This window comes from Kitasatospora sp. NPDC041988, from assembly GCF_055588525.1.
Window position 1 is genome coordinate 2817 of record NZ_JBVJCO010000016.1, and the last position, 56819, is coordinate 59635.

The window sequence follows — 56819 nt, forward strand, 5'->3', positions numbered from 1 at the left end:
TCCCTCCCACCCCCCCGCCCCCCCGCACAAAAAAAAAACCTCAGCCCCCCCCCCCCCCCCCCCCCCCCCCCCCCCCCCCCCCCCCCCCCGCGCGGTTCACGCGGACACCGGCGGCCTCTAGCGACCGGCCGCGTCGAGCAGCAGTTTCGCGGCCACCGTCGCCCCGTCGGTGCGGAAGGTGCCGGCCACGGCGGTTGCCCGTGTGCGGGTCTCGGGGGCCAGGGCCGTCCTGAGCGCGGCCGACAGGGACTCGACGGTCGGGGTCGGGCCGTCGTGTGCCGCGCCGATGCCCAGGTCGGCCACCCGGCCGGCGAAGTACGGCTGGTCCGCCCCCTGGGGGACCACGACCTGGGGGACACCGGCCGAGGTGGCCGTCGTCGTGGTGCCCGCGCCGCCGTGGTGCACCACGGCGGCCACCCGGCGGAACAGGGCCTGGTGGTTGACCTCGCCGACGGCGAAGCAGTCGCCCCGGTCGTCGATCAGGTCCAGGTCGGCCCAGCCGCGGGAGACGACCGCGCGACGGCCCTGCGCGCGGATCGCCTCGATGGTCACCCGGGCGACGTCCTTCGGGTCGCGCATGGGAATGCTGCCGAAGCCCACGTACACCGGCGGGGTGCCGGCGTCCAGGAACGCCACCAGGTCGGCGGGGAGCGGGCGTTCGTCCGGCAGGACCCACGCGCCGGTCTGCACCACGTCGAGCTCCGCCGGCTGCTGCCACGGGGCCAGGGTCGGGTCCGTGGCCAGCCACGGCCGGTCGGTGAAGGCGTAGTCGCGGACGTTGTCCAACGCCGGCAGGCCGATCGAGGCCCGGTGGGTGTTGACCGCCTCGCCGAACACCGCCTGCGCGTCCCGGGCGTCCTGGTCCCACAGCACCCGGTTGTCGGTCACCTCCGCGGGGAGCGGACGGCCCGGCCGCGGCATCGGCGGGTGGTGCGGCGACGGCAGGCTGACCGGCTGGTAACTCGCGTACACGTAGCGGACGCCGAGCTTCTCGGCCGCCGACCTCACGCCCGCCACCGCCGGCACGAGGCCGGTCGCCACCAGCACGTCACACCCCTCGCCCGCCGCGGTGACGTTGTCGTGGAACGCGGCGACCAGCTCGGCCGCGCGGCGGGGCACACCTCCGGGCGACGGTGGCGTCTTCCCCGTCACCAGATCGCGCACCGACTGGCCCGTCGGCACCATCTCCACACCGACTCCGGCCAGCCGCTTCGCGAACTCCTCGTCGGGCGGCGCGCACACCCGCACCTCGGCGCCCAGCTCCTGCAGCCGCACCGCGAGCGCCACCAGTGGTTCGACGCCCCCGCGCGAGTCGTATCCGGACAACAGCACACGCATTTTCGTGACTCCCATTTCCATAGGTTCCGGCCCGGCATCGGGCATCCGGAATCGGCAGATCCACCCGGCTTCGAAGCTGCCCGTCTAGCCGGCCGGCTTGGTGTACGTGAGGACGAGGTTCCCACCGTCGAACACGTGGCTGGCGGTGAGGGTGAGGACGCGGTGGTCGAATTCGGCGCCGAACATCGGGATGCCGGAGCCGGCGACGATCGGGTACTGCTTGACGATCAGCTCGTCGATCTCCGGGAGGACCTGGCCGGCGAGGTCGGCGCCGCCGCAGAGCCAGATCCCCAGGCCGTCCTCCTGCTTGAGCTTGCGGACCAGGGCGAGCGGGTCCTCGGCGGTGACCTCCACGGCCGGGTCGGGGCTTTCGGTGAGCGAGCGCGAGACGACGATCTGCCGCAGGTGCGCGTAGGGGCTGCTCAGGCCGGCCTCCAGGCCCGGGGCGTAGGTCCCGCGGCCCATCAGAACGGTGTCGAAGCGGGAGTTGGGGACGTCGTCGATGCCGAAGGCCTGACGGCTCGGGGTGTTGAGGGTGTCGGCGTACTCGGAGACGAGGTGCGGCAGGAAGCCGTCGCTGACGTGCTGGAAGAAGAAGTCGAAACCGCCGTCGGGAGCGGCGATGAACCCGTCGATGGTGGTGGCGACGAAGTAGGTGAGCTTGCGCAAGGTGATCTGTTTCCGCTTCGACGGGCCCACCGCGACGGCGGGCCGGTTGACGTGGTGCTCCGGCACAGCGGCGCGTCCGAGGACATTCGGAAACCCGGCCGGTCACCGGAGAAGATCACTCGGGAGCAACGGCAGGCAGCGGTCCGCGCCGCGCCCGCCGGGAGATCGGGCCGGCCGACCGGCCGCCCCGCGTGTCATCCCTCCGGCAGGAGCAAGCCTCCCGCGAGGTCCGGCAGTGGATCAAGGCAAAGTCCGTGATCCAGCCGATAACCCGGGGGTTATCGATCAGGGGTGGCCGTGGAACCGAGAGACATCGAGATCTTCCTGGCGGACGCCTTCCAGCCCTTCTTCACTCCGGCCGGCCGCGCCGTCCCGCGCCGGGAGATGGTGGAGCCCCGGCCGGTACCGGCCGGGGCTCCGGCATGGGGCCGAAACGTTTCGGTGGAACGTTTCGTCAGCAGCCGTTGAGGATCGAGGTCAGCGTGCTCTTCTCGGCGCTGTCGATGCTCAGGCCGTAGTAGTACTTCACCTGGACCCAGGCGCGGGCGTAGGTGCAGCGGTAGGAGGTCTGCGGCAGCCAGTGGGCCGGGTCCTGGTCGCCCTTGGTGCGGTTGGAACTGGCGGAGACGGCGATCAGCTGCGGGCGGGTCAGGTCGTTGGCGAAGGCCTTGCGCTGGTCGGTGGTCCAGGCCCAGGCGCCGGAGCGCCAGGCCTCGGCGAGCGGCACCAGGTGGTCGATGTCGAAGGTGGAGGCGCTGGTGGTGGTGACGTTGTCGTACACCGACGTCCAGCTGCCGCTGACGGAGGCACAGGCGGAGTCGGTCACCACGCCGCTGCCGTCGCGCTTGAGGACCGTCTCGCGGGTGTTGCAGGTGCCGGCGATGGTGATCCAGTGCGGGAACAGCGTCCGGTCGTAGGTGTCGTCGTGGGACTCCGCGGTCGCCGCGATCGAGGCCAGGTACGAGCGGGCGGTGGCGGCCGAGACCGGGGTGGGCAGGGCGGCCTGGGCGCTGCCGGCGCCGGCCAGCAGGGTGGTGAGGGCGAGCAGCAGGGCGCCGAAGGCGGCCGCCAGGGCGCGGTGGGGCGTGCGTATCGCGGACATGCAGGGACTCCTGGGTCGGTGTGAGGGCAGGCCGAAGCCCCCGGGCGGGGCAGCCCGGGCCGGCAACCAGCATGGCGTGCAAGGGGTTTACGCGGGTAGACCCTGGAGGTTAACTTTTGAGCCTCAGTCAGCTCCCAGTCGTGGGCGGGCATCGGCCGGGCCGGTTGTCGGTACCGCGTGCGACGATGTCCCGACCTGGAGCGACGGGGAGGGCGGCATGGAAACGAGCAGGATCACGGGCGACGGCCCGGACGGGCACGAGCACACGGTGCGGATCATCACCCGCGGCCCGGACAACACCCGGTACGTGGTCTGCGAGGGCTGCGGCTATCGCAAGCGGGCCGACATGTTCGCGCGGGCCAAGGCGGAGCGGCACCTCTCCGAGTCGCACGACGCGGACGGCTTCCGGCAGCAGATAAGCCCCTGGCCGATCGTCCTCGGGGTGATCGGAGTCGTCATCCTGCTGGTCTTCGCGGCGAGTGTGCGCGGCGGCCGCTGACGCCGCCCCTCGACTGGCGCCCTCGGCGCGGCCGCCGGCGCCCTCGACGCGGACCGCCCCGCCCGGCGGGTGCCGGACGGGGCGGTGAGGTACTGCGGGGAGCCTGGCGCGGTCAGGCGGCCGACTTGGCGGAGCCCTGCTTCGGGGCGACCGGCTTGACCGGCCTGCCGCCGAAGACCCCGAAGAAGAAGGCCAGCGTCGGGATCAGGTAGGCCGCCCAGACGGCCAGCTGGAGGACGGTCGGGTCCGGCTGGAAGTTGAGGACGCCCTTGAGCAGGGTGCCGTACCAACTGTCCTTCGGGATGGTGCTGCTGATGTCGAAGGCCAGGTCGTGCAGGCCGCCGAGCCAGCCGGCCTCCTGCAGGTCGTGCACGCCGTACGCCAGCACGCCGGCGGCGACGACGACCAGCATGGCCCCGGTCCAGGTGAAGAACTTGGCCAGGTTGATCTTCAGCGCGCCCCGGTAGAAGAGCCAGCCGAGCACCACCGAGGTGGCCAGGCCGAGCGCCGCACCGATGATCGGGTTGTAGCCGTCGTTGGTGGCCTGCACCGCCGACCAGATGAACAGCGCCGTCTCCAGGCCCTCGCGGCCGACGGCCAGGAAGGAGGTGACCACCAGCGCGACCGTGCCCATGGCGAGCGCCGCGTCCAGCTTGCCGTGCAGCTCGGCCTTCAGGTGCCGGGCGGTACGGCGCATCCAGAACACCATCCAGGTGACCAGGCCGACCGAGAGGACCGACAGCGTGCCGCCGAGCGCCTCCTGTGCCTCGAAGGTCAGCTGGGAGGAGCCGAACTGGAGGATGGCACCGAAGGCCATGCTCAGCACGACGGCCGCCGCGATGCCGCCCCAGACCGGCGGCAGCTTGTCCTTGCGGTCGGTCTTGACCAGATAGGCGATCAGGATGCAGACGACCAGGCTGGCTTCGAGGCCCTCGCGAAGGCCGATCAGGTAGTTGCCGAACACGGCACTCTCCTCGGGGTTGAACGGGGCAGGGGATCAGCCGAAGAGGGCCTGGCCCCACCACTCGCCGGGCTTGCGGACGCCCGCCGGGCAGGCGAAGTGGGCGGAGCCGACGTGCTGGATGTACTCGTTGAGCGCGTCACTGCCGGCGAGGCGCTGCTGGAGCGGGACGAACGCCTTGCGGCTGTCGCGCTGGTAGGCGAGGAAGAAGAGGCCGGCGTCCAGGCGGCCGAGGCCGTCGGTGCCGTCGGTGAAGGAGAAGCCCCGGCGCAGGATCATCAGGCCGTTGTTGGTGTCCGGGTGGGCGAGGCGCACATGCGAGTCCTCGGGCATCGCCTTGAGGTCGGGCGCGTCGTGCTCCTTGGGCTTGCCGTACGGGGCGCCCTCGCCCTTGGTGCGGCCGAAGATGTCCTCCTGCTCCTTGAGCGGAGTACGGTCCCAGGTCTCGATGTGCATCCGGATCCGCCGGGCGACCAGGTAGGAGCCGCCGGTCATCCAGTCCGCGCCCTCGCCGGGGGCGACCCAGACGTGCTCGGCGAGCTTCGCCGTGTCGGTGCCGGCGATGTTGTGGGTGCCGTCCTTGAAACCCATCATGTTGCGCGGGGTCTGCGCGTCCGGGGTGGTGGAGGAGGTCTTGCCGAAGCCCAGCTGCGACCAGCGGATGTTGACGGTGCCCATGCCGATCCGGGCCAGGTTGCGGATCGCGTGCACGGCGACCTGCGGGTCGTCGGCGCAGGCCTGGATGCAGAGGTCGCCGCCGCTGCGCGCCGGGTCGAGGTTGTCGCCCTTGAACTTCGGCAGGTCGATCAGGGCCTCGGGGCGCTTGGCCTTGAGGCCGAAGCGGTCCACGCCCTCCTTCTCGAACAGGGTCGGGCCGAAGCCGATGGTGAGGGTGAGCCGGGAGGCGGGCAGGCCCAGGGCCTCGCCGGTGTCGTCCGGCGGCGCCTCGGGCAGGCCGCTGGCGGCGCCGCTGCCGATCTCGCGGCCGCCGGTCATCGCGGCGGCGGCCTTGGTCCACTCCTTCAGCATCTTGACCAGCGACTCGCGGGTCGCCGTGGCCGAGACGTCGAAGGCCGCGAAGTGCAGGCGGTCCTGGACGGGGGTGGCGATGCCGGACTGGTGGTCGCCGTAGAAGGGGATGTCCCCGCCGACGGCGGCGGCGGGCGCCGGGGCCGGGTCGTCCTGCCGGGTGGCGGCGGCGACCGAGCCGACGCCGGCCGCACCGAGGGCGACGCCGGCGCCGGCCCAGCCGATCACGGCGCGGCGGCTGACCGGGCCGCGGGCGGCACCGTCCCGCTCGGCGGCGGTGGCGGTGGCAGTGGCGCCGGCGGAGGCAGCTGCGGTCTCGGAGGCAGCGGGGGTGGCGGTGGCGTCGGTACCGGCCGGAGTCCCGGCCTGCTGCTCGTTCTCGGCGTCCATCTGCGGGCGGGCCCTTCTCTGTACTGAACTCACGGATGCCGTGGCGGCCGCTCGGGCCGCCACGGCGGTGTGGTGGAGGTGGTGCTCTGCCTGGCCGCCCCGGGCGGGAACGGCCGGGCAGGTGCTACTTGACGACGACCGCGGCACCCAGCTTCGACAGCGGCTCGCCCAGCGAGTTCACCGCGTCGGAGAAGGTCTTGCGCTCGGCCTCGGTCACCTTGTCGTACGAGGTGTAGGTGCCGTCGGCCTGCTTGTACTTGGCGAGCAGCGCCTGGATCGCGGCGAACTCCGAGTCCAGGGTCTTGGCCAGCTCGGCGTCCTTCTGCGAGGCGACCGGCTTCAGCAGCTCGTAGGCCTTCTGCGCGCCCTCGACGTTGGCGGCGAAGTCGGCGAGGTCGGTGTGGCTGTAGCGGTCCTCCTCGCCGGTGATCTTGCCGGTGGCGACCTCGTCCAGCAGCTCCTTGGCGCCGTTGGCCATGCTGGTCGCGGTGATCTCCGCCTCGGGGATCTTCTTCTGCCAGTCCTTCAGGTCGGCCACCAGCTGGTCGGCGAGCTTCTTCTCGTCGTCGCCGATCTTGGCCTCGGCGAAGAGCGACTTCTCCAGCTTGTGCCAGCCGGTCCACTCCTGGCCGGCTTCGAGGCCGTCCTCGCGGGTGTCGGTCTTCGGGTCGACGTCACCGAAGCTCTCGGCGACCGGCTCGGTGCGCTCCCAGCCGGTGCGCGACGGCGCGTACAGCGACTTGGCCTTCTCGAGGTCGCCGGCCTTGATCGCGCCGGCAAAGGCCTCGACGGCCGGGATGGTGGCGTCGGCCTGCTCCTGCGCGTACGTGCGGTAGGCGTCGACGGCGGCGGTCAGGCGCGGGTCGGCCGGGGCGGCCGCGGCGGAGGCGTCACCGGTGACGGTGATCTTCTGGCGGATGCCGTCGCCGACCATGCCGGGCTTGCAGGCGATCTCGTACGAGCCGGCCTTGATCTCGGCGTTGATCGAGGCCTTGGTGCCGGGGCCGATGTTCTCGCGCTCGGTGATGATCTTGTCGCCGTCGCCGTAGACGTAGACCTCGGTGGTCTTCGAGCCCTTGTTGGTGATGTCGATCACGACGTGGCCGGCCGGGAAGCTGGTCTTGGAGACCTCGCAGGCGGTGTCGGTGGCGTTCACCTTCACCGCGCCGGCGGACGCCTTGTCGTCCTTCTTCTGCGAGCAGCCGGCCAGCGCGGCAGTCGCCACAGCGAGGGTGAGCAGCGTGGCTGCGGTGGAACGACGGGCGGACATGAAGGCTCCAGCGGGAAGGCAGGGCGAACCAGGGCAGGGCTGAGTGTGGGTACGGGAACCGGAGCCACCCGGTGCCCCCACCCACTTAGCTAAGGCATACCTTAGGGAAATCTGATTTCGCCGTCTACACCGCCCCCCGTTTGCGATCCGCGCAGGTGAGGACGGCCTTGGCGGCAGCGTTTCGTCAGCCCACCGACGAATTCCGGCCACAGCCCGCCGAACGGCGGGGTTGACCTCGGCAGCCTCCTGCGTCACCGCTCCCCACGGGTCACCCGTCCGGCCGCGCCCCGCCGCGCGCCGTCCCGATCCGTCCCCTCCCGCCGCGTCCGGCCACGGCCCGCCCCCTCCCGCCGCGTCAGCGCTCCGGCGTACGGCGGGCGGCCGCGCGGGCGGTCCAGCGGCCCTCGTGCCGGCTGATCCGGATCGGATGGCCGAAGCAGGCGCTGATCAGCTCGGTCGTCATCACCTCGGCCACCGGCCCGGCCGCGACGCACTCGCCCTCGCGCAGCAGCAGCGCATGGGTGGTGCTCTCCGGCAACTCCTCCAGGTGGTGCGTCACCAGCACGCTGGCCAGCTCCGGGTGCTGGTGGCGCAGCAGGTCCAGGCTGTCCAGCAGCAGCTCGCGGGCGGTGAGGTCGAGCCCGGTGGCGGGCTCGTCGAGCAGCAGCAGGCGGGGGCTGGGCATCAGCGCGCGGGCGATCAGGGCGCGGCCACGCTCGCCCTGGGAGAGCGTCGTCCAGGGGGCTTCGGCCATGGCGGCCATGCCGAGGGTCTCGATCAGCTGCTCGGCCCGCTCCAGCTCCTCGGGGGCGGGCTTGCGGTTGAGGTCCGGTTCGATGGTGTTGCGGGTGCCGGTGAGCACCACCTCGCGCACGGTCAGCGGCGAGCGCAGCGGGTGGCGCGGGTTGACGTGGCCGAGGTGGGCGCGCAGCTCGCGGATGTCGACCCGGCCGAGCCGGCGGCCGAGCACGTCCACCTCGCCGCGGGTGGGGTGGGAGACCGCCCCGAGCAGCCCGAGCAGGGTGGACTTGCCCGCGCCGTTGGCGCCGAGCAGCGCCCAGTGCTGGCCCGGGTCGATGGCCAGGGTGATCCCGCGCAGCAGGTAGCGGCCGTCGCGGACGACATCGACGTCGCGGGTGCGCAGCAGCGGCCCGGTGGGCAGCGGGTCGGCGGGCAGCGGGTCGGGCGTGCTCATGGCGGGCGGTCCTCCGGGGGTTGGCGCCGGACAGGGGTGCGGGGGCGGCGCCGCTCCGGGCGGGCAGGCGCCGACCGTACGCGTGCAGAGTACAACCGTCGGCGCGGCGGCGGCCGGGCCCGTCCGAGGGGTGGACGGACGAGGTGAGGGGGCGCACGCGACGCGGTCTGCCGCACGCCCCTGTCGCCGGGCGGCAGTTGGCGGGAGGATCGGTGGGAGGCACGGTGTGAAGGGGGCTGGACGGATGGGGTGGGACGCGGAGCCGGCGGGGCGGGACGCGAAGCCGGGAGCACGGGAAACGGGGCCGGGGACACGGGACACGGAGCCGGCGGGGCGGGCGGGGACGCTGCACGGGCGGTTCGAGGAGCAGGCGCGGCGGTCGCCGGACGCGGTCGCCGTCCGGTGCGGCGCCCGGGAGCTGACGTACGGTGAGCTGGACGCGCGGGCGGACCGGCTGGCCCGTCACCTGGCGGCGCAGGGCCTGGCGCCGGGCGGCCGGGCGGCGGTGGCACTGGGCCGGGGCACCGAGGTGTTCGTCGCGCTGCTCGCGGTGCTGAAGGCGGGCGGCGCGTACGTACCGCTGGAGCCGGGCGCGCCCGATCCGCTGCTGCGCCATGTGCTGGCGGACGCCGATCCGGCACTGGTGGTGACCGAGGAGGCCCACCGGGTGCGGCTGACGGACGCCAGCGGGCGGGCGGTGGTGTGCCTGGACTCGGCGGCGGAGGCGACAGCCGCCCTGCCCGTCGGCCCGCCGGAGGTGTCCACCGGACCGGAGGACCTCGCCTGTGTCTTCTTCACCTCCGGCTCGACCGGCCCGCCCCGGGGCGCGCTGATCGAGCACCGCAACCTGCTGGCCGCCTACCGGGGCTGGCGCGAGGTGTACGGGCTCTCCCCCGCCGACCGGATCCTGCAGACGGCGAGCCTGGAGTTCGACGTCTTCACCGCCGACTGGGTGCGCGCGCTGTGCACCGGCGCCACCCTGGTGGTCGCCCCGCGCAACCTCACCCTGGACCGCACCGCCGACATCGGCGACCTCCCGGCGCTGGTCGCCGCCGAGCGGATCACCGTACTGGAGCTGAACGTCCGCACGGCGCGCCGGCTGCGCGACCACCTGGCGGCGACCGGCGGGTCGCTACCGGGCGTGCGGCTGCTGACCGTGGGCGCCGAGAAGTGGTACCTGGACGAGCAGTTGGGCCTCCAACGGCTGCTCGGCCGCGGCGGGGGCACCGGTGGCGCCGGCGTGCGGGTGCTGAACGTGTACGGCCTCGCCGAGGCGTCCGTGGACAGCAGCTACTTCGACGCCGCCGGCTCGGCCGGCGGCGAGCTCAGCGAACGGGTCTCGCTGGTCGGCACCCCCTTCCCCGGCACCCGCGTCCACGTGGTCGGCCCGGACGGCGCCCCGCTGCCTCGCGGGGAGGTCGGCGAGATCGCGGTGGCCGGCCCGGGCCTGGGCCGGGGCTATCTGAACCGCCCGGAGGAGACGGCGCGGCGATTCGTCCGGGCGGTCTTCGACCCCGACGGGCGGGTGCTGCTGACCGGTGACCTCGGCCGGGTCCGCGAGGACGGCGTACTGGAGTTCACCGCCCGGGCCGAGGGCGTGGTCGGTCCCGCCGACTCCGCGCGGGCCGCCGACGTGGTCGAGCGGGTCACCCGCGCCGCCCGCGCCGAGGGCGTGCTGCGCGCGCACCCGGCGGTGCGGGAGGCCGCCGTCGCCGAGGTGGAGCCGGAGCCGGGGCGGCGCGTCCTGGTCGGGTACGCGGTGGCCGCGCCGGAGGCCGACGAGGTGGACGCCTGGTCGCTCTCCGCCTACCTGGCCGAGCAGTTGCCGGCCGGGGCGGCGCCCGCCGCCGTGGTGCCGCTGCCCGCGCTCCCCCGCACCCGGGCCGGCAAGCCGGACCGCTCCGCCCTGCCGCTGCCGGCCCCGCGCCACTACTTCTCGTTCAGCGCGTCACGGGGTTCCAAGGGCGGCAAGGGCGGCGGCAAGGCGGGCGCCGGCCGGGCGGGCGCGTCCGGTGAGGGGGGCGGAACGGGCTGCGCCTGGGTCTTCCTCTCGCTGTTCTTCGCGGGCCTGGCCTGGCTGGTGACCGACGGGTTCTGGCCGGGCTCCACCGATGTCTCCGCGGTCCCGGCCCCCTACGCCTTCTACTTCCGGATCCTCTACCTGTTCGAGCGGCTGTCGTTCGGCGTGGGCATGGCCTTCCTGTTCCTCGGGGCGTCGGTCATCGCCCGGTACGGACGGCCGACGATGCTCTCCATCGCCGCCCACCTGTCGCTGTTCTGGCTGCTGGCCTCCTGGTGGCCGCAGGACAACCTGTACCGGACCAGCTCGCCGACCGACTGGCCGCAGCAGTCGGTGCTGGTCTACGTGTTCAACATCGCGCTGATGGTCGCGGCCGCGATCGTGGTGCGCTTCCTCGCCTGGCGGCCGCGGTCCGAACGGGGCTGAGGCTCCCTCGGCGACGGGGGCCTCCCAGGCGTGGGCCCCACCGTGGTGACGCTCCGCCGGCGGTGCGGCTCCGCCACTGGTGGGGGCCCGCTCAGCGCAGCGCTTCGAACATCCGGCCCAGGGCCTGGTTGGCCGCCCCGACCAGCGCCTGGGCCGCGTCCAGGGCCTCGACCGCACCCGGTGCCCCGGTGGCGCGCGCGGCGAGCGCCACCCCGACGGCCGGCTCCGGCTCGTAGCCCGCCGTCACGACCAGCGGCAGCAGGGTGACGCCGAGCGCGGCACAGCGCGGGCGCAGCCGGTCCAGGTGGTCGTGGAGGGCCTCCTGGGAGAGCCGGGCACCGAGCGGCATCCCGTCCACGGTGCGGACCACGTGGCCGGGGCCGCGGACCTGGTCGAGCCGGGCCCGCAGCACGAAGGCGATCGCGGGCCCGGTGAGCCGCAGGTTGGTCTCGGTGGGGGCGAGCCGGCGCTCCCGGTCGGTGACGAAGTCGACGTCGTACCAGCCGCGGTGGCCCTCGGCGGCGAGGCGCTCGCCCACCGCGAGCCCGAACCGCCCGGCGATCGCCGCCGCACCGGGCGGCACCACGCCCGGGCCGACCGTCACGCCCTGGTACCGGGTGCCGTCCACCTCCATCGCGCCGACGCCGACCGGGTGGACCGTCCCGTCCTCGCCGATCACCGCGTCGAAGGTGAGGTCGCGCAGGTGATCCGCCCGGCCGCCGTCGATGTACTCCTCCAGCAGCAGCGCGCCGCCGGACGGCAGCACCTCCTCCCGGGCCAGCCGGCGCAGCAGGGCCCGCGAGCCGCCGGCCGCGAACAGCTGCTGCGGGGTCACCACGACGGTGCCGTAGCCGCCGACGCCGTGCGGGCTCTTGACCACCGTGGTCAGGCCGCGGCCGGCCCGGGCGGTGAGCCGGCGGGCGGTGCGGCGCGGCGAGTCCGGCTGTTCCTGGCGCGGCACGACGATCCCCGGGTGGTCCGGGGCCAGTTCGGCGAAGAGCCCGTGCGCGGCCGCCTTGGACTCGTAGCGCCGTACCGCGGCCAGCCCGGGCCCCTCCCCCTGTGCCGCCGTCCGCCCCCAGGGCACCACCGCTTCGGGGCCGTCCGCGATCCGCGCCGCCAGCGCCGGCCGGGCGGCCAGCGCCCGGGCGAGGGTCTCCCCGGGCGCGACCCCGCTGTACAGCTCGACCGGCCCCCACGCCAACTCCCGTGCCAGCCAGTCGATCCAGGACGCCTCGACCTCCGCCGGCAGGACGATCAGCGCCGGCTCCGGGGTGTAGCAGGTGGCCATGCCCGCGTAGTGGTGCGCCTGCCGAAGCCGCCGCGCCCGCTGCGCCTCGTCCATGCCCGGCGCGAAGAACTGCTCGTTGAAGTCGGCCACGTTGCCCAGGTGCACGGCCCGCCTGCCGCCCGTCCAGGCCCCCACCCATCCGTCCATCCGGCGAGCCTACGGTCTGCCGGGCGCGGGCGGGGTGGCAATGCGCAGGGCGTCGACCTCGTCGTCGGTGAGGGCGTCGCGCCAGGTGTAGCGGGTCGTCATGGGGTGCACCTCAAAAAGGTGTTCGCAGTCGATCAAATTCGATCAGGACAGGACACAACTTGGTCAAGATCTGACGTGATGTCTAGCCGGGGTTGGCTGCCCACCGTCAATCTCGGTCCCAGCTCTTTCCCTGCAGCTACCCCGACTGGAGTCAGAGTGAGCCCCACCTCCTCTCACCGCCGCCACCTCGCGGCCGGAGCCATAGCGGCCACCGCCGCTCTCGTCGCCGCCACCTTCCAGGCCGGCACGGCGTCCGCCGCCCCCACCGGCCGTGACGCGGCGATCGCCCAGGCCAGGGCCAACGTCGCCCACAACGCCGGAGTCTTCGGCTTCGGCGACGACCAGGACCTTCAGGTCAAGGACGTCATCATCGACGCCGACGGCACCCAGCACGTCCGCTTCGACCGCACCTACCGCGGACTGCCCGTCGTCGGCGGCGACCTGGTGGTCCACCAGGACGCGCGCGGCCGGCTCAAGGACTCCACCCGCGCGGCGGCCCACGACGCCTCGGTGAAGTCCACCGTCCCGAAGGTCCCGGCGCAGGCGAGCGCCGGCCAGGCACTCCAGGCCGCGCCGGCCATCGGCGCCGCCACCAGCTCGCCCGAGCTGGTCGTCTGGGCCGCCGACGGCACGCCCCGGCTCGCCTGGAAGACCACCGTCACCGGCGTCGGCGAGCACGGCCAGCCGGCCGGCAAGGTCGTCGTCACCGACGCCACCACCGGCGAGCAGATCGAGTCCTACGACTCCGAGCACCAGGCCGCCGGCACCGGCCACTCCGAGTACACCGGTGACGTCACCATCGACACCACGGCGCAGAACGGCGGTTACGCGCTCATCGACCCGGTGCGCGGGACGATCACCAAGGACGCCCACAACGCCTCGTCCGGCTCGCTCAACGCGAACTCCGGGACGCTGTTCACCGACCCGGACAACGTCTGGGGCGACGGCAAGAAGTTCTCCACCGACCGCGCCACCGCCGCCGTCGACGCCCACGCCAACACCGCCTGGACGTACGACTACTACAAGAACACCTTCGGCCGCAGCGGCATCAAGAACGACGGCAAGGGCGCCACCGTCTTCGTCCACGTCGGCACCAACTGGGACAACGCCCAGTGGTCCGACTCCTGCTTCTGCATGATGACCGGCGACGGCGACGGCACCACCGACCCCGAGCAGGTCGACCTCGACACCATGGGCCACGAGATGACCCACGGCGTCACCAGCGCCACCGCCAACCTCCGTTACAGCGGCGAGTCCGGCGGTCTCAACGAGTCCACCAGCGACATCTTCGGAACGATGGTCGAGTGGTACGCCAACAACCAGGTGGACACCCCCGACTACCTGTTCAGCGACCAGTCCACCCCGCCGTGGCTGCGCCGGATGGACAAGCCCTCGTTGGACGGCCGGTCGGCCGACTGCTGGAGCCGCAAGGTCGGCCAGCTCGACGTCCACAACTCCTCGGGCGTCGGCAACCACTGGTTCTACCTGGCCAGTGAGGGCAGCGGCACCAAGACCATCAACGGCTACACCTACAACAGCCCCACCTGCAACAACTCGACGGTGACCGGCATCGGCAACCAGAAGGTCGCCAAGATCTGGTACCGCGCGCTGACCGTCTACATGACGTCCACCACGGACTACAAGGGCGCGCGCACCGCGTCCCTGAACGCCGCGAAGGACCTCTACGGCCTCAACAGCACCGAGTACAAGGCGGTCGCGGCCGCCTGGAGCGCCGTCTCGGTCGGCTGACCTCCCTCCCGGCTGTGGGCCCGTCGCCTCTGCGGCGGGTCCACAGCCGTGTCCGCGCGACGCCGGCGGGCGGCAGTCCGCGTACGTGAGTTGGACCTCGCGCCGCCCTCGACGGTCGCGATCCGGCGGTCCAGGTCCAGGCCCAGGCCCAGCAGCAGCCGCCCCCTCCGGCCGTCTCCATGGCGCCGTCCACGACCCCCTCCCCGCTCCATCTCCCCGCTGGACAACGGCACTTGCCGCGCCACCGGCCGACTCACCCGCGCTCCGGCTCACCGGAGCCCGGCGACGGGCCCGTGCCGGCCGCCCGTGAGAGGATCGCTCGGCGGCGTGCGCCGCCCCGGATCCCGAAAGGTGACCATGTACGCGATGACGCTGGGCGAGGACGGCGCGGTGCTGGGCCCGCTGGAGCCGTGGCAGGCCGAGGAGTTCCTGGCCCACGTGGACCGCGGGCGGGAGTTCATCGGGCGGTTCAACGGCCTGCCGGACGCCGTCACGGACCTGGAGTCGAGCCGGGCGCTCCTCCAGGCGTACGCGGAGAAGACCGCAGCCGACACTGGACGGCTCTTCGGGATCCGGACGGCCGAGGGCCGCCTGGTCGGCGCGGTGCTGTTCCGGCGGTTCGAGGTCGGGCAGGGCATCGCCGAGGCGGGCTGCTGGCTGGAGCCGGCGGCCGTGGGCAAGGGCCTGGTGACCAGGGCCGTGCGCGCGATCATCGACTGGGCCGTCGAGGAGCGCGGCATCCACCGCGTGGAGTGGTGGGTCTCGGCGGGGAACGAGCCCAGCATCGCCGTCGCCCGCCGGCTCGGGATGACGAAGGAGGCCGTGCTCCGGGAGAGCTACCTGTACCGGGGCGAGCGGCACGACGAGGAGATCTGGTCCGTGCTGGCCCCGGAGTGGCGGGCGGCCAAGCAGACGGCCTGAGCCCTGCCCCCGGACGGACGGCGACGCCAGAAGACAGGGACGACGACGGCGGCGGACAACGGACGCCCGCACTCCCACACGGTCGACACGAATATGCAGACCGGTCTACTGTTTCCGCATGGGAGTCAAGGGTGAGGAGACCCGCGCCCGGCTGATCGCCGGGACGCGCAGTCTGATCGAGGCACAGGGCTACTTCGGCACCGGCCTGAACCAGATCGTGGCGGAGAGCGGCGCACCGCGCGGCTCGCTCTACTTCCACTTCCCCGAGGGCAAGGACCAGTTGGTCGCCGCCGCCCTGCGCCAGGCCGGCCAGGAGATCGAGGAGCTCCTCAGGGCCCTGGCCCGCAAGGGCACGGACGCCGCCGCGATCGTCGGACAGCTCACCGAGGTCTTCACCGCCCGCCTGGAGGAGTCCGGCTACACCAAGGGCTGCCCCATCGCCACCGTCGGCCTGGAGGTGGCCGGCAGCAACGAGGCACTGCGCACCGTCTGCGCCGAGGTCTACGCGAGCTGGCAGGCCGTCCTCACCGAACGTCTGACGGCCGAGGGCTTCGACCAGGCCGAGGCGGACACCGCATCCGGCCAGGCACTCGCCCTGCTGGAGGGCGCGGTCCTGCTCGCCCGCGTCCGCCGCTCCCGCCACCCCCTGGAGGACGCCCGCCACGCCGTCCGACACCTCCTCGTCGTACGGGCCGGCCGGGCGCAGCGCTGACTCCCGTTGCCGGAGTGACCGGGCACAGTGCCGCGCTCCGCCGGCAACCGGCGGTCGAAGGGCGCGGCGGCCGGGGCCGGGGCCGCCGTCGGCGGTCGTGCGCGACGTCGAGCGTGTGCCCGGCGGGCGGCGAGTCATAGGTGTGCTCTATGGGGCCATAGGCCCGCGGCGTCTACAGCGGCGGGTGGGGAGCGGGTTTGCTTCAGACACCCGACGTCCTGCTCCCTCTCCCCTCTCCCCCCGCCGCCTGCCGCCCGCTCGCCCGCCGCCCGTCTGCCCGTCTGCCCGTCTGCCCGGAGGAACGCCCCGACATGTCCCGTCCGATCCGTATCGCGATCGTCGGAGCCGGCCCCGCCGGCATCTACGCCGCAGACGCCCTGCTGAAGTCCGACGCCGCCCGGGAGCCCGGGGTCTCGATCGACCTGTTCGAGCGGATGCCCGCCCCGTTCGGGCTGATCCGCTACGGCGTGGCGCCCGACCACCCGCGCATCAAGGGCATCGTCACCGCGCTCCACCAGGTGCTGGACAAGCCCCAGATCCGCCTCTTCGGCAACATCGACTACCCCGGCGACCTCGGCCTCGACGACCTGCACCGCTTCTACGACGCCACCGTCTTCGCCACCGGCGCGACGGCCGACCGTGCGCTCGACATACCGGGTGTCGGCCTGGACGGCTCGTACGGCGCCGCCGACTTCGTCTCCTGGTACGACGGGCACCCCGACGCCCCCCGAACTTGGCCGCTGGAGGCCGAGAAGGTCGCCGTGCTCGGCGCGGGCAACGTCGCCCTGGACGTCGCCCGGATCCTCGCCAAGACCGCCGACGAGCTGCTGCCCACCGAGATCCCCCCGAACGTCCACGCCGGGCTCCGGCGGAACAAGGCGCTGGATGTGCACGTCTTCGGCCGCCGCGGGCCGGCCCAGGCCAAGTTCAGCCCGATGGAGCTGCGCGAACTCGACCACTCGCCGAACATCGAGGTGATCGTCGCCCCCGAGGACATCGAGTACGACGACGGGTCGATCGCCGAGCGCCGGGCCGCGAAGCACGTCGACATGGTCGCGTCGACGCTCGAGAACTGGGCGATCCGCGACGTCGGCGACCGGCCCCACCGGATCTACCTGCACTTCTTCGAGTCCCCGGTCGAGGTGACCGGCGCGGACGGCCGGGTGGGCGGCCTGCGCACGGAGCGCACCGAACTCGACGGCACCGGCAACGTGCGGGGCACCGGCCGCTTCACCGACTGGGACGTGCAGGCCGTGTACCGGGCGATCGGCTACTACTCCGACGAACTGCCCAAGCTGCCCTTCGACCCCGTCTCCGGCACCGTCCCCAACGAGGCCGGCCGCGTCCTGGCCGGCGACGGCTCGCACCAGGCCGCCACGTACGTCACGGGCTGGATCAAGCGCGGCCCGGTCGGCCTGATCGGCCACACCAAGGGCGACGCCAACGAGACCGTCGGCTGCCTGCTCGCCGACCACACCGCCGGCCGGCTGCCGGGCGCCGCCGAGCCCGACCCGCAGGCCGTCGTCACCCACCTGCGCGAGCGGGGCGTCCGCTACACGACGTGGGAGGGCTGGCACCGGCTCGACGCCCACGAGCGGGCACTCGGCGAGGCGGAGGGCCGGGAGCGGGTCAAGGTCGTGGAGCGCGAGGAGATGCTCCGCAACAGCGGCGCCTGAGGGCCGTCCGGCAGGGGAAGCCTCCCAGCTGCCCCTGCCGGACACGCCGGATCAGCCGTCGGCTTGGAGGGAGTACAGGTCGGGCCGGCTGTCCTGGACCTCTGGGAAACCCCGGGACACCGGACAGGTGCGTCGCGCCCGACCCGGCCCGGGGGTCGGACACGACACGCCTGTCGACCGGTCCCGACTCAGTGCCAGGAGGTCGTCCTGGAGTTGCTGAACGGGTCCCCGTGCTTCTTGAGCCCACGGGGTGACGGTCGCGCCGGTGTGACCCCACGCCGTATCGGTACACCTGCCGCTGTCGACGCCGGGGGAGGATCCTCCGGCCGCCGCCGGCGCGAACCGTTTGCGCATCTCGTTCCTCTTTTCTTGTCGGTGCTGCTGGCTTCCAGGCTCTCCGCCCGCAGCGCCTCGAACGATTGCGAGGCTCCGAACGATGGCGAGGAGGGGGCGACTCCCGCCGAACGCGCGCCACCGCGCCCGGCGAACTCGTGCCGCGACGAGACGACCAGGCCGACCGAGACCACCCCCAAACGACCTGGGAAGCCCGCAAGTTGTCCGAAGAACCGGTGGAGACTCCAGAGTGCGACCTGTTTTGATTGTCCATCTACAAGAATCCGCCGATGCTCAGGTGAGCGACGGACAACGCAGTTTGGCCGCGGACAAGGCAGGGGGCACGGGGTGGTTGGTGCTGGACGCCCGCAGGGGCGGCTCAAGGGAGAGACCGAGCAGGCGGACGCCCTGGCCCGGTTCGTGCGGGAGGTGACCGCGGGGATCACCGTCCGCAAGCTCGCCCAGCGCTACCCGGCCGGCAGGACCAGCTGGAGCGAGTACCGCTCCGCGGAGAAGGACATCCCGTGGCACCTGCTCCAGCGGCTGATCCACGACCAGGCGGTGGACCCGCGGACCCGGGCGGTGCTGCTGGCACGCGCCGGGCACCTGCACGAACAGGCCACCCGGGCGGCCGAGGGGCTCCGTCCGCCCGCGGCGGAACGCTCGGCCGCCGAGCAGGCACTGGACCGGGCCCGGCAGGCGCAACAGCAGGCCGAGGCGGGTGTCGCGGAGTCGGAGGAACTGATCCGGGTACTCGTGGCGATCGTGGCCGAGTTGCGGAGTGAACTGGGCACCGACGCCACGGACGAGGCGAGTCCCGCAGCCCGGGCCCTGAACGACGGAGAGGCGGCGGAGCTGCGGCGGGCCCGGCTGCGGGAGGCGACGCGTTGCCTGGCCGAGGTGCGGCGGATCAGGGAGAGCGCGCGCGAGGTGCGACGGACGGCCGAACGGGAACAGGACGCCGTCGGTCTCCTGGTCGGCCGGGCGCGGACGCATGCCCTGGCGAGCGGCGAGCGGCGGGCGCCGGGGGCCCGGGCGGCGGCCGAACCGACCGGGACCGAACCTACCGGGACCGAAAGGGCCGATACCGAGTCGGCCGGGAGCAGCGGGGTGGAGGCACACCTCCCGGTGCTGCGGCGCCTGGAGACCGACCTGGTACGGGTGCGGGAGGCCCTGGCCGACCGGTGCCGGGAAGTGATCCGGATGGCCCCCGCCTGTACCGGCCCGAGGATTGTCCGCGGTGAGCTGGTCCGGGCCCCGGACAATCGCCTGACCGGTCCGTTCGTGCTCGGCCGGACGCCCATCGGCCCGCCGCGCGGCGCGGGCGCCGGCCCGCGGCGCCCCCGTACGGCCCGCGGCGGCGCGGCGATGGGTGTGGCGGGGGCGGCACTGGCCGGCGTGCTGATACTGGTCGGGGTACTGGTGGGCATCCACCTGGGCGCAACGACGCCCGCCCGCTTCGACACGACCCCCCAGGCAGCCGACGCTCGCGTGGGGCCCGCAGCCGGCGCAACGGCCGCCGGCCCCTCCCCGGCGACGGCGGACGGCAGTTCGCCGCCGGCTCCGGGCGGGGCGCCGGTCACGTCACCGACCCCTCCCCCGCCGAGCGGTACACCCCCTCGGGCCGAAGCGACTGCGACCGCACCGGCGGTCGCCGCCCCCGTGCCGCCTGCCCCGGTGGCTCCCGTACCCGGGGTCCCGACGCCCGCCGCCCCGACACCGGCAGGTACGGCGGCTCCGACCGCGGGCCCCGGCGCCCCGTCGGTACCCGCTACCTCCACAACTCCAGGCGGGAGCGACAGGCCCGTGCCGCCGCCGGAGTCCACCACCTCCGTGCCGAAACCGGGTGCGGAACCCTCCCTGCCCGGACGACTCGGCGGGACCCCGGCCGTGCCGCCGCCGGTTCCGGTGGCGATCAAGAACGGCAACAGCCTGCAGTGCATGGCCACGGCCGGCGGCACCAGGGAGGAAGGCCGGGAGGTCCAGCAGTACCCCTGCGGGGACTACCCCGACCACTTCTGGGAGGCCCAGAAGACCTACACCGACGCCGAGGGCGAGACCTACTACCGGATCGTCAGCTACAACAGCGCCCTGTGCCTCTCCGTCCGGGACTCCAGCACCGAAGCCGCCGCCCCCGTCATCCAGTCCACGTGCAGGAACAGCCCCGGGCAGTCCTGGAAGATCGAGAAGTGGCCGAACGGCCTGCGCTTCGTCAACGACAACAGCCACCAGTGCCTCGCCGTCTCCTACCGCAGCAGCGCCCCGCAGGCCCCCCTGATGCAGTACCCGTGCGGGGACTACCCGGACCACTACTGGAGCTACGGCCCACGCCGGTGACAGGGCGGCCTCCACCGAAGGCCCCACGGCTCCTGCCCCTGCCCCTGCCGCTGCGGCTGCGGCTGCGGCCCACACATCGGACCCGTGGCCCGGCCCGTCGACCTGGTGCCGGGCGCCGCCCCCGTTCGCGCCCCCGTTCGCCCCTCGTTCGCCCCCGAGCCAGGTGCCGGGTCGGGAGCGCCGCCCCGCTGGGTAGGCTGGCGGGCCCCACCCCGAGGAGATGCGCCATGCCCGCCCGCCCGAGCGTCCTGTTCGTGACCGATCTCGCCTACCAGGCCCGCGGACGGCGCTACTGCGACGAGGACATCCTCCTGACCTCCCGGTTGCGCGACGACTTCGACCTCGCCCTGTGCCACCCCCTCGATGCCGCCGCCCTGATGGACGCCTTCGACGCGGTCGTGGTCCGCAACAGCGGTCCCGTGCTGCACTACCAGAAGGAGTACGACGCCTTCCGGGACCAGGCCAGGGCCCGCGGCAACCGGGTCTACAACCCGTTGACCGGCCGCGGCGACATGGCCGGCAAGCAGTACCTGCTGGACCTCACCACCACCGGACACCCCGTCATCCCCACCGTCGACCGGCCCCAGGACCTGCACCTGCTGCCCGAAGCCGCGCAGTACGCCGTCAAGCCGAAGGCCGGCGCCGACTCCATCGGCCTGTCCTTCATGCCCCGGGACCAGCTGAGCGGCCTCGCCTACGGCCACATCCTCGTCCAGCCGCGCATCGACTTCCGCTACGAGGTGTCCTTCTACTACGTCGACGACACCTTCCAGTACGCCCTCCACGCCCCCGACCCCGAGCGGCGCTGGGTCCTCGAACCCTACGAGGCCACCGACGCCGACCTGGCCTTCGCCCGCCGCTTCATCGAGTGGAACACCCTCGACCACGGCATCCAGCGCGTGGACGCCTGCCGTACGCAGGACGGCGAACTGCTCCTGGTCGAGCTGGAGGACCTCAACCCGTACCTCTCCCTGGACCTGGTCGCCGAGCAGACCCGCGACGCCTTCGTGGCCGGACTGACCGCCTCGCTCCACCGGTTCCTGGAGGCCCCGCGCCCCGCCTGATGCGGCACGCCGGCCCGGGGCACCGTCGGCACGGGCGGGCCGGACACCTCGGCCCGCCCCCAGGTACCCCGGCGCGGCGGCGCCCGGCAGTTCTCCGGACGACCTCGCCGCCCTGCAAGATCGCCGCCCCCTCTTCCCCCGGGTTCCCCGGCGACGGTATGTTCACCTGCGTACGCCACCGCTCCCGCTGACCCATCAGGACGGGGCTCGTCGTCGCGCAAAAAATATGCAGACCGGTCTACAGAAACTGGGGGCCGGCGCGCCACAGCACTCCAGACCGGCGGGCCGGCACCCTCTCGACGTCCAAAAAATATACAGACCGGTCTACATAAGTGGACCGGTCTACAGAAAAGGAGCCCTGCCCATGAACATCACAGGCACCGCCGCCACAACCACCACCACAGCCACCTCCACAGCCACGCCCGCCCCGGCCCCCCTCCCCCCGCGCACCCTCGTCCTCGGCGCCACCGGGTTCCTCGGCCGCTGGCTCGTCCTCGAACTCCTCGGACGGGGCGAGCCGGTGGCCGCCGCCGTCCGGGGCGGGCACGGAACCGCACGCGACCAGGAGCTGCGCGGCTGGCTTCGCGAGCACGGCGCCGACGACACCGCCCTCAGCACCGTCGCCGCCGACCTCACCCGGCCCGGCCTCGGCCTGTCACCCGAGGACGACGCCCGGCTCGCGCACGTCCGCGACGTGCACAACCTCGCCGCTCTCTACCGCTTCGGCCTCTCCCGCGCCGAGGCACACGCCGCCAACGTCGACGGCGCACTGCACGCCCTGCACTGGGCCGCCGGCCGCCCCGGCCTCCGGCGGCTGGTCCACCTCTCCGGCTACCGGGTCGGCCGGGACGCCGCACCGCGCCACCCGCTGCCCGCCGCCGAGGCCGACGCGCTCTACGCAGAGCTCGGCGCGTACGAGGCGTCCAAGCAGCTGGGCGACGCCGCCGTCCGCGTCACCGCCGCCCGGCTCGGCGTACCGCTCACCACGGTGAACCCGAGCAGCGTGATCGGCCACTCGGTCACCGGCGAGGCCGGGCAGTACATCGGCCCGGCCGAACTGGTGCGCCAACTCTGGCACGGGCGGCTGCCGTTGCTGCCAGGAACGCCGCGCACGTTCCTGCCGGTGGTCGCGGTCGACCACCTGGCCCGGTTCCTCGCGGCCGTCCCCGGACACGACACCGGCCCGGCCCATGCGCACGCCGTCCTCGACCCCGCGACGCCGCCCCTGCCGGAGCTGATCGCCCTGCTGGCCGAGCACCTCGGCGTGCCGGCGCCCCGGCGGCTCGTCCCGCTCGGCCTGGTCCGCCGGCTGCCCCGCGCGCTGACCGGCGCCGACCCCGAGACGCTCACCTTCCTCTCCGAGGACACCTACGACACCACCTCCGCCGACCGTCTCGCCCGCGCGGCCGGTCTCCAACACCCGCCGGTGGCAGAGCTGTTGCGCCGCTGGGCCACCCGGCTGGTCGCCGACGGGTTCGGCGCCTCGCCGCAGGGTGCGGCGTTCCGCGGTGGGTTCTCAGACGTCGCCGGTGCCCGCAGCTACGTCGCCGGGGACGGCGAGGCTCCGCGCTTCGTCCTGCTGCACGGGCCGGGCGAGGACGCCGACGCCTGGCGCGAGGTGGTCACCCGGCTGGGCGCGCCCGCACTGGCGGCCGACCTGCCCGGTCTCGGCCGCTCCTCCCCCGCGTCCGTCCCGGACGACCACTGGCTGGCCGAACTGCTGGCGCCCGTCCGCTCGCGCCCCGTCCTGGTCGCCCACGCGGCCTCCGCCACCACGGCGTTGCGCTACGCGGCCGCCCACCCGGACGCCGTGGCCGGGGTCGTCCTGGTCGACCCTCGCTTCCTCCGGCCGCGCACCGGCCGGCCGACCACCCCTTCGACGTCGCACCCGTCCCATCGCCCCGGCGCCGCCAAGCGCGCCGCCCGCAAGCTCCGCGAGGCCGAGCGCCCGGCCGGACGGGCCGAGGCGGCCGCCCTGATGCGGGCATGCCCGGTGCCGGTCCACGTGATCCCGGGTGTCCCGCACAGTGCCGCGTCACCCACCACAGCCTCGCCCGCCGGCTCCCTCCCCCTTCGCTACGACGCCGAGCTCGCGAACAGCATCGACACGTGCACTGCGAGCTGGTGAGGCTCGAAGGCCTTCCGGGGTGAATCCAGCCCAGATCTTGCGTGGGTATCCCCGGCTTCTGCCGGGGAGGGAAAAGCATCCGGGCCTCGCACGGTCAGAGGCTTGGCCGCTTGGCGGCTCGGAGACCGCCGGGGTCAGCGGACGGCGACCAGAATGCTGTCGTCGCCGCACTGCCAGACGGTGGTGGCACTGCTGAAACCGGCTTCGTGCAGGAGGCGGATCTGTTCGGCGGTCGTCAGATCGTGGGGCTCGGTGAAGGTGCGGTCCGCGATCGGGGAACGGGCGCGGGCCTGGGCGAGGGGGGCGAGTTCCGGGGCGGACAGCACGGTCTTCCACCAGCCCGCCCAGTCCTTGTCACCATGACGCCCGGTCCGGTGGGCACGCCGCGCACGAAGCTGGCGGGCGAGCCCCAGGAGGGCGGGGGCCGAGGTGGGAGCACGGTTGTCGGCGTCGACCAGGATTCCTCCGGGGCGCAGGCGGCCGGCCAGGGTGCGGTAGAGCGCGCCGAGTTCGTCGGGGGTCAGCCAGTGGAGGGCGGTGGAGGACACCGCCGCGTCCCAGGAGGCGGGTGGGCCGGCCTCGTCGGCCCACCCGGGCGTGGTGAGGTCACGGGCGAGGAGCCGGGCGGTCGTGCCGGTGACGGCCTCTTCGGCGAGGCCGAGGAGGAGGGGATCGGCGTCCACACCGACGACATCGGCGTGCGGGAAGGCGCGGGCGAGGCGGGCGGTGAGTGACCCCGTGCCACAGCCCAGGTCCACCAGGCGGGGCCGGGGCACCTCGGTGCGTTCGAGCAACCAGCCGACGGTGTCGACGACCACCTGGAAGCGTTCGTCGCGGTCGGGGCTGTAACGCTCCTGCTGCTGGTCCCATCGCTGCAGCCAGGTACGGGCTGTCTCACCGAGCACGGTCGCCTCTTCCGGTCGGGGGCGTCCGGTCCGGCGGCGAACTGCAGCCGGACACGGGTCTCACGGTCGCACCTTGCCTGCCGGACACCTGAATCGACCTGACTCGACCTGACTCGCCAGCGCCCGGCGAAAGACAGCGTGTCAGACCGGAGCGGTCTTGAGTAGAGCGGGTACGGCGCCCACGCCCCGGTGGACCCCACGCGAACGCGGGGGAACACCGGGGACCAGGAAGCACCCCTCGTGGCACCCGTCCGCCCGGACTACGAGGTCTGTCCGACCGCCGACTCGAAGGCGAGCACCGTCCAGTGCACGCCCGGGCGGTCGTGCAGATCGGGGCGTTCGGTGCGGAGCAGCAGGTCCAGCCCACGGGCCCGGGCGAGCGCGACCGTCTCGTCGGCCGGGACGTCGAACATCCGGCGGCCGGTCGGGACGGGGCCGTGGCGCTGCGAGAGGAGGACCCGGCCGCCGGGAGCGAGCAGCCGGGCGAGGGCGTCCATCGCCAACGGTCGTTCGTCCTCGGCCAGATGCATCCAGACGGCGCAGAGCAGGATCAGGTCGAAGCGCTCGCCCGCCGTGCCGAGCACGGCGGCGGCGGGCAGCGCGTCGTCCACCCAGCGGATGGCGCTGCCGGCATGGATGCGCTCGCCGGCCCGGCGCAGCTCCGCCGTCGGTTCGGCGGCGACGACGCGGTGGCCGCGCGCGGCCAGGGCGGCGGCGTCCCGGCCGGTGCCGGCGCCGATGTCGAGGATGTCGGACGGCCGCTCGGGGAACAGGTGCAGCACCTCGCGGTGGACCTCCTCGAACGTCACTTCCTCGTACTGCACGGCGAGTTGCTCCGCCGCCTCGCCGTAACCCGCGTTGCTCGCCAGCCGATCCACGAATCCCCCTCGCCTCTCGCGTGCGCCGCGGTCAGGCCGGATCGGCCGCCACGGTCAGGACGATCTTGCCTCGATTGCCGCGACTTTCCAACTGCCGGTGGGCGTCGGCTGCTTCCTCCAGCGGGAACACGGACTCCACCGGCACCCGGTAGGCCCCGGTGACGACGCGGGCGGCGATCTCCCGCAGGTCGGGGCGGGGGTCGTAGCCGTGGTCCAGCAGGTTGGTGATCTGGAAGCCGTGGATGGAGACGTTCTTCGGGTAGAAGTGCCGGGTGTCGATGGTGCTGGGCTCCAGCGCGACGTTGGCGAGCGCGACCACCCGTCCGGCCTGGCCGGCCTGGCGCAGGCTCTGGCCGAACACCCGCCCGCCGACGGTGTCCAGGACGACGTGGGCGCCGCGCCCGCCGGTCAGCCGGAGCACCTCGTCGACGGCGGCGTCCTCCGGGTGGGCGGAGGTGTCGACGGTCGCGTCGGCGCCGAAGCCGGCCGCCCACTCGGCCTTGGCCGCCGAACCGGCGACGGCGATGACGCGCGCGCCCGCCTCGGCGGCGATCTGCACCGCCGCGCTGCCGACCCCGCTGGCTGCCGCCTGCACGACCACCGTCTCCCCGGCGGCCACCCGGGCCAGCCGGCGCAGGCAGTACCAGGCGGTCAGCCAGGCGGAGGGCAGCGCGGCGGCTGCGAGCAGGCCGACGCCCTCGGGCAGGGGCGTGACCCGCAGGGCCGGGACGACCGCGAGCTCGGCGTAGAAGCCGGAGCCGGCGGCGGCGGCCATCGCCAGGACGGGCTGCCCGACCTCCAGGCCGCTCACGCCCTCCCCCAGGGCGGCGACGGTGCCGGCCGCCTCGGCACCGAGGATCAGCGGCGGCCTTCCGGCGCGGTGGTAGACGCCCGAACGGACCAGCGCGTCGGCCCGGTTGACGCCCGCCGCGGCGACCCGCACCAGCACCTCGCCGGGGCCGGGAACCGGGTCCGGGAGGTCCACCGGGAGCAGGACCTCGGGGCCGCCGAACTGGTCGATCCGTACTGCGCGCATGGTTGCGCACCCGCTCTCGTCGATGACACCAGATGAACAGGTGTCACCCTGCGACACCGGATGAAGTGGTGTCAAGAGGGGGCCCGGGCGTAGGCTCTCCCCCATGCCGCCCAGCACCCACGCCACCGACCCGCAGCTCGCCTTCCCGTTCCTCGGCGGACGCCCCTGCCTGAACTTCGTCGCCACCCTCGGCCGGCGCCACGCAACCCCCGTCGAGCGCCTGCCGGACCAGGACGCGCTGACCCGCTGGCTCACCGAGGCAGGACTGCGGCCCGACGGCGCGACCGCGGACGCCACGGAGGCAACGGAGGCCACGGAGCGCGATCTGGTGGACGCGCGCCGGCTGCGCGAGGCCGTGTACCGGCTGCTGCGCGCCGCGATGGCAGGCCTCCCCCCGGCTGTGGGCGACCTCGCCGAGGCCAACGCGGCCGCCGCCGCCCCCGACCTCGCCCCCCAACTCGCCTCCGCGGACGGCGGACTCCGGCTGCACTGGCACGCCGGGGCCCCGGCGGACGACGTCCGGGCCGCCCTCGCCGCGGTGGCGCGCGACGCCGTGCTGCTGGCGGGCGGCCCGCTGCTCGGCCGGGTCAAGGAGTGCGAGAGCCCGGACTGCTCACTGCTCTTCCTGGACGACTCCCAGGCCCGCCGGCGCCGCTGGTGTTCGATGGAGCGGTGCGGCAACCTCGCCAAGATCGCGGGCTACCGCGCCCGCACCCGGCCCTGAGGCTCGGCCTGCACGCTGAGCCCGCTCTGGGCCCTGAGGCTCGGCCTGCGCCCTGAGAGCGAGCCCGGACGGCGGGAAGGCCCCGACCGCCGGTCAGGCTTCGCCGGGGTGCCAGGCGGGCCACTCCCAGGGGCGGTCGGCCCAATGGACGCGGACGGGGTCGCGCGGGTCGAGATCGGGGAAGAGCTGGTGGACCCTCGGTTCGAACTCCTCCGGGGCCAGCGGCTCCCAGCCGTGGCCCTCGAAGTGGACCAGGCGGTAGCGGCTGTCGGTGCGGAACTCGGCGACCTCGACCAGGGGCTTCGACGTGTTGTTGGTTTCCATGCCCCCAGCATGTGGCGGACCCCGGACGTCCGCACCCGGGGTACGGCAGGCAGCGTACCGGCGGGGCGGACGGCCGGGAGGCGGGGCGGGAGAGAACCCTCTTCCGGGTCATGTCCCGGCGTCCGCGCGCTCGTTGAGCACGGCGAGCGGGTCGCCGGTGGTCGGCGACGGCCGTCAGGAGGACTCAGGGCATGGACGGGCAACCAGCAGGCGGGCAACGGGCAGGCGGGCAATGGCAGTGGCCGGCGCAGAGGTGGGAGCCGCCGCCGGTGCCGCCGCCACCAGCCGCTCCGGCCCCCGCTCCGAGCGCACCCACTCCGAGCACCCCCGCTCCGGCCGCTCCCGCTCCGGTGCGGAAGCCGCGCTGGGTGTGGGCGGCGACGGCGGCCGGGACCGTCGCCGCGATGGCCGCCGTCCTGGTGATGTGCGGGCCCGGGTCGGGCGACGAGACCACCGGGGTGGTGGCGTTCCCGTCGGCCGCACCCTCCCCGTCGACATCCCCGTCGACGTCCCCGTCGACATCCCCACTGACGTCCCCGCTCACGGAGGCGTCCGCCGCGCCGGCCCTGCCCCTGGAACCCTCGTTCCCCCTGTCACCCGACCTGCTGTCGGCCCCGGACGCACCGCCCAGCGGCACGCCCGCCTCCTCACCGGAGGCGGCCCCCACCCCCGCCCGGCAGACGGGCGGCGAGGACGAGCCCGCCGGGGCGGACCACACCGCCCCCGGCAGCGCCCGGCCCAGGCCGGGCCGCACACCACGCCCGGCACCATCCCGCCCGGCGGCCACCACGGCGGCGCCCGCCCCACCCGCGGCGGTACCGGCCCCCGCTCCGGGCAGGGCCCCGAGCGCGCCGGCGGCCGGCGCCCCCGGGTCCGGGTCCGGGTCCGTCTGCGACCAGGCCGAACGTTTCGGCCGCTGGCCGGCCGGCTCGGAACAGGCCAGGCTCTGCCACAGCGTCTACGGCTGAGGCCCCGGCGCCGGCCCCCGGCTCACCCCGCCCCCAGCAGCCCCCGGTCCAGCCGGGGCGCCAGCACCCGCGCCAGGGTGTCGGTGATGTGCCCGGTGTCCCGGTAGAGCACCACACCCTCCAGGACCGCCGGGCAGTCCGGGCCGGTGCCCGGGCAGAGCAGCGGGCCGAGGTCGAGGACCCGGACGCCGTAGCGGCCGGCGAGGCCGCCGTCGGTCAGCGGGTCGCGTTCGAAGGCCGACTCACGGGGGAAGAAGCAGGAGTCCGAGCGGCCGTCGGAGGCGGCCAGGCAGGTCGGTATGTCCTTGCCGGGCATCGGCGTGTCCGCGAGGTAGGCGAGCGGGGCGCCGACGGCGGAGAGCCGGTCGAGGGTGCGGGTCCAGCCCTCGGTGCGCTCCTCCTGGCCGCCGTAGCGGTTGAGGCCGGCCATCAGGATCAGGCGCGGCTTGGGGCCGGTGGCGAGGCGGGTGAGGGTGTTCTCGCGCCAGCGGTCGCACTCGTCGAAGGTGCGGCCGAGGACGTTGTTGCGCACGGTCAGGGTGGCCAGCGGGCAGCCCGGTTTGACCAGCACCTCCAGCGCCCAGTGCCGCTGCTCGGCCAGCGCCAGCGCCCCCGAGATCCACTGGCCCGCGTGGGAGTCGCCGACCAGCACGATCCGGTCGGGGCTGGATTCGGTGCCGAACAGGCAGCGCGGGCTGGCGTCGGCGCCGAGCGGGATCTCGCAGCCCCGACCGGGCGGGAAGTCCTCCCGGGCCCGGGCCAGCGAGGGCGTCAGGGTGAGAACCCGGGCGCTGGGGGCGAGCAGGGCGGGGCCGTCGACCGCGCCGGCCGGGACCACCGCGGGCAGGTCGGCGCCGCCGAGGGCCCGGACGGTGCCGCCGCCGAGGGCCAGCCCGGCGATCAGCGGGATGACGAGGGCGCTGGCGCCGACCGCGAGGCCGCGGCGGGGCGCCGGGCTGCTGCCGTACCGGAGCGGCCGCTCGACCAGCCGCAGGGTGAGCCAGGCCGGCAGGGCGGAGGCCGCGGTGAGCGCGGCCAGGGTGGTCCACGGCAGGGCGCCGTAGCGGGCCTGGGCGATGGTCAGCACCGGCCAGTGCCAGAGGTACCAGGCGTACGAGAGGCGGCCGGCGGCGCGCAGCGGGCGGGTGGCGAGCAGCCGGCCGACGTCGGCCGGGCCCAGGGCGCGGTGTGCCGGTCCGGCGAGCAGGACGGCCGCTGTGCCGAGGACGGGCAGCAGGGCGGCGCTGCCGGGGAAGGGCGTGTTGCGGTCGTAGGTGAGGACCGCGAGGGCGACGGCCGCCGCGCCGCCCCAGCCGAGCAGGCGCAGCGCCCAGCCGGCGGGCCGGGCCGCCCGGCCCGCGCGTGGCAGCCGTCCGGCCAGGGCCGTCCCGGCCAGGGCGGCGCAGGCGCCGGCGGCGAACTCCCAGAGCCGGCTCGCGGTGGAGAAGTAGCCGAGCGGTGCGGAGCCGGCCGTCCAGCGGAGGCAGAGCGCCAGCGAGACGCCGCCGATCGCGGTGGTGGCGAGTGCGATCGCGACGGTGCGGCGCCGGCCCGCGAGGTAGCGGGCGAGGCCGAGCAGCAGGATGCCCCAGAGCAGGTAGAACTGGTTCTCCACGCCCAGTGACCAGAAGTGCTGGAGCGGGCTCGGGTCGCGTTCGGCGGCGAGGTAGTCGGTCTGCCGGCCGACGAACCGCCAGTTGGCGAACTGGCCGGCGGCGGCGATCAGATCACGGGCGAGGTCGGTGCCGCGCAGCGGATCGAGCAGGGCGCCGCCGGCGAGCGCGGTGGCGACCAGGACGACGGCGGCGGCGGGCAGGATGCGGCGGGCCCGGCGGGCGGCGAAGTCCCGGAGGCCGATCGGGCGGCCCAGCAGCAGGCCGGTGATCAGGAACCCGGAGATGACGAAGAAGATGTCGACTCCGACGTAGCCGCCGGTGAAGGCGGGGACGGCGGCGTGGTAGCCGAGGACGGCGAGCACGGCGATGCCGCGCAGGCCCTCGATGTCGGGCCGGAAGGCGGCCCGCCGGCGGGGCTCCCCGGCGCTCGGCGAGTCCGGCTGCGACGCCGACTCGGCGGCCTCGGCGGGACGGTGGACGAGTCCGACCAGGGTGGCGGACGGCCCCGGTTCGGGTGCGGGATCGGTGCGGACGGCGCTCGGCGGTTCGACAGGCGGGCGTCCGGCGCTCGGTGGTACGGCCGTGGGCACGGCGGTGCTCCTTGCAGTGACTGGCAGCGGTGTTCGGGGCCGCCGGGCCGATGGGGCGGCCGGGCGGTGGGTCCGCGCCGGTGGGGCGACGCGCAAGGAATGCGGAAGAAAGCGAACTTGACGGATCGTCAGAAGACGAGCGGGTCGGCCCAGCCGGAGGCCAGCAGACCGCAGAGCAGCAGCACGGCGGTGAGGGCGACGGCCTCGGCCCGGCCGAAGCCCAGGTCGGAGGCGCTCCGGGCGGGCGGGGCGACTTCGGCGACGGCGGCACCGTTGCCGCCGCGCAGCAGGGGCCACAGGGCCCGGAGGAGCGGGATCGTGGTGTAGGCGGTGAGTCCGAGCAGCGCGGCGAGCGCCCAGTAGGGCTGCCAGCCGTGCAGGGCGACGGCTCGGGCGAGGCCGGCGACACCGGCGAGGACGACGAGGCCGAGCCAGCCGACGCCGATCCGGGCGACCGTGCGGGCCAGCGAACTTCCGCCGGAGACGGCGCCGGTGGGCACCCAGTCGGCGCTGCGGCGGCGCAGCGCGTGTGCGATGGCGACCACGTGGCAGAGCCCGCCCAGGAGTTGGACCCGGGTGACCTCGAAACGCCAGCGGGTGCGGGACATCGCGGGCAGCAGGACGAGCGCGACCCAGATCGGCGGCAGGAAGGGCAGGACCTGCCAGGGCTGGATCTCGTCGGGGCGGAAGAACAGCATGATCAGCGCGGGCAGCGGGACGGCGAAGACGTTGACCGCGCTGGTGAGGTAGCCGAGGATGCCGTTCCAGAAGCAGAGCCGGGCCGAGCGGGAGAGCGGGCCGCTGCGGAAGCCGGGGTCTCCGACCAGGGCGAGCGAGCCGAGGCACCAGCGGTACTGCTGGCTGATGAAGGCGGGCAGGCCGGTGGGCGACATGCCCTTGGCGACCAGCGCGGGCACGTACCGGGTGGTCCACCCGGCGCGGGCGAGCGAGAGGCCGGTGTAGAGGTCCTCGCTGTGGTCGATCTCGGCGAAGCCGCCGACCCGCTTCAGTGCGGCACGCCGGTAGAGCGCGTTGGTGCCGCAGCAGACGGTGCCGTCCTGGGCGTCCCGGGAGGGCTGGATCCACCGGTAGAAGATCTCCTGGGTGGCTCCGGCGGCCCGCTCCAGCCACGACATGCCGGGGTCGGTGTCGAAGCACTGCGGGCTCTGGACGATGCCGACCTCGGGGTTGTCGAGGTAGGGCACCAGGTGGTGCAGGAAGTCGGGGCGCGGGCAGAAGTCGGCGTCGAGGACGGCGACGATCTCGCCGGCGCTCTCGGCCAGGCCGTGGTTGAGGTTGCCGGCCTTCTTGAACCGGCCCCGGTCGGGCCGGGCCCGGTACTGGAAGCCGTGGGACTCGGCGAGTTCGCGCACCTCGGGGCGGGCGGCGTCGTCGAGGACGAGGACGGTCAGCTCGCCGGGCCAGCGGACGGCGGCGGTGTGCCGGTAGGCGTTGGCGAGGACGTCGAGCGGTTCGCCGGCGGTGGGCAGCAGCAGGTCGACGCCGGGGTACCAGGCCGGCCGCCAGGCCCGCAGCAGCAGGTCGTGCGAGTCGCGGGTGTAGCGGCGGGCGCGCTGGCCGTCGGCGAGGGAGAGCAGCCAGGTGGCGGCGTTGAGCAAGGTCAGGAGCAGGAACGGCCAGAGCAGTGGCCGGCTGAGCGCGAAGAGGCCGAGTGTGGCGGTGGCGCCGGCGTAGGAGAGGGTGGCGCAGAGCAGCACCCAGCGGCGCTGCGGGCCGAAGTACCAGTAGAGCTCCTCGTCGTCGGGCGGGCCGGGCAGGCGCTGCGCACCGTCGGCGGCCGGGCCGCCCGGAGTGGCGGGGCGGCGCGCAACGGCGCCGGTGGCGGGCAGAGTGACGCCGGTCGCCGGTCGGGCGGCGTCGATGGCCGCCAGAGCGGCGTCGGTCGCCGGACGGACGGCGTCGGTCGCGGGCAGAGCGGTGTCGGTTGCGGGCAGAGCGGTGTCGGTTGCGGGCATGGCGGTGCCATGGAGTGCGGGCATGCGGAAATGGCCCCCCTGGGCAGGACGGAACGTGGCCGTTCGTCCGCCAGCCTCTCACATTGGCCTAGACCAATCATGAACGAGGTGTGACATCTCCGCATTGCCGCAGGTCAGTATTGACGAATCCTCAAACCTACTGCTGGGTAGGCTTCTTCGTCAGATTCTTCACCAGTTTCTCGAACCGCAGATCGGGCCGGAGCGGGATGCCGAAACGCTCGTCGCCGTACGGGAACGGGGAGTGGATCCCGGTGCGGGAGAAGCCCCGGCGCTCGTACCAGGCGATCAGGTCGGCGCGCTGCTCGATCACCGTCATCTCCAGCTCGGCGGCGCCCCACTCCTCCCCCGCGAACCGCTCGGCCTCCGCCAGCACCGCCCGGCCGACGCCGCCACCCTGGCGGCCCGGGCGGACCGAGAACATCCCGAAGTAGGCATGCTCGCCCCGACGCTCCAGCTGGCAGCAGGCGAGCAGCTCACCGGCGTGCTCGGCGAGCAGGACCACGCCGTCGGCATGGGTGACGGCGGCGGTGACGTCCTCGACGTCGGTGCGCTGCCCGTCCAGCAGGTCCGCCTCGGTGGTCCAGCCGGCCCGGCTGGCCTCGCCGCGGTAGGCGGACTCGATCAGCTCGACCAGGGCGGGCACGTCGGCGACGGTGGCGGCACGGAAGGCGAGGCCGCCCACCTCGGCCTGGGCAGCGTCTCGGGTGGTCTCGGGCACGGGGATCCTCTTCTCTCCGGTGGGCCGGCGGGCGCCTCGGCGGCCGGTCCCTGGCATCGTGCCACAGCCGCCCACGGGCCCGGCCCGGCCGCTACGGCCCGTGACCAGCAGGCCGCGGCGACCACCCGCCGTCCGCGGACGCTCCGCGCCGGCGAACGGCTCGGCGCCGGCAGCCGAACCACGCACCCGAGCTCCCCGCCTGCCGCCCGGCGCGTCTACCGGACGGGACCAGCCGGGGCAAACCGGCCTGTGGACCGGACAGATGTGACGGTGGTTCAGGAAGTGACCCCGGATACCTGGTCATGCTGGCGAGTACATGGCTAGTCTGCTCCCGGCCGGGCCCACACCGGCCGTACCACCATCCACGGGTCACCAGCACCGGACCAGAGGAGTGTTCATGTTCAGCACTTCCCGCTCCGCCAGCCCCACCGGTACCACCGGGACGACGAAGTCCCGCAGGCTCCCCGCCCTCGCCGCGCTCGCCGCCGCGGTCGCACTCGTCACCGGCGCCGCCGCACCCGCGTACGCGGCCGAGCCCGCTCCCTCCGAGAGCGCCGAGCAGGCCGGACAGCACCTCCCGCCCATCCACCCCGACCGCGACTTCGCCGGCTCCACCGTCGCGGCCCACGAGGGCAGAGCAAGCACCGCGGGCATCTCCGCCCTCGCCGTCACCCAGACCCCCGGGCTGGACGTCGCCAGCTACCAGGGCAACGTCAACTGGTCCTCGGTGAAGGCCAACGGCGCCCGCTTCGCCTACGTCAAGGCCACCGAGGGCACCACCTACACCAACCCGTACTTCGCCCAGCAGTACAACGGCTCCTACAACGCCGGCCTGATCCGCGGGGCCTACCACTTCGCCCTCCCGGACCGCTCCTCCGGCACCGCCCAGGCCAACTGGTTCGTCGACCACGGCGGCGGCTGGTCCCGCGACGGCAAGACCCTCCCGCCCGCCCTCGACATCGAGTACAACCCCTACGGCGCCACCTGCTTCGGCCTCAGCCAGAGCGCGATGGTCAGCTGGATCCGCTCCTTCAGCAACACCGTCCACACCCGCACCGGCCGCTACCCCACCATCTACACCACCACCAACTGGTGGAGCCAGTGCACCGGCAACAACGGCGGCTTCGGCACCACCAACCCGCTCTGGATAGCCCGCTACGCCTCCACCGTCGGCACCCTCCCCAACGGCTGGGGCTACCAGACCTTCTGGCAGTACGCCGACTCCGGCACCTTCCCCGGCGACCAGAACCTCTTCAACGGCGCCTACGACCGCCTCCAGGCCCTCGCCAACGGCTGACCCGCAACCCCGAGTGGGGCCCCGCACGCGTGCGGGGGGGCACCCCCCCCCCCCCCCCCCCCCCCCCCCCCCCCCCCCCCCCCCCCCCCCCCCACTCCCCGCGGCACCCCGCCCAGCCCCCTCAGGAGGTTGTCCGCGGCGGACGACAAAAGACAAAGGCAAGGAGGTTACCCGCTCCTTGCCACTCTCAACTTATAGCGCACCGGGGGGCTTGCGGCAAGGCCCTGGTCGTCCAGCAGAATGACCGGCCTGAGCCGGATTCTGTGGAAGTTGACGGGGGTTTGTGATGATCGACGTGATCGTGGCCGGCGGTGGACCGACCGGGTTGATGCTGGCCGCCGAACTGCGGCTGGCCGGGGTGCGCACAGTCGTGCTGGAGAAGCTCGCCGAGCCGACCGGGCAGTCCCGCGCGCGCGGCCTGCACGTGCGCAGCATCGAGGTGCTGGACCAGCGCGGCATGCTCGACGGCTTCCTCGCGGCCGGCGAGCAGTTCCAGGCCGGCGGGCTCTTCGCCGCCATCGTCAAGCCCTGGCCAGACCAGGTGGACACCGCGCACCCGTACGGTCTCGCCATCCCGCAGACGGTCACCGAGCAGCTGCTCACCGAGCGTGCCGTCGAGCTCGGTGCCGAGATCCGGCGCGGCTGCGAACTGGTCGGGCTGAGCCAGGACGAGGACGGCGTGACCGTCGAACTGGTCAGTGGGGTCACCCCCGCCCTTGAGGGCGTTGCCGGCGGGGGAGGCGCCCGGCTGCGGGCCCGCTACCTGGTCGGCTGCGACGGCGGCCGCAGTGTGGTGCGCAAGCTGCTCGGCGTCGGCTTCCCCGGTGAGCCCGCCAAGGTCGAGACGCTGTTGGGTGATGTGGAGGTGACCGCGGAACCGGCGGCGATGGCCGCCGTCATGGCCGAAATCCGCAAGAACCACGTCCGGTTCGGCGCCGTTCCCATGGGGGACGGGGTGTTCCGCGTCATCGTTCCCGCCGAAGGGCCGGCCGGGGACCGGACGACCGCGCCGACCCTCGACGAGTTCAAGGAGCGGCTGCGGGCGTTCGCCGGCACCGACTTCGGCGCGCACTCGCCGCGTTGGCTGTCCCGGGTCGGCGATGCCACCCGGCAGGCCGAGCGCTACCGGGTCGGCCGGGTGCTGCTGGCCGGCGACGCGGCGCACATCCACCCGCCGACCGCCGGGCAGGGGCTCAACCTCGGCGTGCAGGACGCGTTCAACCTGGGCTGGAAGCTGGCCGCCGAGGTCAACGGCTGGGCCCCGGAGGGGTTGCTGGACAGCTACCACGCCGAGCGGCACGCGGAGGGCGCCCGCGTGTTGACCAGCACCCTCGCGCAGGGCGTGCTACTGGAGGACACCGCGGGTGCCAAGGCGTTGCGTGCGCTGTTCTCGGAGCTGCTGGACATCGAGGAGGTGAACCGGTCCGTGACCGAGATGATCACCGCGATCGGGGTCCGCTACGACTTCGGCGAGGGTCACGACCTCCTCGGCCGGCGGCTGCGGGACGTGAAGCTGAAGCAGGGTCGCCTCTACGAGCTGATGCACGGCGGCCGCGGGCTGCTGCTGGACCAGACCGGCCGGCTCTCGGTGGAGGGCTGGGCGGACCGGGTCGACCATGTCGTCGACGTCAGCGAGGAGCTGGACGTTCCCGCGGTGCTGCTGCGGCCGGACGGCCATGTGGCGTGGGTCGGTGACGATCAGCAGGATCTGCTCGGCCGGCTGCCCCAGTGGTTCGGCGCCGCCGCCGGCTGAGCGCGGTCGCGGCCCGAACGCCGTGGGAACGGTCCGGGAGGGCGCGGTGCCGGCCCGGAAGGCCGGCCCCTGCCCCAGACGACGCCGGGCCGGCTGGTGGGGGTCCGGTGAGGGAGCCTCAGCCTTCCTCCAGCACGGCCCGGATCACGTGCCGGGCGTTCCGTGCCATCGCCGGGTTGCTCCTGCGGTAGTAGGGCAGGGCGATGAGTGCCTGGGAGAGGGTCCGCCCCCGGCCGCGGGTCCAGGTGGCGTCGTCCGCGCCGAGGGCCTCGCGGAAGGTCTTCCGGGCATCGGCCGGCAGCAGGTTCCACGCCGGGAAGAGGTCGCAGGCCGGGTCGCCCACGCCGGTGCACCCGAAGTCGATCACCGCGGTCAGCCTGCCGCCGGCCACCAGCAGGTTGCCGGGCATGAGGTCGGCGTGCAGCCACACCGGCGGCCCGTCCCAGCCCGGGGCCCGCAGCGCCTCCTCCCAGGCGGCGGTCACGGCACCGCAGTCGACGCCCTCCTCCGGGATGCCGCGCAGTGCCTCGATCGCCTGCCGGGTCGCCGCGTCGAGCGAGGCGAGCGGCCCGCCGCGGTAGGCGGCCGGGGCGCCCGGCAGGGTGACGGTCCGCATCACGGCCACGAACCCGGCCAGGTCCTCGGCCAGCGGCACGGGCTCGCTCAGGGCACCTGCCTCGGGGTGCTCCCCGGCCAGCCAGCGGTACACCGACCATGGCCAGGGGTAGCCCTCGGCGGGCTCCCCGGCCCCGAGGACCTCGGGCACGGACGTGGGCAGCAGGGGTGCGAGGCGCGGGAGCCACCTCTGTTCCATCGACACGTCCTCGGCTCCGCCGCTCACCATCGGCAGCCGTACGACCATGGCGTCGCCCAGCCGGTACATGGCGTTGACCGTGCCACCGGACGGCAGCCGCTCCACCGCGAGCCCGGCCCATTGCGGGAACTGCCCGGCGACCAGCCGCCGGACGAGGCCGGCGTCGACGGGGTGCTGACCGGGGTGCATCTGCCCTGTGCTCATGGGGCGCCATCCGATCGCGAACAGCGGGAGGGGTCAACCGCTTTTCGGGCCTGTGACGCAGCCGGTCATGGCCGGCCGGCGCCCCCGGGAGGACAGGACCGCAACACCGGGACGCTCATGATGGCGGTACGCCACAAGTCCTCCCGGTACTGGGACAGTTACGCCGGAATGAAGTGTTTCCACACCGCCCCGGCAAGCCTTCCACCTGCACCTGACAACGATTCACACTGCTGTCATGCGAATTGCTCTACGCGCGTTGAAGACCCGCGCCGCCTCCGTTGTCGCCGTCGGCCTGCTCACCCTGGCCCCCACCGCGGTGTCCGCCACCGAGGCCCACGCAGCCGTCAGCGGCAGCGTCTGCCTCTCCGACCTGCCGAGCCAGGCCTGGGACACCCTGGACCTGATCGACGCCGGCGGCCCGTTCCCCTACTCGCAGGACGGTGTCGTCTTCCAGAACCGGGAGCGCGTGCTGCCCTCCAAGACCTCCGGCTACTACCACGAGTACACCGTCATCACCCCGGGCAGCCCGACCCGTGGCGCGCGACGGGTCGTCACCGGCCGCGTCTACCACGAGGACTACTACACCTCGGACCACTACGCGAGCTTCTACAAGGTCAACTGGGACTGCTGACCGCTCCCCCGCCCGCCCCTCCGACCCCGGGCGGCCGGTTGGCGGGTACGGCTGCTGCCGTCCCCGCCGACCGCCGTCCCGCGCAGGCCGAAGGCGCTCCGTCCTTCCCGGGCCTGCGTACCGCCGAAGCCCTACGCGCTGCCGAAGGCCACCAGGTGCCCGTCCCGGGTCGCCACGTAGACCCGGCCGCCGTCGGTGGCGGGGACGACGAACTTGGAGGCCGTGCCGATCGGGAACGAGCGGCGCAGGTGCATGGTGCCGTTGACGGGAACCGCGTCGTAGACGCGCAGTTCGCCGCCGACACCGCCGGCGCCGGAGCCCGACCAGACGACCCAGACCAGCGCGGACCCGTGGGCCGTCCCGTTGGAGGTGACGGCGGGCGAGCCGGAGCCGTAGCCGAAGCCCTCGTTGCTGGTGCCGACGCTGGTCAGCACCGGGGTGCCGGCCCCGTTCACCGAGAACTTGAACGCGCGCAGCGGAGACCGCCCGTTGCCGGTGTCGGTGGCCACGGTGTACACGTAGCCGCCGTCGCCGCCCCAGACGGCGGGGTGGCCCCAGACGCCCTCGAACGGTCCGGCCATGCTCACCGGGTTGTCCGTGCCGTTCGGCCCCTGGCCCATGCCGCCCAGGTTGTCCCGGTCCAGCATGAAGACCCGGCCGTCCTTGCCGACCTCGACCAGCAGGTGCGGGTGGGTGGTGGAGCCGAAGCCGTCCGGCAGGGCGACCGGGCCGCCGGAGCCGAGGTCGGTGTCGTTGGTGTCCATGGTGCGGTTGTTGGTGGGGCTGAAGAAGTCCCGGGCCGAGAGACTGCCGTCGCTGTTCACGCCGAGCCGGACCACCGACTCGCCGAGGTGGCCGGGGGGCCTGTTGCCAGGGCCCGGGCCGGGCGACGCGCCCGTTCCGGCACCGTTGCCGGTGCTGACGAAGATCCGTCCGGACCCGTCCGAGACCAGCCCGCCGCCGCTCTGCCAGATCCCGGCCTCCTGGGTACTCGACCCCGCCTCGGTGGACCACATGGTGAGCTTGCGGGTGGCGGTGTTCACGCCGACCACCTGGCCGACGTACGGGCCGGAGTCGCAGTACGACGCGAAGCCGGCGTACACCGAGCCGTTGAGCAGCAGCAGCCCGGGGCGCTGCGCGGCGGTGACCGGGTTGAAGGGCTGGCCGGGGCTGTTGGTCGGCGATCCCTGGATGGTCACCGGCCAGCCGGAGCGTTCGGCGCCCGTGGAGGCGCTCATCGCGTGGATGTACCAGTGCGGGTGCTGGACGTCCGGACCGTCGTTGGCCTTGCTGGTGAGGTACACGGTGTTGGACGACGGGTCGTACACCGGGGTGGCGGTGATCCCGGTGTACGCGGCGGGGTCGTTGCAGTGGACGGTCGAGGTGGGCCAGGCCGGGCCGAGCTGCCGGCTCCAGTTCGTCTTCCCCGTGACGGCGTCGATGCCGTAGACGTAGTTGTTCTCGGTGGCGACGACCACGTTCGCGCCGGTGACCAGGGGCTGGGCCAGCACCGAGCCGTTCACCGGGGTGGACCAGCGCCGCCCGAAGCCGGCCGCGGACACCTGGGACGGCGACAGGTTCGGCTCGTGCGAATCCCATCCGGTGCGCTTGTTGTTCACCGAGACGGTGGACTCCACGGCCTGCGCCGGCGAGGCGATCCCGAGCAGCAGAAGGCCCGCCGCCGCCACTGCGCCGGCCCTCAACCGCAGCAGCCCCGGCCCCCGTCCGCCTCCTCGCCGGTGCTTCTGCGCGGGGAAGGAAGAACGCGGTGAAGTCGGTGTGCTCGGTGAGGTCGGTGATGTCGACGTACTCGGTGAAGTCGGTCGCGCCATGGTGATCCGCCCTGGTTTCCGGTTGCGAGGACGCTGAGGTCCGGCCGAGGGCCATTGTCATGACCGGCTGTCAGGATCACGTCGCATCCGGTGGCGGCACGGCGGGGGATTCAGCCCCGGGGAGCAACCCCGTACACCGAACCGCCCCGCCGTCGTCCCACCTCAGCCCCGGGCGTCGGAGCGGCTGCGTTCCAGGGTGAAGGTGTCCACCGGAGTGAGGTCGCCGTGCGGTCCGTCGAAGGTGTAGTACGTCACCCGCATGCGGGTGCGGCCGCTGCGGCGGTCGCCGGGGTCCACGTCGAAGGCGGCGAAGCCGTGGGTGTGCTTGCGGTCCTGGACGGCGGCCCAGGGGGCGTCCTCGGTGAGCCAGATCGACTCGCGGTACGGGGCGGGCGGGCGCGGCTTGTCTTCCAGGGCGACGACGACACGGCCCTTGGGCTGCTCGAACAGGTCGTCCTGGGTGGTGGCGGCGTTGCCGCCGGCGCCGATGATCATGTGGACGGTGCCGCGGTCGGTGTCGATCAGGTCGAGACCGGTGTCGGACGGCACCGGGGTGCGGGTGTCGTTGGGGAGGGTCCCGCGGACGGGGTGGGAACGTTCGTAGTAGTGCTCGTGGCCGCTGACGACGAGGTCCACACCGTAGGCGTCGAACAGCGGGCCCCACGCCTCGCGGATGCCGAGGTCGCTGCCGCTGCCGTGCAGGGAGCTGGAGATCATCGGGTGGTGCATGCAGACGACGATCCAGTCGATCGCCCGGCTGTCCCGGGCGGCCCGCAACTCGCGCTCCAGCCAGCGTTGTTGGGCGCCACCCGAGTAGCCTCGCAGGTAGGTGTCGCCGCTGTTCTGGATCGCCACGTCGTCGTTGGCGAGGCTGATGAAGCGGACCGCGCCGACGGTGAAGGCGTACCACATCCCGCGGGTCTCCTCCTCGAGGGAGGCCGAGGAGTCGGGCAGCGTGAAGTACGTCTGGTAGCCCTCGGCGCCGATCGGGCCGTTGCCGCCCTCGTTCTCGTGGTTGCCGGCGCAGGGCATCCACGGCCGCAGCCTGGTCGAGCGGCTGTTGTTGATGAACCAGTCCGCCCAGGTCGCGACCCGGCTCTGCCCGTGGCGGCCGCTGTACGAGGCATAGCAGAGGTCCCCGTTGACGAGATTGAACAGCGGGCCGACCCGTTCGACGGCCGCCACGATGTCGGCGGACGCGGCGGTCCCGACCTGGCTGCTGGTGAACACGGGGTACCGGCCGAGCGGCGAGGGGACGCCGTCCGGGAACACGACCTGCCGTCGGAGGTTGGGGGTGGCCTGGTCGCCGAAGCTGGTGAAGGTGAAGGCGGCCCGGCCGCGCGGCGCGGTGGTGAAGGAGCCCGTCTCGGGGCTCGCCCCGTCGTGGCCTGCGGCGTACAGGTAGGTGGTCGCCGGGCGGAGTCCGGACAGCCGGGCGTGGTGGACGTACACCTCCTCCTTGGAGAGCGCGTCCCGGTAGGTCCGAGTCTCGGCGTCGGCCACCCGGCCGAGGCCGCCGTCCGGCGACCCGAGCCGGACGTGCGGGCGCCGCACCGACTGCGGGGTGATCCAGGAGACGATCATCTCGGACGAGGCGTCCGTTCCGAACTGCAGGTGCAGCCCGCTCACGCTCGGCGCCCCGAGCCGGTGCGGGGTGGACTGGAGCAGCGGGGTGGCGCCCGGCGCCGCATCCGGTGCGGGCTCCGCGGCTGCGGCGGGCGCTCCGGCCACCACCAGCGCGGCACCGGCCGCCGAGGAGCCCTTGAGGATCGACCTGCGCGCGATGTCCATGGAACTCCACTCCCCCGGTGGGCTGTTGACGTCACAGCACCCTAGCGTCATGGACATGCGGAGCTGAAGCTCTTCGACGGCCGCCGCGGCCGGGGCCCACTGGACCGGGCCCGCTATCATGCGTGGACGTTCGACCGACCGCACCCCCGGGCGCGGCGGCGAATGACAGCCGTTCAGTTCACCGGAGGGGACCGGATGTTCGACGAGAGAGCAAGCACCGAGGTCACGGATCTTCAGACCGACCGTCCGCATCCGGCCCGCATCTACGACTACTGGCTCGGCGGGAAGGACAACTTCCCGCCCGATCGGGCCGCGGCCCAGCACGCCATCGCCGCCGCCCCCGACATCCCGCAGGCGGCCCGCGAGAACCGCGCCTTCCTGCGCCGCGCCGTCCGGCTCTGCGTCGAGGCGGGCATCCGCCAGTTCATCGACATCGGCTCCGGCCTGCCCGCCCAGGGCAATGTGCACGAGGTCGCGCACGAGATCGCCCCCGACGCGCGGGTGGTCTACATCGACAACGACCCGATCGTGCTCGCCCACGGCCGGGCCCTCCTCTCGGACAACCGCTCCACCACCGTCCTGACCGGCGACCTCCGCGACCTGGACGAACTGCTGGACCGCCCCGAGCTGCGCGGGCTGATCGACCTCTCGCAGCCGGTGGCCGTCCTGCTCCTCGCCGTCCTGCACTTCGTCGACGACGACCACGCCCGCGCCGCGGTGCGGGCGATCCACAGCCGGCTCGCCCCGGGAAGCCACCTGCTCGTCTCCCACAGCACCTCCGAGGGCAACCCCCAGCGGGCCGCCGAGGTGGCGAAGACCTGGGACAACACCGCGTCGGGGATCACGGACCGGGGCCGCGCCGCGGTCGAGGGACTCTTCGAGGACTGGGAGCTGCTGGAGCCCGGCGTCGACTTCGTCCCGCTCTGGCGACCGGACGGCCCGACCACCGGCACCACCCGCTGGATGTACGCCGGCGTCGGCCGCAAGCGCTGACGCCCGGCCACGGCAAGCACGGACGCCCGGCCACCACGCGGGGCATATGCCCGATATTTACCTTGTATCCTTGGTCCTATCTCGTCCCATCCGCCTGACCGGCGTGCGAGGAGTACGGACATGGTTGAGCCGGACGGCCCCGAGAAGCGGCGGCGCCTGAGCCGCCCGCTGGTGCTCGCGGCCGCCATCGCGCTGGTGGACCAGGAGGGGCTGGCGGCACTGACCATGCGCCGCCTGGCCGCCGGCCTCGGCGTCGAGTCGATGGCGATCTACCGCTACACCCCGGGCAAGGAGGCGCTGCTCGACGGGCTGGTCGAGGCTTTCTTCGCCGAGATCAACGACCGGCTGCGCAGCTCGGCCGAGGCGGTCCCGGGCGGCAGCGCCGCCGAGCCCGCGCTCCCCGCCTGGCGCGCGGAGCTGCGGCGGATCGCCCGCGCATTCGCCTCGGTGGCCCACGCCCACCCCGCGATCCTGCCGCTGGTGGCCACCCGGCCACTCACCGTCCCGGTGGCGCGCCGCCCCGCGCCGGCGCTCCAACTCACCGAGCACATCCTCGCCGTCCTGGGCCGGGCCGGGTTCGACGACGCCACCGCGCTCACCGTCTACCGCGCCTACGTCGCCTGGAACGTCGGCTTCCTCCTGGTCGACAAGCGCCAGGTGGTCGACAACCCCGACGAGCCGGACCCGATGCTGCGCCTGGGCCTGCACCGGCTGCCCGCCACCGACTACCCCCGGCTGCGCGCGCTCGTCCCGCGGCTCGCCGACTACGACGACGAACGGGAGCTGCTGGCCGGCCTGGACTGCCTGCTGAACGGGATGCCGCAGGCTCCCCTTGACTCCTTCTACGGCGGAAGCGCACGCTGAGGATACGAGGTACGCATCGGACATACACGTACATCAGCGCCCGCGCCGTCGGAATCGCTGGTGTGAGACCCGACGGCGCCTGAAAGAGGTCGCCATGTCCACTGCCCGTTATGACATTCTCCGCGTCCGCGTCACTGCCAAGGACGCGGACACCCTGCGCGCGCTGCTCCGCGAGGTCCGCCCCGACGTCGGCGGCAGCCCCACCCGGGAGCCGGACGGCCGCTGCAGCATCGATGCCTACGTCCCCTCCGACCAGGTCGCGGCCCTCAAGCGCGAGGGCGTGAAGGTCGAGGAGGTCGAGAACGCGTCCGAAGCCGGCCGCCTCGCCCAGGCACAGGTCGGCGAGGGCGACCGGTTCGCCCCGGCCGACGCCTATCCGCACGGCCTGGCCGTCAAGGTGAGGGACTGACCCGCCATGTCGTATCTCAACATCACCGAGGTCGAGTCCGCCGTGGTCAGCCTCTCCACCACGTTCCCCTCCCTCACCGGCCTGATCGACCTGCCCGAACGCTCCGTCGAGGGCCGGACGAGCCACGCCCTGCGGATCGGCGCGGAGTCCTTGGCCCCCAAGGACTGCGTCGTCCTGACCGGAGGTCTGCACGCCCGTGAGTGGGGCAGCTGCGAGGTGCTGGTCCACCTCGCGGCGGACCTGCTGGAGGCCTACGACTCCCACACCGGTCTCGCCTACGGCGGTACCACCTTCACCGCCGACCAGGTCCAGCGCGTGCTGAACGAGCTGGACCTCGTCGTCTTCCCGCTCGTCAACCCGGACGGCCGGCGCTACAGCCAGACCGTCGAGCCGATGTGGCGAAAGAACCGCAACCCGGCCAACTCCGGGGGCCACCCGAGATGCATCGGTGTCGACATCAACCGCAACTTCGACTTCCTCTTCGACTTCGCCACCGCCTTCGCGCCGACCGCCGGCCCCCGCGTCTCGGCCGATCCGTGCGACCTCCAGGTGTACGAGGGCCCGCACGCCTTCTCCGAGCCCGAGACCCGCAACGTCCGCTGGCTCCTCGACGAGTTCCCGCGGACGCGGTGGTTCGTCGACGTGCACAGTCACGCCGAGGACATGCTCTTCGTCTGGGGCGACGACGAGAACCAGTCCATCGAACCCGACATGAACTTCCGCAACCCCTTCTTCGACGGCAAGCGCGGCGTGGCCGGCGACCTCGCCTACGCGGAGTTCATCGAGAAGAGCGACGCCGACAACGCCGCCCTGCTCGCCGAACAGTTCTGCCAGGGACTGCACGGTGTGCGCGGCCGTACCTACAAGCCGATGTCCGGGTTCCACCTGTACCCGACCAGTGGAACCAGTGACGACTACGCGTTCTCGCGCCACTTCGTCGACCCGGAGAAGGGCAAGATCCTCGCCTTCACCATCGAGTGGGGCGAGCGCTTCCAGCCGCTCTGGCCCGAGATGGAGAAGATCGTCCTCGACGTCGACGCCGGGCTCGTCCAGTTCTGCCTGGCGACGCTCTGAGCGCAATCGAACACCGCGCAACTGAACACCTATCGACCACAGTGGTCTGAACTGCGATTGAGGCGCCCGCCGATCGGCGGGCGCCTCAACAGTGCCGTGGACCAGTGCCGCGGCACACTGCCGTGGACTACGCGGCCCGGTGGAAGAAGAACGGGTCGAGCGAGGTCGGCACCCGGTGGACGCCGTCGACGTCGAACAGCTGACGGGTCACGAAGTTGGCCCTGCGCTGGTACATCACGCCGGCCGGGAAGTTGGCGTTGTCCGGCAGGTTGTCGCCCGCGAACACGCCGTAGAAGTCCCGGCCGACCGTGATCATCCGGATGTAGTCACCGAGGAACGGCTTCCCGTTCAGGCCCACCGACGGGCTCAGCGCCGCCTGGTGCAGCACCTGCCGTGCCGGCGCCGTCTGCCAGCCGTCGGCCGTCAGTTCCAGCACCGTCCGCCACTGGTCCTCGACGAACTCCTGGTAGAGCAGCCCCACCAGGCCGTCGGAGTTCACCGCCAGCGCGGGGTTGATGGCCGTGGAGAGCGTGGGGTTGACGGGCGGCGTGCGGGCGGCGGACCACGTCCGGCCCCGGTCGGCGGAGTGCTGCAGATGCAGGGTGTTGTCCACCCCCGCAGGCCCGCCGACGCGGTCACACCAGGCGATCCAGACGCTTGCCGAGTCGCGGGGGTCGACCGCGATCGTCAGGTCACCGCCGAGGCGCTGTCCGTCGATCTCGTCGTCGAACACCACGAACCGCTGGGCCGCGGCCTTCTGGCCGGCGATCCCGTTCGCGTCGGTGAGGGACCGGAACGGGTTGGGGCCGACGCCCCCGCTGTCGTCCCTGGTCACCACGACGTCGAAGGTGATGTTGAGGAAGCCGGGTCCGGTCCGGTTCTGCCAGCTCGTGAACGCCGCGTACACGGTGCCGTCGGGATGCACGGCGATCCGCACGGGCGGCCCGTCCTGGCCGGTGGTCGAGCGCCGCTCGATCGGCGTGGCCACGAAACCGGACGGCGCCGGCGCGGTCGGGGAGGCGTCCGAGGCATCCACGGAGGCCGTGCGTCCGCCGCTCAGACCGAAGTCGTTGCTGCCGACGTAGACCCGGCCACGGCCGTTGCCGTTCGCGACGGCCTCGGTGACGACCCAGGGCTGGTCCGGCCCGCCGCGGTCGACGAGGATCTGCATCGGCGTCGCCGAGAGCGCGTCCGGCGTCCGCAGGATCTGCATCCGGAGGCGGGTCGCAGTGCTCAACCGGGCATTGAGGATCCCCGCGTAGAGGGTGCCGCCCGTGGGCGTGAAGCCGACGGTGATGTCGCCCGTACCGGTGCCGGGGACACCGCCGGGGACGACGCTCCTCAGCACCCAGGTGTCGCCGCCGTCCGTCGAGACGTAGATCGGCGCGAGCGGGCCGCCCATGGGGTCGGGGGTGAAGGCGGTCGCGACGATCTCGTCGGGATTCTCGGGGTTGACCGCGAGGTTGGGCTCGCCCTTCTGGCTGATGTCACCGCTCAGCGACCTCGGCGTGATGTTGACGATCTTCAGCGTGGGCACGACGGCTCACCTCCGCTCCTGAAGCACCGCGAGCATCCGCGTCGGCTGGCAGTCGTCGGGATCGAGCAGCTGGAATCGCGCCGCGTCGCGCAGGGCGTGCCCGGTGGACTCGTCCTCGGCGACCTCCGTGGCGTGCAGGATCCACAGGCCCTGCTGTCCCGGACTCGGCTTCGGGACCCGGTACCAGTGGATGTCCCGGCTGTTGGGGTAGAGGACGGCGAGCCGTCCCGGGGAGACGTCCCCCGACTCCACGTGACTCACGTCCAGCTGGGCCCGCCACCAGTCGGGGTCGTGCTCGGAGACCGGGCGGTCCTCGTTGCCCGGCAGCTTCTCCAGGCCCACGACGGTGCCGACGACCACCGCGTCCGCCTCACCGGCGTGGGTGGTCATGTCCTCGTCCCTGATGCCGCGCAGCACGGCGGAGAAGGGCATCGCGTCGGCCGTGGTGGCCACGAGGGTCAGGTGCGGCTGGACGTCGCCGGCGGGCAGCCGCCCGACCTCGTCCACGGCGAGCCCTTCGCCGTAGACCGCGCCCTTGGTGAAGAACGCGGCCGTGTCGCCGACCGCCGGCGGGTCGAGGTCGGCGGACAGCTGGACGGTGACCTCGCTGCCGGCGAGTCTGCGGAACGCGTCGGGTGCGTGCAGTACTTCGTCGACCTGGACGACCGCGGTCCGTTCGTCGGCGGTGACGGCCGCCAGGGTCGTGCCGCCCAGCCGGGTGACCCTGCCGACGAAGCTCAGTGGGGCCTGCCGGACCAGGTCGGGGATGGACTCCGGCGTCGCGGCGGGCGTGCCATCAGGCATGGTGGTCTTCCTTCCCTGCGTCGGCCGTCACCGCGCTGCCCGGGCGGCGGCCGGATGAGTCCTGCGCCACTCGGTCCGTGCGCCGACGGCGCAGGCGACGGTGGCCGTGGCCGTGATGGCGACGATCAGCCACTCGGCCGCGCCGCTGCCGGCATCGGGGTCGAGACCGAGCAGCAGCTCGATCCAGTCCGGCCAGACCAGGGTGACCAGGAAGAGCAGCCCGGAGAGGCTCCCCAGGGCGATCTCCAGCCAGAAGCGCGGGCGGACCGGACTTTCGGGGTGGAAGGGCATCTCGGCGCCTCCCTCTCTGCCGCCCGGGCCCCGCGTGGCGCCCACGCCCGGCGTGATCGCTCACGGGCGCGACCGGCCGCACCGGCCCGGGTCGGGTGTCGGCCCCGTCGGGGCCGCCGGTCGGGGGGCAGGCCGCCCACGGGGAGGGGTTCGCTTCGGGTACGTGGTCGGGTCCCGGATCCGCGGTGCGGACGGGGGCAACGTACACCTACGGGGCACGCATACTTTGTAGACAAGTCTCCGCGCACCTCCGAGCCCGGTCAAGGGCGGACCGCCCCCTCCCGTCCGCGACACCCGACCGGCCGCCGAATCCCGTCCGCGACACCCGGGCGGGCGCATCGGGCCAGCGCGGGCGGTGGCGCGTCGGTAGCTTGGGCGGAACGGCGGCGCGGCGCAGACGGCGGCGCGCGGCAGCGGAACACCGGGCGGGTGCAGATGGCCAGCGGCGAACTCGATCTCACCGGACTGCGGCGCGTCTACGGGCGGCCGGGCAGCCGGCTCTTCTACACGGCGGTCTGCCGCAACGCCCGGCACTGGGGGTGGACCGAACCCGGCCAGTCCAAGTGGCGCTGCTGGCGGGCGCAGCGGCAGCTGGAGGGTGTCCTCGGCCGGAAGCTGGCCCTGCCCGCCGGCTCACGGGTGCTGGACGCCGGCTGCGGCGCGGGCGTGGTGGCGCGGGAGCTGGCGAAGCGGTTCGGCCTGCGAGTCACCGGCGTGGACGTGCTGGACTTCCACGTCCGGGAGGCCCGCCGGCTGAGCGTGCGGGCCGCGCTGGAGGACCGGACCACCTTCTCCTGGGGCGACTACCACGACCTGGAGTTCGCCGACGGGTCCTTCGACGGCGCGTACTCGATGGAGACCCTGGTGCACGCCTACGACCCGGCACGCGCCCTGGCCGAGTTCCACCGCGTGCTGCGGCCGGGCGGCCGGCTGGTGATCCTCGGGCCGGTCGGGGCGCCGACGGAGGAGATGAGCCCCGAGGGCCGCGCGGTGCTGGAGCCGTACCTGGACGCCATGTCCTTCCCGGGGGCGAGGCGCTACGACACCCGGAGCCTGAACGACCTGCTGACCGGGGCGGGCTTCCGGATCGAGGAGGCGCTCGACGCCACCGCCCGCTACCGCCCGACCTCGGACGCGCTCTACGCGTACTTCCGGGCGCCGTACGCGATGCTGCGGCTGTTCGGCCCGGCGGAGCGGTGGCTCGGCCTGCGGTCGATGGTGGAGATGTACCAGGTCCGGGACTACGTCTCCTGGTACGTGCACACCGCGGTCAAGCCCTGAACCGTCAGACCCTGAGCCGTCAAGCCCTGAAGCGTCAGACCCTGAGCCATCAGACCCCGGCTGTCAGACCCGCGCGCCGAGCATCCGCAGCACCAGGTCGCCGTAGCGGCGGCCGAGCTCCTCCGGTGTCTCGCTGCTGCGCCCGGTGTACCAGCGGGAGACGTCGATGCCCAGCGAGGTGACGGCGCGGGCGGCCGTCCGCACCTCGGCGACCTCGAAGGCGCCGGCCGCGGCGCCCTCCTCGATGAGGTCGCTGACCTCGCGTTCGATGTCCAGCCGCAGGGCGGCGACCACCGCGTACGCGTCCTCGGGGAGCGCGTGCAGCTCGTAGTTGACCACCCGGCCGACCGTCCGGGCCCGGGCGTGCCAGGCGGTGAACTGCTCGACCAGCCGCCGCATCCGGGCCACCGGGTCTCCCCTGCCGGCCACCGCGGCCCGGACCAGCTCCAGCGTGGCGGCGTGGCCGGCCCGGCTGATCTCGGCCAGCAGGGCGGCCTTGGAGGGGTAGTGGATGTACAGCGCGGCCGGGCTCATGCCGGCGCCGGTGGCGATGTCGCGGGTGGTGGTGGCGTGGAAGCCGCGCTCGGCGAAGGACTCGACGGCGGCCTGGAGCAGCCGGTACGCCGCCTCCGGGCGGGCGTCGGCGCCGCCGGGCAGGGTGGGCCAGAGGTCGGCGATGGGCGTGCTGGTCATGGCGCCATCCTCCCAGATCGGTCGTACGGGCATTCCGGTCGCACGGCCCGTCGTCGGTGACGGGCGGGCGCTGCGGACTGTTGACAGGGTCCCGCACCGACAGCATGCTAAGCAAGCGCTTAGTCAGAGGCGGCCCGGCCCGGACACCCGGCCGGGCGCCACCGACCGAGCAGGACCCCCCGGGCAACACCGCCCCGGCGACACCGACCGGCCGCTCCCCGGCCGGACCACGCGAAAGGACCCTCCGTGGTGCACTCCTTCAAGGGCCAGGTGGCCGTCGTCACCGGATCCAGCCGGGGCATCGGCCTCGGGATCGCGCGCGAGCTGGTCGCGCGCGGCGCCCGGGTCTGCCTGACCGCCCGCAACGCCGAGCCGCTCGCCGAGGCCGTCCGCGACCTGGGCGGCCCCGAGGTCGCCATCGGCATCGCGGGCAAGGCCGACGACCCGGTCCACCAGGACGAGGCGGTCGCCCGCACCCTGGAGGCCTTCGGACGACTGGACCACCTGGTCAACAACACCGGCATCAACCCGGTCTACGGCCCGGTACTGGACACCGACGAGGCGGCCGCCGCCAAGATCCTCGCCGTCAACGTGCTGGCCCCGCTGGCCTGGACGCGCCGTGCGCACGCCGCCTGGATGGGCGAGCACGGCGGCTCCGTGGTCAACGTGGCCTCGGTCGCGGGCATCCGCTCCTCCCTCGGGATCGGCATGTACGGCGTGTCCAAGGCCGCGCTGATCCGGCTCACCACCGAGCTGGCCGCCGAACTCGGCGGCCAGGGCATCCGGGTCAACGCCGTCGCGCCCGCCGTGGTGAAGACCAAGTTCGCCGAGGCGCTCTTCGAGGGCCGCGAGGAGCAGGTCGCCGCCGCCTACCCGCTGGGCCGGCTCGGCATGCCGGAGGACATCGCGGGCGCGGTGGCCTTCCTGCTCTCCTCCGACGCCGGCTGGATCACCGGCCAGACCCTGGTGGTCGACGGCGGCGTGACCCTGGGCGGTGGGCTGTGAGCGGAACCGGGGAGACCACGGACTTCACCGGCCAGGGCGTGGTGGTCACCGGTGCCGGCCGGGGCATCGGCGCCGCGCTGGCCCGCGCCTTCGCGGCGGCCGGCGCCCGGGTGGTGGTCAACGACCTGGACGCCGAGGCCGCCCGCGCGGTGGCCGCCGAGACCGGCGGCACCGCCGCCCCCGGGGACGCCGCCTCGGCCGAGGGCGTCGCCGCCCTGGTCGACCGGGCCCGCGACGCACTCGGCGAGATCGACATCTGGTGCGCCAACGCCGGCGTCGCCCCCGTCGGCGGGGCCGGCGCCCCGGCCGCCGCCTGGTCGAGCGCCTGGGAGGTGAACGTGCTCGCCCACGTCCGGGCGGCCGACCTGCTGCTCCCCCGGTGGCTGGAGCGCGGCACCGGCCGGTTCGTGGCCACCGTCTCGGCCGCCGGGCTGCTCACCATGCTCGGCTCGGCCCCGTACGCCGTCTCCAAGCACGGCGCGCTGGCCTTCGCCGAATGGCTCTCCGCCACCTACCGCCACCGCGGCCTGCGCGTCCACGCGCTCTGCCCGCAGGGTGTGCGCACCGACATGCTCACCTCGACCGGCGCGGTCGGCGAGGCCCTGCTGGCGCCGACCGCGCTGGACGCCGAGGACGTCGCCGAGGCGACCCTGGACGCGCTGCGCCAGGAGCGCTTCCTCGTCCTGCCGCACGCCGAGGTCGCCGAGTACTACGCCGTCCGCGCCACCGAGCCGGACCGCTGGCTGGCCGGCGTCAACCGGCTCCAGCAGGGGCTGGAGAGGAGCAAGGCGCTTTGAGGGCCTGGCAGGTCACCGAGCTGGGCGAGCCGCAGGCGGCCATGCGGCTCGTCGAGGACGTCCCCCGGCCGGCCCCCGGGCCTGGGCAGTTGCTCGTCCGGGTGCGGGCCGCGGCCGTCAACTTCCCGGACGCGCTGATGGTGCGCGGCCGGTATCAGGTGCGCCCGCCGCTGCCGTTCACCCCCGGGGTGGAGCTGTGCGGCGAGGTGGTGGCCGGGGAGCGCGCGGGCGAGCGGGTGATCGGCAACCCGGTGCTGCCCGGCGGCGCCTTCGCCGAGTACGCGCTGCTGGAGGCGGCGGCCGCGTTCCCGGCGCCCGCGGCGCTGGACGACGCCGAGGCGGCCGCGCTGCACATCGGCTACCAGACGGCGTGGTTCGCGCTGCACCGGCGGGCCGGGCTGAGGCCGGGCGAGACACTGCTGGTGCACGCGGCGGCGGGCGGGGTCGGCAGTGCGGCGGTCCAACTCGGCCGGGCGGCCGGGGCGCGGGTGATCGCCGTGGTCGGCGGGCCCGAGAAGGCCGCCGTCGCCCGGGAGTTGGGCGCCGACCTGGTCGTGGACCGGACGGCCGGGGACTTCGTCGCCGCGGTCAAGGAGGCCACCGGCGGACGCGGTGCGGACGTGGTCTTCGACCCGGTCGGCGGTGCCGCGTTCACCGGCTCCACCAAGTGCATCGCCTTCGAGGGCCGGATCGTGGTCGTCGGCTTCGCCAGCGGCGAGATCCCGGCGGCTGCGCTGGGCCACGCGCTGGTGAAGAACTACAGCCTCCTCGGCCTGCACTGGGGGCTCTACAACACCCGTGACCCGCGGGCCGTCCGGGCCGCACACGAGGAACTGACCAAGCTGGCCGAGGCCGGAGTGGTCCGCCCGCTGGTGAGCGCCCGGCTGCCGCTGACCGGGGCAGCCGAGGCCGTCCAACGGGTCGCGGACGGGCGCAGCACCGGGCGGGTGGTCGTCCTCGGCGGGTGAGACCGGCTCACGGGCGGCTCACCACGCCGCGTCCGTGCCCTCGGCGATGACGTCCAGGGCCGGGCGCGGCGTACGGCCGAGCAGGGCGGCGAGGTCGCCCGGCTTGCCCGGGCCGGCCAGGAAGCCGTGCGCGATCACCGAGTAGGTGCCGGCCACCATCGGGACCTGGAACGCTTCGGCGCCCGAGGCGGCGACCGCCGCCCGCGCCTGGGCCAGCGTGCCGGGCCGGTACTCGACGGGCTTCCCGCTCGCCCGGGTGAGGGCCGCCGCGACGTCGGCGCCGCCGACCGCCTCCTCGCCGACCAGCTCGTAGACCCGCCCGGCGTGCCCCTCCGGGGCCAGCGCCACCGTGGCCGCTACCTCGGCGAGGTCGGCGCGGGCCACCGCCGCGAGCCGGCCATCGCCGAGCGGCGCGGTGATCACACCGTCCCGGTCCGGTGTGGCGAGGAAGCCCAGCAGTTCGGCGTAGAGACCGTTGCGCAGGATCGTCCAGCGCAGCGTGGCGGACTCGCGCAGCCGGCGCTCGGTCCAGCGGTGCGCGAGCGCGTAGGCGAGGTGGTCGCCGTCGCCGGAGAGGCTGGTGTAGACGACGTGCTGGACGCCGGCCCGCTCGGCGGCCTCGATCGCGGCCCGGTGCCGGGCGGTCACCACGTCGTCCTCGCCGTAGCCGGCGGAGATCAGCAGCAGCGTCCGCACCCCGGCGAAGGCCTCGGCCAGGGTCTGCGGCCGGTCGAAGTCCACCGTCCGGACCGGGACGCCGAGCGCCGGGGCACGCTCGGGGGTGCGGGTGCCGGCCACCACGCCGTCGAGGCCGCCGGGCAGCTTCGCCAGCCGCTCCAGCACCAGCGTGCCGAGTCCGCCGTTGACGCCGGTGACGAGAAGCATGATTCCTCCAGAATCGGTCCTGGGCCTGCGGCTGAGCACCGCGCCCTGCTCTGCACTGCACTGCGCTGCCGTGCACTGCTCTGCTCTGCTCTGCTCTGCTCTGCTCTGCGACCATCCTCGGTAGCCTGGGCGTTCGACGTAAGGAGGCACTTCCGTGTCAGTAGGGCACACCGCGGTAACCACCACCCGGCCGGTGGTCTGGTGCGAGGACGGCGTGGACTGCGGGATCCGCGACCTGCTCGACCGGCTCGGCGACAAGTGGTCGGTCCTGGTCATGGTCGAACTCGCCCAGGGAATACGGCGGTTCCGCGAACTGCAGCGCGCCGTGCCGGGGATCTCGCAGCGGATGCTGACCCTCACGGTGCGCCGGCTGGAGCGGGACGGCCTGGTGTCGCGGACCGTCCACCCGACCGTCCCGCCGCAGGTGGAGTACGAGTTGACGCCGCTCGGCCACAGCCTGACCCACCTGATCCGGGCGATGGTGGACTGGTCCTACGACCACCACGACACGATCGTCGACTCCCGGCAGGCCTGGGACGCCGCCAACCCGGGCTCGGAGATCCGCTAGCGCGGCGGGGGCGTCAGCGGGGGTCAGCGGCGGGCGTCAGCGGGCGGGCGTCAGCCGGCGAACTCCATCTCGGGGAAGCGCGGCGAGGGCCCGTCCAGCAGGTGGTCGTCGTGCCCGCGCAGCCACCGGTCGAAGAACGACGCGACGTACGCCCGGGTGGCGAGCACCGCCCGGTCCGGGCGGATGTCGCCGACGTCGGCCCGCACAGCCTCCCCCGACACCGCGCCCTGGCGGGCGAGTTGGGGCAACAGCGACTGCGCGTCGGTGTACGAGCCGTGCCGGGATCCGGTCAGGGTGACGTCGGCCTTCCAGCCCCGGGTGTGCTGCCAGAAGGCGTCCCAGCCGGGCTGGTGGTGGTAGTCGCCGGAGTCCTCGCTCCCGGTCCCCATCAGCAGGAACGGGCGGTCCAGGCCGTCCTCGGCGACACTGCCCAGGTGCACGCCCGTGCCGTCCGGGCCCGGGAAGTGCAGCTGGCCGTCCATGTTGATGCCGGCCGCGATCCGGGGGTCGTCGTGCATGGTCTGGGCGGCGGTGAAGCCGCCCGCCGAGTGGCCGACCATGCCGATCCGGGTGAGGTCCAGCGAGGCGCCCAGCCGGGCGGGCAGCCGGCCGTCGGTGCGCAGCGCGGCGAGCTCGTCCAGTACGAAGCGGGTGTCGTCGACCCGGGTCTGCATCACCTTGCGCAGCAGGGCGCCGATGTCCAGGTCGGGGCCCATCAGGCCGGGGAGGACGGACTCGGCGAGGCGGCCGTCCGGGAACGCCACCTCGGAGGCGTCGTAGGGGTGGTCGACGGTGACGACGACGTAGCCGCGCGAGGCGAGGTCCTCGGCCAGGCCGGTGCCCCAGGTCCGCGGGTCGCCGAGCCCGGCCGAGTAGAGCACCACCGGGCGCGGCCCGCCGCCGGGCAGGACGGGCGCGTCCTGCCGGGCGTGGGTGCGGACACCGGACCAGTCCGTCCGGCCGGGCTCCGCCCGGTAGTTGAAGACGGAGGCGCCGTCCTTGCTCCCGAAGTGCCCGGCGGCGCGGGGCTCCATGTAGCGGGCCCGCTCGTCGCCGTACGCGGGTCGGGTGGTCGGATACCAGAAGCTGACCATCAGCTCGCGGAGCTGCCCCGGCTTCCACGGGTCCTGCCGTCCGAGGTCGGTGAGGTGCACGGCGGTGGTGCCGACGGCGTACGGCCCGGTGGGCTGCGGCAGCCCGGCCTGCGCCTGGCGTTCCGTCACGGCCGGTGCCGTCACCGCCGCTGCCGGTGCGGCCGCCACGCCCAGCAGCGCCGTCGCCGCCAGCACCGCGGCGATCCCCGTCCGCGCCGTCCGCCCCTGTCCCCGCTTCTGCATCGTCCCCCAGCTCCCCGTCATGCCCCGGCTCCCCGTCGTGATGGCCCGCCGCCCACCGGCCGGCCCGTACGCCGACAGTACGGGCCGGGGTGGTGCACGAACGTCATACTGCGGTGCCAACCCGCCGGGTGCTACCCGGGTATGACGCCGGTCAGCGGTACCGCTTGAGCTCGCGGCGGGCGAGCGAGCGCTTGTGCACCTCGTCCGGTCCGTCGGCGAGGCGCAGCGTCCGGTTGCCGGCCCAGAGCTGGGCGAGCGGGGTGTCCTGGCTGACGCCGGCCGCGCCGTGGGCCTGGACGGCCTTGTCGAGGATCCACTCGACGGTGCGCGGGGTGGCGATCTTGATGGCCTGGATCTCGGTGTGGGCACCGCGGTTGCCGACGGTGTCCATCAGCCAGGCGGTCTTGAGCACCAGCAGCCTCAACTGCTCGATCCGGACGCGGGATTCGGCGATCCAGTCCTGCACCACGCCCTGTTCGGCGAGCGGCCGGCCGAAGGCGACCCGGTCCAGCGTCCGCCGGCACATCAGCTCGACGGCGCGCTCGGCGATGCCGATGGCCCGCATGCAGTGGTGGATCCGGCCGGGCCCCAGCCGGGCCTGGGCGATGGCGAAGCCCGAACCCTCCTCGCCGATCAGATTGGCGGCGGGTACGCGGACGCCGTCGAAGTGCACCTCGGCGTGCCCTCCGTGGTCGCCGTCGTCGTAGCCGAACACCTTCATGCCGCGCCGGACGGTGACGCCGGGGGTGTCGCGCGGCACGAGGATCATGCTCTGCTGGCGGTGCGGTTCGGCGCCGGGGTCGGTCTTGCCCATCACGATGAAGATCCGGCACTGCGGGTTCATCGCCCCGGTGATGTACCACTTGCGGCCGGTGACGACGTACTCGTCGCCGTCGCGCTCGATCCGGGTGGCGATGTTGGCGGCGTCGGAGGAGGCGACGTCGGGCTCGGTCATCGCGAAGGCCGACCGGATCTCGGCGCCGAGGAGGGGCCCCAGCCACTGCTCCCGCTGCGCGGCGGAGCCGAACTGGGCGAGCAGCTCCATGTTGCCGGTGTCGGGGGCGGCGCAGTTGAGTGCGGGCGGCGCGAGCTGCGGGCTGCGGCCGGTGATCTCGGCGAGCGGCGCGTACTGGAGGTTGGTGAGGCCGGCGCCGCCCTCCCCCGGGAGGCTGTGCCGGTCCGTCAGGAAGAGGTTCCAGAGCCCCTGCTTTCGCGCCTCGGCCTGGAGCTCGGCGACGATCGGCGGGACGGCCCAGGCCTCCCGGGCCGGGTCGGCGAGCTGGGCCTCCAGCACGGGTTCGGCGGGGTACACGTGCTGGTCCATGAAGGCCAGCAGGCGCTCGCGCAGTTCGAGGGTTCGGGTGTCGTAGGCGAAGTCCATCAGCGGTCCTTGAGGGTGGTGAGGCCGTGGTCGGCGAGGACGGGCGCCATCTCGCCGGCCCGCTCGAAGCCGGCGCCGAGGGTGCGGCCCTGCTGGAAGCGGAAGTGGATGCCCTCGGCGACGACGGCGAGCTTGAAGGAGGCGAAGGCGACGTACCAGTCGAGGTCGGCGGCGTCACGGCCGGTGAGCTCGGCGTAGCGGGCGACGAGTTCGCCCGCCGGGGGGAAGCCCGGGGCGGTCGCGGCGGAGGGGATGATGCCGCCGCCGACGCCGGCCAGCTCGGTGTACATCACCAGCAGGCCGACGTCGGTGAGCGGGTCGCCGAGGGTGGACATCTCCCAGTCCAGGACGGCGGTGATGGTGTCGCGTTCGTCGATCAGGACGTTGTCCAACCGGTAGTCGCCGTGGACCAGCGCAGGCGCCGGGGAGACGGGCAGCCGGGCGGCGAGCAGGTCGTGCAGCCGGTCGACGCCGGGCAGCTCGCGGCTGCGGGAG

The 56819-nt window shown here is 73.7% G+C and carries 50 protein-coding genes (1 of these 50 only partly in view); 23 read left to right on the forward strand and 27 right to left on the reverse strand.

What is annotated here, in order from left to right; all coding sequences use genetic code 11:
* Positions 1-117: 117 nt before the first annotated feature.
* Together ACZ6NC_RS17815 and ACZ6NC_RS17820 are read right to left on the reverse strand one after the other, a co-directional pair.
* On the reverse strand, positions 118-1338 hold the full coding sequence (locus tag ACZ6NC_RS17815) for a glycosyltransferase (protein ID WP_465733720.1): 1221 nt from the start codon (positions 1336-1338) through the stop codon (positions 118-120).
* Between the two features lie 84 nt (positions 1339-1422).
* A complete protein-coding gene (locus tag ACZ6NC_RS17820) occupies positions 1423-2007 on the reverse strand; it encodes a dihydrofolate reductase family protein (RefSeq protein ID WP_465733999.1) in 585 nt (194 codons plus the stop codon).
* Positions 2008-2304: 297 nt separating this feature from the next.
* On the opposite strand from ACZ6NC_RS17820, the gene ACZ6NC_RS17825 reads away from it, so the two are divergent.
* A complete protein-coding gene (locus tag ACZ6NC_RS17825; protein WP_465733722.1) occupies positions 2305-2475 on the forward strand; it encodes a hypothetical protein in 171 nt (56 codons plus the stop codon).
* On the opposite strand, the gene ACZ6NC_RS17830 is transcribed toward ACZ6NC_RS17825, so the two are convergent.
* On the reverse strand, positions 2462-3109 hold the full coding sequence (locus tag ACZ6NC_RS17830; RefSeq protein WP_465733724.1) for a GmrSD restriction endonuclease domain-containing protein: 648 nt from the start codon (positions 3107-3109) through the stop codon (positions 2462-2464). The genes ACZ6NC_RS17825 and ACZ6NC_RS17830 overlap by 14 nt on opposite strands.
* A gap of 217 nt (positions 3110-3326) precedes the next feature.
* Between ACZ6NC_RS17830 and ACZ6NC_RS17835 the strand changes: the two genes are divergently transcribed.
* A complete protein-coding gene (locus ACZ6NC_RS17835) occupies positions 3327-3608 on the forward strand; it encodes a hypothetical protein (RefSeq protein WP_465733726.1) in 282 nt (93 codons plus the stop codon).
* Positions 3609-3720: 112 nt separating this feature from the next.
* Here ACZ6NC_RS17835 and efeU read toward each other — a convergent pair whose 3' ends face one another.
* From efeU to ACZ6NC_RS17855, 4 genes are all read right to left on the reverse strand, one after another.
* A complete protein-coding gene (efeU, locus tag ACZ6NC_RS17840) occupies positions 3721-4572 on the reverse strand; it encodes an iron uptake transporter permease EfeU (RefSeq protein WP_465733728.1) in 852 nt (283 codons plus the stop codon).
* Positions 4573-4605: 33 nt separating this feature from the next.
* On the reverse strand, positions 4606-5988 hold the full coding sequence (gene efeB, locus ACZ6NC_RS17845; RefSeq protein WP_465733730.1) for an iron uptake transporter deferrochelatase/peroxidase subunit: 1383 nt from the start codon (positions 5986-5988) through the stop codon (positions 4606-4608).
* 124 nt (positions 5989-6112) lie between these two features.
* On the reverse strand, positions 6113-7258 hold the full coding sequence (efeO, locus tag ACZ6NC_RS17850) for an iron uptake system protein EfeO (RefSeq protein ID WP_465733732.1): 1146 nt from the start codon (positions 7256-7258) through the stop codon (positions 6113-6115).
* A 355-nt stretch (positions 7259-7613) separates the two neighbouring features.
* Positions 7614-8453 (reverse strand): ABC transporter ATP-binding protein, encoded by an 840-nt coding sequence (locus ACZ6NC_RS17855; protein WP_465733734.1) that lies wholly within the window; start codon positions 8451-8453, stop codon positions 7614-7616.
* A gap of 244 nt (positions 8454-8697) precedes the next feature.
* Between ACZ6NC_RS17855 and ACZ6NC_RS17860 the strand changes: the two genes are divergently transcribed.
* Positions 8698-10899, forward strand: coding sequence for an amino acid adenylation domain-containing protein (locus ACZ6NC_RS17860; protein ID WP_465733736.1), 2202 nt, complete (start codon positions 8698-8700; stop codon positions 10897-10899).
* 91 nt (positions 10900-10990) lie between these two features.
* On the opposite strand, the gene ACZ6NC_RS17865 is transcribed toward ACZ6NC_RS17860, so the two are convergent.
* A complete protein-coding gene (locus ACZ6NC_RS17865) occupies positions 10991-12337 on the reverse strand; it encodes a hypothetical protein (protein ID WP_465733738.1) in 1347 nt (448 codons plus the stop codon).
* A 258-nt stretch (positions 12338-12595) separates the two neighbouring features.
* Between ACZ6NC_RS17865 and ACZ6NC_RS17870 the strand changes: the two genes are divergently transcribed.
* From ACZ6NC_RS17870 to ACZ6NC_RS17900, 7 genes are all read left to right on the forward strand, one after another.
* Positions 12596-14188: a M4 family metallopeptidase gene (locus ACZ6NC_RS17870; RefSeq protein WP_465733740.1), complete on the forward strand. Its 1593-nt coding sequence runs from the start codon at positions 12596-12598 to the stop codon at positions 14186-14188.
* A gap of 357 nt (positions 14189-14545) precedes the next feature.
* A complete protein-coding gene (locus ACZ6NC_RS17875; RefSeq protein ID WP_465733742.1) occupies positions 14546-15109 on the forward strand; it encodes a GNAT family N-acetyltransferase in 564 nt (187 codons plus the stop codon).
* Positions 15110-15227: 118 nt separating this feature from the next.
* Positions 15228-15821, forward strand: coding sequence for a TetR/AcrR family transcriptional regulator (locus tag ACZ6NC_RS17880; RefSeq protein ID WP_465733744.1), 594 nt, complete (start codon positions 15228-15230; stop codon positions 15819-15821).
* A gap of 311 nt (positions 15822-16132) precedes the next feature.
* Entirely contained in the window at positions 16133-17497 is a 1365-nt protein-coding gene (locus ACZ6NC_RS17885; RefSeq protein WP_465733746.1) for an FAD-dependent oxidoreductase, read from the forward strand.
* Positions 17498-18178: 681 nt separating this feature from the next.
* Positions 18179-20167 (forward strand): RICIN domain-containing protein, encoded by a 1989-nt coding sequence (locus tag ACZ6NC_RS17890; RefSeq protein ID WP_465733748.1) that lies wholly within the window; start codon positions 18179-18181, stop codon positions 20165-20167.
* 227 nt (positions 20168-20394) lie between these two features.
* Entirely contained in the window at positions 20395-21231 is an 837-nt protein-coding gene (locus tag ACZ6NC_RS17895; protein ID WP_465733750.1) for an ATP-grasp domain-containing protein, read from the forward strand.
* A gap of 364 nt (positions 21232-21595) precedes the next feature.
* Positions 21596-23359 (forward strand): alpha/beta fold hydrolase, encoded by a 1764-nt coding sequence (locus ACZ6NC_RS17900; protein WP_465733752.1) that lies wholly within the window; start codon positions 21596-21598, stop codon positions 23357-23359.
* A gap of 134 nt (positions 23360-23493) precedes the next feature.
* Here ACZ6NC_RS17900 and ACZ6NC_RS17905 read toward each other — a convergent pair whose 3' ends face one another.
* The 3 genes from ACZ6NC_RS17905 to ACZ6NC_RS17915 form a co-directional block, all read right to left on the reverse strand.
* Positions 23494-24264 carry a class I SAM-dependent methyltransferase gene (locus tag ACZ6NC_RS17905; RefSeq protein WP_465733754.1) on the reverse strand — a complete coding sequence of 257 codons (771 nt, stop codon included), beginning with the start codon at positions 24262-24264 and terminating at the stop codon, positions 23494-23496.
* Positions 24265-24524: 260 nt separating this feature from the next.
* Positions 24525-25142 (reverse strand): class I SAM-dependent methyltransferase, encoded by a 618-nt coding sequence (locus tag ACZ6NC_RS17910; protein ID WP_465733756.1) that lies wholly within the window; start codon positions 25140-25142, stop codon positions 24525-24527.
* Between the two features lie 31 nt (positions 25143-25173).
* The gene (locus tag ACZ6NC_RS17915; protein ID WP_465733758.1) at positions 25174-26178 is read right to left on the reverse strand and encodes a quinone oxidoreductase family protein; all 1005 of its coding nucleotides are present in this window, start codon (positions 26176-26178) and stop codon (positions 25174-25176) included.
* A gap of 103 nt (positions 26179-26281) precedes the next feature.
* Here ACZ6NC_RS17915 and ACZ6NC_RS17920 point away from each other — a divergent pair, with 103 nt between their 5' ends.
* A complete protein-coding gene (locus ACZ6NC_RS17920; RefSeq protein ID WP_465733760.1) occupies positions 26282-26902 on the forward strand; it encodes a CGNR zinc finger domain-containing protein in 621 nt (206 codons plus the stop codon).
* Between the two features lie 93 nt (positions 26903-26995).
* Here ACZ6NC_RS17920 and ACZ6NC_RS17925 read toward each other — a convergent pair whose 3' ends face one another.
* From ACZ6NC_RS17925 to ACZ6NC_RS17945, 5 genes are all read right to left on the reverse strand, one after another.
* Positions 26996-27226 carry a hypothetical protein gene (locus ACZ6NC_RS17925; protein WP_465733762.1) on the reverse strand — a complete coding sequence of 77 codons (231 nt, stop codon included), beginning with the start codon at positions 27224-27226 and terminating at the stop codon, positions 26996-26998.
* A gap of 184 nt (positions 27227-27410) precedes the next feature.
* Positions 27411-27770, reverse strand: coding sequence for a hypothetical protein (locus tag ACZ6NC_RS17930; RefSeq protein WP_465733764.1), 360 nt, complete (start codon positions 27768-27770; stop codon positions 27411-27413).
* Between the two features lie 446 nt (positions 27771-28216).
* Positions 28217-30400: an acyltransferase family protein gene (locus tag ACZ6NC_RS17935; RefSeq protein ID WP_465733766.1), complete on the reverse strand. Its 2184-nt coding sequence runs from the start codon at positions 30398-30400 to the stop codon at positions 28217-28219.
* Positions 30401-30528: 128 nt separating this feature from the next.
* Positions 30529-32400 (reverse strand): glycosyltransferase family 2 protein, encoded by a 1872-nt coding sequence (locus tag ACZ6NC_RS17940; RefSeq protein WP_465733768.1) that lies wholly within the window; start codon positions 32398-32400, stop codon positions 30529-30531.
* Positions 32401-32533: 133 nt separating this feature from the next.
* The gene (locus ACZ6NC_RS17945; RefSeq protein ID WP_465733770.1) at positions 32534-33115 is read right to left on the reverse strand and encodes a GNAT family N-acetyltransferase; all 582 of its coding nucleotides are present in this window, start codon (positions 33113-33115) and stop codon (positions 32534-32536) included.
* Positions 33116-33512: 397 nt separating this feature from the next.
* Between ACZ6NC_RS17945 and ACZ6NC_RS17950 the strand changes: the two genes are divergently transcribed.
* Both ACZ6NC_RS17950 and rox read left to right on the forward strand, forming a co-directional pair.
* Positions 33513-34412, forward strand: coding sequence for a lysozyme (locus ACZ6NC_RS17950; RefSeq protein WP_465733772.1), 900 nt, complete (start codon positions 33513-33515; stop codon positions 34410-34412).
* Between the two features lie 286 nt (positions 34413-34698).
* Positions 34699-36165, forward strand: a complete 1467-nt coding sequence (gene rox / locus ACZ6NC_RS17955) for a rifampin monooxygenase (protein ID WP_465733774.1) — start codon at positions 34699-34701, stop codon at positions 36163-36165.
* A 118-nt stretch (positions 36166-36283) separates the two neighbouring features.
* On the opposite strand, the gene ACZ6NC_RS17960 is transcribed toward rox, so the two are convergent.
* Positions 36284-37183 carry an aminoglycoside phosphotransferase family protein gene (locus tag ACZ6NC_RS17960; RefSeq protein WP_465733776.1) on the reverse strand — a complete coding sequence of 300 codons (900 nt, stop codon included), beginning with the start codon at positions 37181-37183 and terminating at the stop codon, positions 36284-36286.
* A gap of 235 nt (positions 37184-37418) precedes the next feature.
* On the opposite strand from ACZ6NC_RS17960, the gene ACZ6NC_RS17965 reads away from it, so the two are divergent.
* A complete protein-coding gene (locus ACZ6NC_RS17965) occupies positions 37419-37814 on the forward strand; it encodes a guanyl-specific ribonuclease (RefSeq protein ID WP_465733778.1) in 396 nt (131 codons plus the stop codon).
* A gap of 131 nt (positions 37815-37945) precedes the next feature.
* Here ACZ6NC_RS17965 and ACZ6NC_RS17970 read toward each other — a convergent pair whose 3' ends face one another.
* A complete protein-coding gene (locus ACZ6NC_RS17970; protein ID WP_465733780.1) occupies positions 37946-39517 on the reverse strand; it encodes an outer membrane protein assembly factor BamB family protein in 1572 nt (523 codons plus the stop codon).
* A 291-nt stretch (positions 39518-39808) separates the two neighbouring features.
* On the reverse strand, positions 39809-41437 hold the full coding sequence (locus ACZ6NC_RS17975) for a purple acid phosphatase family protein (protein WP_465733781.1): 1629 nt from the start codon (positions 41435-41437) through the stop codon (positions 39809-39811).
* Between the two features lie 195 nt (positions 41438-41632).
* Between ACZ6NC_RS17975 and ACZ6NC_RS17980 the strand changes: the two genes are divergently transcribed.
* The 4 genes from ACZ6NC_RS17980 to ACZ6NC_RS17995 all read left to right on the forward strand — a co-directional run bounded on the left by ACZ6NC_RS17980 (position 41633) and on the right by ACZ6NC_RS17995 (position 44777).
* Positions 41633-42430 carry an SAM-dependent methyltransferase gene (locus ACZ6NC_RS17980; protein WP_465733783.1) on the forward strand — a complete coding sequence of 266 codons (798 nt, stop codon included), beginning with the start codon at positions 41633-41635 and terminating at the stop codon, positions 42428-42430.
* Positions 42431-42550: 120 nt separating this feature from the next.
* Positions 42551-43294: a TetR/AcrR family transcriptional regulator gene (locus ACZ6NC_RS17985; protein WP_465733785.1), complete on the forward strand. Its 744-nt coding sequence runs from the start codon at positions 42551-42553 to the stop codon at positions 43292-43294.
* A gap of 94 nt (positions 43295-43388) precedes the next feature.
* Complete coding sequence (locus tag ACZ6NC_RS17990; protein ID WP_465733787.1) at positions 43389-43703, forward strand: hypothetical protein; 315 nt, start codon at positions 43389-43391, stop codon at positions 43701-43703.
* Between the two features lie 6 nt (positions 43704-43709).
* Complete coding sequence (locus ACZ6NC_RS17995; RefSeq protein WP_465733789.1) at positions 43710-44777, forward strand: M14 family metallopeptidase; 1068 nt, start codon at positions 43710-43712, stop codon at positions 44775-44777.
* Between the two features lie 127 nt (positions 44778-44904).
* Here the strand turns inward: ACZ6NC_RS17995 and ACZ6NC_RS18000 are convergent, their stop codons facing one another.
* The 3 genes from ACZ6NC_RS18000 to ACZ6NC_RS18010 are packed head-to-tail and all read right to left on the reverse strand — an operon-like array spanning position 44905 to position 47409.
* Positions 44905-46314 carry a hypothetical protein gene (locus ACZ6NC_RS18000; RefSeq protein WP_465733791.1) on the reverse strand — a complete coding sequence of 470 codons (1410 nt, stop codon included), beginning with the start codon at positions 46312-46314 and terminating at the stop codon, positions 44905-44907.
* A 6-nt stretch (positions 46315-46320) separates the two neighbouring features.
* A complete protein-coding gene (locus ACZ6NC_RS18005; protein ID WP_465733793.1) occupies positions 46321-47118 on the reverse strand; it encodes a hypothetical protein in 798 nt (265 codons plus the stop codon).
* Positions 47119-47145: 27 nt separating this feature from the next.
* Positions 47146-47409, reverse strand: coding sequence for an ABC transporter permease (locus tag ACZ6NC_RS18010; RefSeq protein WP_465733795.1), 264 nt, complete (start codon positions 47407-47409; stop codon positions 47146-47148).
* Between the two features lie 435 nt (positions 47410-47844).
* Here ACZ6NC_RS18010 and ACZ6NC_RS18015 point away from each other — a divergent pair, with 435 nt between their 5' ends.
* On the forward strand, positions 47845-48690 hold the full coding sequence (locus ACZ6NC_RS18015) for a class I SAM-dependent methyltransferase (protein ID WP_465734001.1): 846 nt from the start codon (positions 47845-47847) through the stop codon (positions 48688-48690).
* 63 nt (positions 48691-48753) lie between these two features.
* Here ACZ6NC_RS18015 and ACZ6NC_RS18020 read toward each other — a convergent pair whose 3' ends face one another.
* Complete coding sequence (locus ACZ6NC_RS18020) at positions 48754-49383, reverse strand: TetR/AcrR family transcriptional regulator (protein WP_465733797.1); 630 nt, start codon at positions 49381-49383, stop codon at positions 48754-48756.
* 246 nt (positions 49384-49629) lie between these two features.
* Here ACZ6NC_RS18020 and ACZ6NC_RS18025 point away from each other — a divergent pair, with 246 nt between their 5' ends.
* From ACZ6NC_RS18025 to ACZ6NC_RS18035, 3 genes are read left to right on the forward strand one after another with little or no spacing between them, the layout of a single operon-like run.
* On the forward strand, positions 49630-50388 hold the full coding sequence (locus ACZ6NC_RS18025) for an SDR family oxidoreductase (protein WP_465733799.1): 759 nt from the start codon (positions 49630-49632) through the stop codon (positions 50386-50388).
* Positions 50385-51185: an SDR family NAD(P)-dependent oxidoreductase gene (locus tag ACZ6NC_RS18030; RefSeq protein WP_465733801.1), complete on the forward strand. Its 801-nt coding sequence runs from the start codon at positions 50385-50387 to the stop codon at positions 51183-51185. The genes ACZ6NC_RS18025 and ACZ6NC_RS18030 overlap by 4 nt, the downstream gene beginning before the upstream one ends.
* A complete protein-coding gene (locus ACZ6NC_RS18035) occupies positions 51182-52153 on the forward strand; it encodes an NADPH:quinone oxidoreductase family protein (RefSeq protein WP_465733803.1) in 972 nt (323 codons plus the stop codon). The genes ACZ6NC_RS18030 and ACZ6NC_RS18035 overlap by 4 nt, the downstream gene beginning before the upstream one ends.
* Before the next feature lie 18 nt (positions 52154-52171).
* Here the strand turns inward: ACZ6NC_RS18035 and ACZ6NC_RS18040 are convergent, their stop codons facing one another.
* Positions 52172-53038, reverse strand: a complete 867-nt coding sequence (locus ACZ6NC_RS18040; protein ID WP_465733805.1) for an NAD(P)H-binding protein — start codon at positions 53036-53038, stop codon at positions 52172-52174.
* Between the two features lie 154 nt (positions 53039-53192).
* Here ACZ6NC_RS18040 and ACZ6NC_RS18045 point away from each other — a divergent pair, with 154 nt between their 5' ends.
* Complete coding sequence (locus ACZ6NC_RS18045; RefSeq protein WP_465733807.1) at positions 53193-53606, forward strand: winged helix-turn-helix transcriptional regulator; 414 nt, start codon at positions 53193-53195, stop codon at positions 53604-53606.
* Positions 53607-53656: 50 nt separating this feature from the next.
* On the opposite strand, the gene ACZ6NC_RS18050 is transcribed toward ACZ6NC_RS18045, so the two are convergent.
* From ACZ6NC_RS18050 to ACZ6NC_RS18060, 3 genes are all read right to left on the reverse strand, one after another.
* Positions 53657-54964: an alpha/beta hydrolase family protein gene (locus ACZ6NC_RS18050; protein WP_465733809.1), complete on the reverse strand. Its 1308-nt coding sequence runs from the start codon at positions 54962-54964 to the stop codon at positions 53657-53659.
* A gap of 130 nt (positions 54965-55094) precedes the next feature.
* A complete protein-coding gene (locus ACZ6NC_RS18055) occupies positions 55095-56324 on the reverse strand; it encodes an acyl-CoA dehydrogenase family protein (RefSeq protein WP_465733811.1) in 1230 nt (409 codons plus the stop codon).
* Positions 56324-56819 carry the end of a phosphotransferase family protein gene (locus tag ACZ6NC_RS18060; protein ID WP_465733813.1) on the reverse strand. Its footprint extends 533 nt past the window's final position, so only the last 496 of its 1029 coding nucleotides appear in the window; the start codon falls outside the window, past its right edge — the gene reads right to left on this strand; the stop codon is at positions 56324-56326. Before ACZ6NC_RS18060 ends, ACZ6NC_RS18055 begins: the two co-directional genes overlap by 1 nt.

Coding starts and splice junctions, on each gene's coding strand:
- ACZ6NC_RS17815 (WP_465733720.1), bottom strand. CDS start 1,338: ATGCGTGTGCTGTTGTCCGGATACGACTCGCGCGGGGGCGTCGAACCA.
- ACZ6NC_RS17830 (WP_465733724.1), bottom strand. CDS start 3,109: ATGTCCGCGATACGCACGCCCCACCGCGCCCTGGCGGCCGCCTTCGGC.
- ACZ6NC_RS17835 (WP_465733726.1), top strand. CDS start 3,327: ATGGAAACGAGCAGGATCACGGGCGACGGCCCGGACGGGCACGAGCAC.
- efeB (WP_465733730.1), bottom strand. CDS start 5,988: ATGGACGCCGAGAACGAGCAGCAGGCCGGGACTCCGGCCGGTACCGAC.
- efeO (WP_465733732.1), bottom strand. CDS start 7,258: ATGTCCGCCCGTCGTTCCACCGCAGCCACGCTGCTCACCCTCGCTGTG.
- ACZ6NC_RS17855 (WP_465733734.1), bottom strand. CDS start 8,453: ATGAGCACGCCCGACCCGCTGCCCGCCGACCCGCTGCCCACCGGGCCG.
- ACZ6NC_RS17860 (WP_465733736.1), top strand. CDS start 8,698: ATGGGGTGGGACGCGGAGCCGGCGGGGCGGGACGCGAAGCCGGGAGCA.
- ACZ6NC_RS17865 (WP_465733738.1), bottom strand. CDS start 12,337: ATGGACGGATGGGTGGGGGCCTGGACGGGCGGCAGGCGGGCCGTGCAC.
- ACZ6NC_RS17875 (WP_465733742.1), top strand. CDS start 14,546: ATGTACGCGATGACGCTGGGCGAGGACGGCGCGGTGCTGGGCCCGCTG.
- ACZ6NC_RS17880 (WP_465733744.1), top strand. CDS start 15,228: ATGGGAGTCAAGGGTGAGGAGACCCGCGCCCGGCTGATCGCCGGGACG.
- ACZ6NC_RS17885 (WP_465733746.1), top strand. CDS start 16,133: ATGTCCCGTCCGATCCGTATCGCGATCGTCGGAGCCGGCCCCGCCGGC.
- ACZ6NC_RS17895 (WP_465733750.1), top strand. CDS start 20,395: ATGCCCGCCCGCCCGAGCGTCCTGTTCGTGACCGATCTCGCCTACCAG.
- ACZ6NC_RS17900 (WP_465733752.1), top strand. CDS start 21,596: ATGAACATCACAGGCACCGCCGCCACAACCACCACCACAGCCACCTCC.
- ACZ6NC_RS17915 (WP_465733758.1), bottom strand. CDS start 26,178: ATGCGCGCAGTACGGATCGACCAGTTCGGCGGCCCCGAGGTCCTGCTC.
- ACZ6NC_RS17920 (WP_465733760.1), top strand. CDS start 26,282: ATGCCGCCCAGCACCCACGCCACCGACCCGCAGCTCGCCTTCCCGTTC.
- ACZ6NC_RS17925 (WP_465733762.1), bottom strand. CDS start 27,226: ATGGAAACCAACAACACGTCGAAGCCCCTGGTCGAGGTCGCCGAGTTC.
- ACZ6NC_RS17940 (WP_465733768.1), bottom strand. CDS start 32,400: ATGCCCGCACTCCATGGCACCGCCATGCCCGCAACCGACACCGCTCTG.
- ACZ6NC_RS17950 (WP_465733772.1), top strand. CDS start 33,513: ATGTTCAGCACTTCCCGCTCCGCCAGCCCCACCGGTACCACCGGGACG.
- rox (WP_465733774.1), top strand. CDS start 34,699: ATGATCGACGTGATCGTGGCCGGCGGTGGACCGACCGGGTTGATGCTG.
- ACZ6NC_RS17960 (WP_465733776.1), bottom strand. CDS start 37,183: ATGAGCACAGGGCAGATGCACCCCGGTCAGCACCCCGTCGACGCCGGC.
- ACZ6NC_RS17965 (WP_465733778.1), top strand. CDS start 37,419: ATGCGAATTGCTCTACGCGCGTTGAAGACCCGCGCCGCCTCCGTTGTC.
- ACZ6NC_RS17975 (WP_465733781.1), bottom strand. CDS start 41,437: ATGGACATCGCGCGCAGGTCGATCCTCAAGGGCTCCTCGGCGGCCGGT.
- ACZ6NC_RS17980 (WP_465733783.1), top strand. CDS start 41,633: ATGTTCGACGAGAGAGCAAGCACCGAGGTCACGGATCTTCAGACCGAC.
- ACZ6NC_RS17985 (WP_465733785.1), top strand. CDS start 42,551: ATGGTTGAGCCGGACGGCCCCGAGAAGCGGCGGCGCCTGAGCCGCCCG.
- ACZ6NC_RS17990 (WP_465733787.1), top strand. CDS start 43,389: ATGTCCACTGCCCGTTATGACATTCTCCGCGTCCGCGTCACTGCCAAG.
- ACZ6NC_RS17995 (WP_465733789.1), top strand. CDS start 43,710: ATGTCGTATCTCAACATCACCGAGGTCGAGTCCGCCGTGGTCAGCCTC.
- ACZ6NC_RS18005 (WP_465733793.1), bottom strand. CDS start 47,118: ATGCCTGATGGCACGCCCGCCGCGACGCCGGAGTCCATCCCCGACCTG.
- ACZ6NC_RS18010 (WP_465733795.1), bottom strand. CDS start 47,409: ATGCCCTTCCACCCCGAAAGTCCGGTCCGCCCGCGCTTCTGGCTGGAG.
- ACZ6NC_RS18015 (WP_465734001.1), top strand. CDS start 47,845: ATGGCCAGCGGCGAACTCGATCTCACCGGACTGCGGCGCGTCTACGGG.
- ACZ6NC_RS18020 (WP_465733797.1), bottom strand. CDS start 49,383: ATGACCAGCACGCCCATCGCCGACCTCTGGCCCACCCTGCCCGGCGGC.
- ACZ6NC_RS18040 (WP_465733805.1), bottom strand. CDS start 53,038: ATGCTTCTCGTCACCGGCGTCAACGGCGGACTCGGCACGCTGGTGCTG.
- ACZ6NC_RS18050 (WP_465733809.1), bottom strand. CDS start 54,964: ATGACGGGGAGCTGGGGGACGATGCAGAAGCGGGGACAGGGGCGGACG.
- ACZ6NC_RS18055 (WP_465733811.1), bottom strand. CDS start 56,324: ATGGACTTCGCCTACGACACCCGAACCCTCGAACTGCGCGAGCGCCTG.